Source organism: Acidiphilium sp. MT5 (assembly GCF_054767495.1).
Genome location: NZ_BAABMR010000001.1, coordinates 112,671 through 169,664, shown reverse-complemented (window position 1 = coordinate 169,664; position 56,994 = coordinate 112,671). Strand labels below are relative to the sequence as shown.

Annotated in this window: 52 protein-coding genes (2 of these 52 running past the window's edge); 23 read left to right on the top strand and 29 right to left on the bottom strand. The window is 59.8% G+C overall.

Annotated features, from left to right (window positions below):
- The 8 genes from murC to ACYUCQ_RS00760 form a co-directional block, all read left to right on the top strand.
- On the top strand, positions 1-1,308 hold the 3' portion of the coding sequence (gene murC, locus ACYUCQ_RS00795; protein ID WP_460252592.1) for a UDP-N-acetylmuramate--L-alanine ligase. It extends 132 nt beyond the left edge of the window; 1,308 of the gene's 1,440 nt are visible here — the last part of the coding sequence; its start codon lies off the left edge, out of view; its stop codon occupies positions 1,306-1,308.
- An 8-nt stretch (positions 1,309-1,316) separates the two neighbouring features.
- On the top strand, positions 1,317-2,228 hold the full coding sequence (murB, locus tag ACYUCQ_RS00790; protein ID WP_460252591.1) for a UDP-N-acetylmuramate dehydrogenase: 912 nt from the start codon (positions 1,317-1,319) through the stop codon (positions 2,226-2,228).
- Complete coding sequence (locus ACYUCQ_RS00785) at positions 2,225-3,130, top strand: D-alanine--D-alanine ligase (protein ID WP_460252590.1); 906 nt, start codon at positions 2,225-2,227, stop codon at positions 3,128-3,130. Before murB ends, ACYUCQ_RS00785 begins: the two co-directional genes overlap by 4 nt.
- Positions 3,118-3,978, top strand: a complete 861-nt coding sequence (locus ACYUCQ_RS00780) for a cell division protein FtsQ/DivIB (protein WP_460252589.1) — start codon at positions 3,118-3,120, stop codon at positions 3,976-3,978. Before ACYUCQ_RS00785 ends, ACYUCQ_RS00780 begins: the two co-directional genes overlap by 13 nt.
- A 13-nt stretch (positions 3,979-3,991) precedes the next feature.
- Complete coding sequence (gene ftsA, locus ACYUCQ_RS00775; RefSeq protein ID WP_460252588.1) at positions 3,992-5,293, top strand: cell division protein FtsA; 1,302 nt, start codon at positions 3,992-3,994, stop codon at positions 5,291-5,293.
- A gap of 63 nt (positions 5,294-5,356) precedes the next feature.
- A complete protein-coding gene (gene ftsZ / locus ACYUCQ_RS00770; protein WP_460252587.1) occupies positions 5,357-7,000 on the top strand; it encodes a cell division protein FtsZ in 1,644 nt (547 codons plus the stop codon).
- 9 nt (positions 7,001-7,009) lie between these two features.
- On the top strand, positions 7,010-7,882 hold the full coding sequence (locus ACYUCQ_RS00765; RefSeq protein ID WP_460252586.1) for an ion channel: 873 nt from the start codon (positions 7,010-7,012) through the stop codon (positions 7,880-7,882).
- A gap of 59 nt (positions 7,883-7,941) precedes the next feature.
- Positions 7,942-8,541 (top strand): glutathione S-transferase N-terminal domain-containing protein, encoded by a 600-nt coding sequence (locus tag ACYUCQ_RS00760; protein ID WP_460252585.1) that lies wholly within the window; start codon positions 7,942-7,944, stop codon positions 8,539-8,541.
- Here ACYUCQ_RS00760 and rdgB read toward each other — a convergent pair.
- Together rdgB and rph are read right to left on the bottom strand one after the other, a co-directional pair.
- The gene (gene rdgB, locus ACYUCQ_RS00755) at positions 8,516-9,130 is read right to left on the bottom strand and encodes an RdgB/HAM1 family non-canonical purine NTP pyrophosphatase (RefSeq protein WP_460252584.1); all 615 of its coding nucleotides are present in this window, start codon (positions 9,128-9,130) and stop codon (positions 8,516-8,518) included. The genes ACYUCQ_RS00760 and rdgB overlap by 26 nt on opposite strands.
- 2 nt (positions 9,131-9,132) lie before the next feature.
- Entirely contained in the window at positions 9,133-9,861 is a 729-nt protein-coding gene (gene rph / locus ACYUCQ_RS00750; protein ID WP_460252583.1) for a ribonuclease PH, read from the bottom strand.
- Between the two features lie 66 nt (positions 9,862-9,927).
- Here rph and hrcA point away from each other — a divergent pair, with 66 nt between their 5' ends.
- Positions 9,928-11,013 carry a heat-inducible transcriptional repressor HrcA gene (gene hrcA / locus ACYUCQ_RS00745; protein WP_460252582.1) on the top strand — a complete coding sequence of 362 codons (1,086 nt, stop codon included), beginning with the start codon at positions 9,928-9,930 and terminating at the stop codon, positions 11,011-11,013.
- Between the two features lie 10 nt (positions 11,014-11,023).
- On the opposite strand, the gene ACYUCQ_RS00740 is transcribed toward hrcA, so the two are convergent.
- The 11 genes from ACYUCQ_RS00740 to ACYUCQ_RS00690 form a co-directional block, all read right to left on the bottom strand.
- Positions 11,024-11,653 (bottom strand): Maf family protein, encoded by a 630-nt coding sequence (locus ACYUCQ_RS00740; RefSeq protein ID WP_460252581.1) that lies wholly within the window; start codon positions 11,651-11,653, stop codon positions 11,024-11,026.
- Entirely contained in the window at positions 11,608-12,327 is a 720-nt protein-coding gene (locus tag ACYUCQ_RS00735; RefSeq protein WP_460252580.1) for a M48 family metallopeptidase, read from the bottom strand. Before ACYUCQ_RS00735 ends, ACYUCQ_RS00740 begins: the two co-directional genes overlap by 46 nt.
- Complete coding sequence (locus ACYUCQ_RS00730; RefSeq protein WP_460252579.1) at positions 12,324-12,800, bottom strand: YcgN family cysteine cluster protein; 477 nt, start codon at positions 12,798-12,800, stop codon at positions 12,324-12,326. The genes ACYUCQ_RS00735 and ACYUCQ_RS00730 overlap by 4 nt, the downstream gene beginning before the upstream one ends.
- 42 nt (positions 12,801-12,842) lie before the next feature.
- Positions 12,843-13,589 (bottom strand): lipid-binding SYLF domain-containing protein, encoded by a 747-nt coding sequence (locus tag ACYUCQ_RS00725; protein ID WP_460252578.1) that lies wholly within the window; start codon positions 13,587-13,589, stop codon positions 12,843-12,845.
- Between the two features lie 98 nt (positions 13,590-13,687).
- Entirely contained in the window at positions 13,688-14,353 is a 666-nt protein-coding gene (locus ACYUCQ_RS00720; protein WP_460252577.1) for a histidine phosphatase family protein, read from the bottom strand.
- A 14-nt stretch (positions 14,354-14,367) separates the two neighbouring features.
- Complete coding sequence (locus ACYUCQ_RS00715) at positions 14,368-15,177, bottom strand: ABC transporter permease (RefSeq protein ID WP_460252576.1); 810 nt, start codon at positions 15,175-15,177, stop codon at positions 14,368-14,370.
- Positions 15,174-15,914: an ABC transporter ATP-binding protein gene (locus tag ACYUCQ_RS00710; RefSeq protein ID WP_460252575.1), complete on the bottom strand. Its 741-nt coding sequence runs from the start codon at positions 15,912-15,914 to the stop codon at positions 15,174-15,176. Before ACYUCQ_RS00710 ends, ACYUCQ_RS00715 begins: the two co-directional genes overlap by 4 nt.
- Before the next feature lie 45 nt (positions 15,915-15,959).
- The gene (locus ACYUCQ_RS00705; protein WP_460252574.1) at positions 15,960-16,601 is read right to left on the bottom strand and encodes a Pr6Pr family membrane protein; all 642 of its coding nucleotides are present in this window, start codon (positions 16,599-16,601) and stop codon (positions 15,960-15,962) included.
- Between the two features lie 81 nt (positions 16,602-16,682).
- Positions 16,683-19,748, bottom strand: coding sequence for an efflux RND transporter permease subunit (locus ACYUCQ_RS00700; RefSeq protein WP_460252573.1), 3,066 nt, complete (start codon positions 19,746-19,748; stop codon positions 16,683-16,685).
- A gap of 9 nt (positions 19,749-19,757) precedes the next feature.
- Positions 19,758-20,942: an efflux RND transporter periplasmic adaptor subunit gene (locus ACYUCQ_RS00695; protein ID WP_460252572.1), complete on the bottom strand. Its 1,185-nt coding sequence runs from the start codon at positions 20,940-20,942 to the stop codon at positions 19,758-19,760.
- On the bottom strand, positions 20,939-22,441 hold the full coding sequence (locus ACYUCQ_RS00690) for an efflux transporter outer membrane subunit (RefSeq protein ID WP_460252571.1): 1,503 nt from the start codon (positions 22,439-22,441) through the stop codon (positions 20,939-20,941). Before ACYUCQ_RS00690 ends, ACYUCQ_RS00695 begins: the two co-directional genes overlap by 4 nt.
- Before the next feature lie 219 nt (positions 22,442-22,660).
- Here ACYUCQ_RS00690 and ACYUCQ_RS00685 point away from each other — a divergent pair, with 219 nt between their 5' ends.
- The gene (locus ACYUCQ_RS00685; protein ID WP_460252570.1) at positions 22,661-23,314 is read left to right on the top strand and encodes a TetR/AcrR family transcriptional regulator; all 654 of its coding nucleotides are present in this window, start codon (positions 22,661-22,663) and stop codon (positions 23,312-23,314) included.
- Here the strand turns inward: ACYUCQ_RS00685 and ACYUCQ_RS00680 are convergent.
- From ACYUCQ_RS00680 to ACYUCQ_RS00670, 3 genes are all read right to left on the bottom strand, one after another.
- Positions 23,284-25,101 carry a chloride channel protein gene (locus tag ACYUCQ_RS00680; protein WP_460252569.1) on the bottom strand — a complete coding sequence of 606 codons (1,818 nt, stop codon included), beginning with the start codon at positions 25,099-25,101 and terminating at the stop codon, positions 23,284-23,286. The two genes, ACYUCQ_RS00685 and ACYUCQ_RS00680, sit on opposite strands and share 31 nt — an antisense overlap.
- Positions 25,102-25,241: 140 nt before the next feature.
- Positions 25,242-26,774, bottom strand: a complete 1,533-nt coding sequence (locus tag ACYUCQ_RS00675; protein ID WP_460252568.1) for an acetolactate synthase large subunit — start codon at positions 26,772-26,774, stop codon at positions 25,242-25,244.
- A 106-nt stretch (positions 26,775-26,880) separates the two neighbouring features.
- On the bottom strand, positions 26,881-28,293 hold the full coding sequence (locus tag ACYUCQ_RS00670; protein WP_460252567.1) for an ATP-grasp domain-containing protein: 1,413 nt from the start codon (positions 28,291-28,293) through the stop codon (positions 26,881-26,883).
- A 141-nt stretch (positions 28,294-28,434) separates the two neighbouring features.
- Here ACYUCQ_RS00670 and ACYUCQ_RS00665 point away from each other — a divergent pair, with 141 nt between their 5' ends.
- Positions 28,435-29,853, top strand: a complete 1,419-nt coding sequence (locus ACYUCQ_RS00665; protein WP_460252566.1) for an MBOAT family O-acyltransferase — start codon at positions 28,435-28,437, stop codon at positions 29,851-29,853.
- A 2-nt stretch (positions 29,854-29,855) separates the two neighbouring features.
- Positions 29,856-31,112 (top strand): DUF459 domain-containing protein, encoded by a 1,257-nt coding sequence (locus ACYUCQ_RS00660; RefSeq protein WP_460252565.1) that lies wholly within the window; start codon positions 29,856-29,858, stop codon positions 31,110-31,112.
- Here ACYUCQ_RS00660 and ACYUCQ_RS00655 read toward each other — a convergent pair.
- Positions 31,040-32,122, bottom strand: a complete 1,083-nt coding sequence (locus tag ACYUCQ_RS00655) for a dienelactone hydrolase family protein (protein WP_460252564.1) — start codon at positions 32,120-32,122, stop codon at positions 31,040-31,042. The two genes, ACYUCQ_RS00660 and ACYUCQ_RS00655, sit on opposite strands and share 73 nt — an antisense overlap.
- Positions 32,123-32,264: 142 nt before the next feature.
- On the opposite strand from ACYUCQ_RS00655, the gene ACYUCQ_RS00650 reads away from it, so the two are divergent.
- From ACYUCQ_RS00650 to ACYUCQ_RS00630, 5 genes are read left to right on the top strand one after another with little or no spacing between them, the layout of a single operon-like run.
- Positions 32,265-33,749, top strand: coding sequence for a replicative DNA helicase (locus tag ACYUCQ_RS00650; protein ID WP_460252563.1), 1,485 nt, complete (start codon positions 32,265-32,267; stop codon positions 33,747-33,749).
- Positions 33,750-33,764: 15 nt separating this feature from the next.
- Complete coding sequence (locus tag ACYUCQ_RS00645) at positions 33,765-34,610, top strand: EcsC family protein (RefSeq protein WP_460252562.1); 846 nt, start codon at positions 33,765-33,767, stop codon at positions 34,608-34,610.
- Between the two features lie 24 nt (positions 34,611-34,634).
- Positions 34,635-35,759, top strand: coding sequence for an alanine racemase (alr, locus tag ACYUCQ_RS00640; protein WP_460252561.1), 1,125 nt, complete (start codon positions 34,635-34,637; stop codon positions 35,757-35,759).
- The gene (locus ACYUCQ_RS00635; protein WP_460252560.1) at positions 35,756-36,541 is read left to right on the top strand and encodes an MlaE family ABC transporter permease; all 786 of its coding nucleotides are present in this window, start codon (positions 35,756-35,758) and stop codon (positions 36,539-36,541) included. The genes alr and ACYUCQ_RS00635 overlap by 4 nt, the downstream gene beginning before the upstream one ends.
- On the top strand, positions 36,538-37,314 hold the full coding sequence (locus tag ACYUCQ_RS00630) for an ABC transporter ATP-binding protein (RefSeq protein WP_460252559.1): 777 nt from the start codon (positions 36,538-36,540) through the stop codon (positions 37,312-37,314). Before ACYUCQ_RS00635 ends, ACYUCQ_RS00630 begins: the two co-directional genes overlap by 4 nt.
- A 48-nt stretch (positions 37,315-37,362) precedes the next feature.
- Here the strand turns inward: ACYUCQ_RS00630 and ACYUCQ_RS00625 are convergent, their stop codons facing one another.
- From ACYUCQ_RS00625 to ACYUCQ_RS00610, 4 genes are all read right to left on the bottom strand, one after another.
- Complete coding sequence (locus ACYUCQ_RS00625; protein WP_460252558.1) at positions 37,363-38,052, bottom strand: energy transducer TonB; 690 nt, start codon at positions 38,050-38,052, stop codon at positions 37,363-37,365.
- A 32-nt stretch (positions 38,053-38,084) separates the two neighbouring features.
- Complete coding sequence (locus ACYUCQ_RS00620) at positions 38,085-38,495, bottom strand: ExbD/TolR family protein (protein WP_460252557.1); 411 nt, start codon at positions 38,493-38,495, stop codon at positions 38,085-38,087.
- 11 nt (positions 38,496-38,506) lie between these two features.
- Positions 38,507-39,181: a MotA/TolQ/ExbB proton channel family protein gene (locus tag ACYUCQ_RS00615; RefSeq protein WP_460252556.1), complete on the bottom strand. Its 675-nt coding sequence runs from the start codon at positions 39,179-39,181 to the stop codon at positions 38,507-38,509.
- A 123-nt stretch (positions 39,182-39,304) separates the two neighbouring features.
- Entirely contained in the window at positions 39,305-41,632 is a 2,328-nt protein-coding gene (locus tag ACYUCQ_RS00610) for a TonB-dependent receptor (RefSeq protein ID WP_460252555.1), read from the bottom strand.
- Positions 41,633-41,915: 283 nt separating this feature from the next.
- On the opposite strand from ACYUCQ_RS00610, the gene ACYUCQ_RS00605 reads away from it, so the two are divergent.
- Positions 41,916-42,659, top strand: a complete 744-nt coding sequence (locus tag ACYUCQ_RS00605) for a response regulator transcription factor (protein WP_460252554.1) — start codon at positions 41,916-41,918, stop codon at positions 42,657-42,659.
- A 6-nt stretch (positions 42,660-42,665) separates the two neighbouring features.
- Here the strand turns inward: ACYUCQ_RS00605 and ACYUCQ_RS00600 are convergent, their stop codons facing one another.
- The 3 genes from ACYUCQ_RS00600 to ACYUCQ_RS00590 form a co-directional block, all read right to left on the bottom strand.
- On the bottom strand, positions 42,666-46,121 hold the full coding sequence (locus tag ACYUCQ_RS00600; RefSeq protein WP_460252553.1) for an FAD-dependent oxidoreductase: 3,456 nt from the start codon (positions 46,119-46,121) through the stop codon (positions 42,666-42,668).
- A gap of 41 nt (positions 46,122-46,162) precedes the next feature.
- Complete coding sequence (locus ACYUCQ_RS00595; RefSeq protein WP_460252552.1) at positions 46,163-47,119, bottom strand: acetyl-CoA carboxylase carboxyltransferase subunit alpha; 957 nt, start codon at positions 47,117-47,119, stop codon at positions 46,163-46,165.
- Positions 47,120-47,215: 96 nt separating this feature from the next.
- Positions 47,216-47,776: a hypothetical protein gene (locus tag ACYUCQ_RS00590; RefSeq protein ID WP_460252551.1), complete on the bottom strand. Its 561-nt coding sequence runs from the start codon at positions 47,774-47,776 to the stop codon at positions 47,216-47,218.
- Positions 47,777-47,965: 189 nt separating this feature from the next.
- Between ACYUCQ_RS00590 and ACYUCQ_RS00585 the strand changes: the two genes are divergently transcribed.
- From ACYUCQ_RS00585 to ACYUCQ_RS00575, 3 genes are all read left to right on the top strand, one after another.
- Entirely contained in the window at positions 47,966-48,265 is a 300-nt protein-coding gene (locus ACYUCQ_RS00585; RefSeq protein WP_460252550.1) for a hypothetical protein, read from the top strand.
- A 74-nt stretch (positions 48,266-48,339) separates the two neighbouring features.
- A complete protein-coding gene (locus tag ACYUCQ_RS00580) occupies positions 48,340-49,455 on the top strand; it encodes a patatin-like phospholipase family protein (protein ID WP_460252549.1) in 1,116 nt (371 codons plus the stop codon).
- 41 nt (positions 49,456-49,496) lie between these two features.
- Entirely contained in the window at positions 49,497-50,270 is a 774-nt protein-coding gene (locus ACYUCQ_RS00575) for an acetoacetate decarboxylase (protein ID WP_460252548.1), read from the top strand.
- A gap of 15 nt (positions 50,271-50,285) precedes the next feature.
- On the opposite strand, the gene ACYUCQ_RS00570 is transcribed toward ACYUCQ_RS00575, so the two are convergent.
- The 5 genes from ACYUCQ_RS00570 to ACYUCQ_RS00550 form a co-directional block, all read right to left on the bottom strand.
- A complete protein-coding gene (locus tag ACYUCQ_RS00570; protein ID WP_460252547.1) occupies positions 50,286-50,585 on the bottom strand; it encodes a hypothetical protein in 300 nt (99 codons plus the stop codon).
- A 147-nt stretch (positions 50,586-50,732) separates the two neighbouring features.
- Positions 50,733-52,118 carry a hypothetical protein gene (locus ACYUCQ_RS00565; RefSeq protein ID WP_460252546.1) on the bottom strand — a complete coding sequence of 462 codons (1,386 nt, stop codon included), beginning with the start codon at positions 52,116-52,118 and terminating at the stop codon, positions 50,733-50,735.
- A gap of 107 nt (positions 52,119-52,225) precedes the next feature.
- A complete protein-coding gene (locus ACYUCQ_RS00560) occupies positions 52,226-52,453 on the bottom strand; it encodes a hypothetical protein (RefSeq protein ID WP_460252545.1) in 228 nt (75 codons plus the stop codon).
- A gap of 133 nt (positions 52,454-52,586) precedes the next feature.
- The gene (locus ACYUCQ_RS00555; RefSeq protein WP_460252544.1) at positions 52,587-53,759 is read right to left on the bottom strand and encodes an isovaleryl-CoA dehydrogenase; all 1,173 of its coding nucleotides are present in this window, start codon (positions 53,757-53,759) and stop codon (positions 52,587-52,589) included.
- Positions 53,746-54,156, bottom strand: coding sequence for a hypothetical protein (locus ACYUCQ_RS00550; RefSeq protein WP_460252543.1), 411 nt, complete (start codon positions 54,154-54,156; stop codon positions 53,746-53,748). The genes ACYUCQ_RS00555 and ACYUCQ_RS00550 overlap by 14 nt, the downstream gene beginning before the upstream one ends.
- A 143-nt stretch (positions 54,157-54,299) precedes the next feature.
- Between ACYUCQ_RS00550 and ACYUCQ_RS00545 the strand changes: the two genes are divergently transcribed.
- Positions 54,300-55,202, top strand: a complete 903-nt coding sequence (locus ACYUCQ_RS00545; RefSeq protein WP_460252542.1) for a glycine--tRNA ligase subunit alpha — start codon at positions 54,300-54,302, stop codon at positions 55,200-55,202.
- A protein-coding gene (gene glyS, locus ACYUCQ_RS00540; protein WP_460252541.1) for a glycine--tRNA ligase subunit beta crosses the window boundary here: on the top strand, positions 55,202-56,994 show its 5' portion. 253 nt of this gene lie beyond the right edge of the window; the window shows 1,793 of its 2,046 coding nt (coding positions 1-1,793); its start codon is at positions 55,202-55,204; the stop codon falls past the right edge of the window. Before ACYUCQ_RS00545 ends, glyS begins: the two co-directional genes overlap by 1 nt.

The window sequence follows — 56,994 nt, the reverse complement described above, 5'->3', positions numbered from 1 at the left end:
AATGTTGCGCGATTGCGGGCAGCCGGCATACCGGTGATGATCGGCCATGACGCGGCAAATTTGGGGTCTGCGCAGGTGGTTGTGGTTTCCACAGCCGTGCCGCGTGATAATCCTGAAGTCGCGACGGCCAGGGCACGGCTGATCCCGGTTGTTCGCCGGGCAGAAATGTTAGGCGAATTGATGCGGCTGCGCTGGTCGATCGCGATCGGGGGGACGCATGGCAAAACCACGACAACCAGCCTCGTAGCGGCGGTGCTGGAAGGGGGCGGGTTTGATCCGACCGTGATCAATGGCGGCATTATCAACGCCTACGGCACCAATACCCGATCCGGTCAGGGGGATTGGATGGTGGTCGAAGCTGATGAAAGCGACGGCACCTTTTTACGGCTCCCCGCTGTTATTGCCGTGGTGACGAATATGGATCCGGAGCATTTGGATCATTGGGGATCGCACGCGGCGATGGAGGCGGGCTATCGGCAATTCGTCTCGAACATTCCATTCTACGGCTTCGCCGTTCTGTGCGTCGATCACCCGGCGGTTCAGCAAATGATCCCTGATCTGTCTGACCATCGCATCATTACCTATGGGTTTTCCCCGCAGGCCGATGTGCGCGCTGAGCGCATCATGGCCGATCGCAACGGCGCGACGTTCGAAGTTCGGCTGTCGAATCGGCTTGGTGGGCGCGAGCGCCGGATCAACCGGCTGCGGTTGCCGATGCTGGGCAACCATAATGTGCAGAACGCTTTGGCCGCGATCACGATTGGCGTCGAGATGGGCGTGCATGAGGATCATCTCCGGGCTGCGCTGGGTAATTTCCGTGGTGTTAAAAGGCGCTTTACCAAAGTTGGCGAACTTGGTGGGGTTACCATCATCGATGATTACGGACACCATCCGGTGGAAATCGCCGCGGTGCTAAAGGCGGCGCGGCAAGCGGGAGCGCGTGATGTTATTGCCGTGGTACAGCCCCATCGTTATTCGCGTTTGGCTTCGTTGTTCGAAGAATTTTGCACCTGCATGAATGATGCGGGAACCGTTATCGTGGCCGACGTATACCCCGCCGGTGAAGCCCCAATTGAGGGCGTGAACCGCGATGCGCTGGTCGATGGGCTGCGGGCCCATGGTCATCGTTCAGTCGTTCCGCTAGCGAATTCTGAATATTTGGCAGAGATGGTCAAGGCGATTGCCAAGCCGGGTGACTATGTTGTGTGCCTGGGTGCCGGCAACATTACCGCCTGGGCGCAGGCTTTGCCACAGCAATTGCAGGCGCTCAGTGATCCGAACCGCCGCGGTTTGGGGGGCGCTGCATGATGCATGCGATGGCAGCCCCCTGGCATGCTGCGTTGCCGCCGTTGCGCGGGCGGGTGATCGCTGATGCGCCGCTTGCGGCTGGAACTTGGTTTCGCGTGGGTGGCCCGGCTGAATTGCTGGTGCGGCCTGCCGATATCGAAGATTTGGTAACCTGCCTGAGCGCAGCTTCGCCGGAATGGCCGGTGACCATTTTGGGCGCGGCATCAAATATCATCATTCGCGATGGTGGTATACCGGGTTTGGTGGTTAAGCTGGGCCGTGGTTTCAGCACCATCGGCATCGAGCCGGACGGTATTATCGCGGGTGCTGCAGCGTTGGACAGCACGATTGCCGAACATGCGGCGATGGCTGGGCTGGGTGGATTGGAATTTTTATCGGGTATTCCAGGATCATTGGGGGGTGCCATCGCGATGAATGCGGGCGCCTACGGCAGCGATATCCGCTCCGTGCTCGATTGGGCCGAGATTATTGGGCCGGATGGAACCTTGGCGCGCTATTCGGCGGGTGAATTAGGCCTTGATTATCGCCATGCACGCTTGCCGCCGGGTGGCATCGTGGTGCGTGCACGGCTACGCGCTACTCCCGACGATCAGACAGTGGTTATCGCCCGGATGAATGCCATCAAGGCGCAACGCGAAGCCACACAACCGGTGCGCGCGCGCACCGGCGGATCAACGTTTCGTAATCCGATTGACCATAAAGCCTGGCAATTGATCGATCAGGCCGGTTGCCGGGGCATGGTCCATGGTGATGCCCAAGTTTCCGAAAAGCATTGCAATTTCCTCATCAACCGAGGAAACGCCTCTGCCGCTGACCTTGAAGCGTTAGGCGAAGCGGTGCGGTTGCGCGTTCAAGCGACTTTCGGCGTTGAACTGACGTGGGAAATCAAGCGCATTGGTGTGCCGGGCGGTGCCAAATGAAACACATCGCAGTACTGATGGGCGGCATTTCGGCCGAACGTGACGTTAGTCTCGCGACAGGTGCGCAAGTGGTGACGGCATTGCGTTCCACCGGATACCAAGTCACGCCGATCGAGGTAAACGCTGATCTTGCGGCGCTGATTGCCGCACTCACGCCAGCCCCAGATGCCGTGTTCAACGCGCTTCATGGGCGGTTTGGCGAAGACGGCACAATCCAAGGTGTGCTTGATTACATGGGCATTCCCTATACGCATTCGGGGGTGCGGGCCTCTGCGCTGGCGATGGATAAAGCCGCGGCTAAAGCCGTTTTTGCGGCGGCTGGATTGCCGGTTGCGCCTCATCGGATTGTGCCGATCACCGAACTGGCCGAAGCCGACCCGTTGCCCCCTCCTTATGTGCTCAAACCGATTAACGAAGGCTCATCGGTCGGTGTGCATATTGTCAAAGCCCTCGATAACCGCCGCGCAGCAATCGCGAGCGAATGGGCCTATGGCAATTTGGTCATGGCCGAAGATTATGTGGCCGGGCGAGAACTCACGGTGAGTGTGCTTGATGATCGCGCGCTGGCGGTGACCGAAATTTTTGCTGACGGGTTTTATGATTATCAGGCAAAATATGCCGATGGTGGTTCGCGCCATGAGGTGCCTGCGCAAATCGATCCCGAATTGGCCGAACAAGCAAAGCATATCGCCCTGTCAGCGCATCGTGCGTTAGGATGTCGAGGGGCTTCGCGCGCTGATTTTCGTTATGATGTTGCGCAAGGGCGACTGATTCTGCTGGAGGTGAATACCCAGCCAGGAATGACCCGAACCTCGCTACTGCCTGAGCAAGCGGCCCTGTGCGGCATTGATTTTCCGACCCTCTGTGCCTGGATGGTGGAGCGCGCAACATGCCGCGAATGAAGCCAAAAAGCCGAAAAATTCAGGATCGGCCAAGCGAGCGCACCTTGCTGATGCGGCGGGCGCGGCGTGTGCTCAAGCCGGTGGCGCTGCTCACGTTGGGTGGATCATTATTATTAGCGCTGCCTATTGGCTGGCGGATGATTGCTGGCGGGTCGCACAATGTCATGCGCCAGGCGGCTATCGTGACCTTGGCAGATATGGGATTCCGGGTCCAGCACGTGGTCATCGACGGCGCCATCACGACCCCAAAACCGGCAATCGAGGCGGCGTTAGGGTTGCGCGATGGCATGCCAATTTTCGATGTGATCCCGAGCCGCTCGGCGCGGACGTTGGAGCAGCTCGGCGTGGTGCGTCAAGCCGTCGTCGAGCGTCTCCTGCCGGCGACCGTGCGTATTCGTATTGATGAGCGCGCCCCCGCTGGAATTTGGCAACGGCCCGATCATGGATTTGCCTTGATTGGCACTGATGGATCGGTGATTGAGGCACGCGGTGGCACTGCGGCGCATGCGCGTGACCCTGGCTTATTGTTGTTTGTCGGTGCGCAGGCACCAGCGCATGCCGGTGCGTTGTTAACCTTACTGCAACGCCACGCGGCAATCGGCGCGGCGGTGATCGCCGCCGAATGGATCGATAATCTGCGCTGGAACTTGATTCTGCGCGATCATGCCGTGGTTGAGCTTCCATCGCGACATGTGAATGCAGCGCTGGCACTTTTGCATCGGGCCAATGATAAAATTGCCATCCTTGATCGGCCCGTGCGGATGATCGATTTGCGGTTACATGACCGTTTGATCGTGAAGCCATACGTCCAACCCGCCGCCACCACCATCAAGCCGAAGCACTCATGAAGGAGGTCTGTCCATGAACGACCTATCCAATCGCACCGGCATCAACCCGCCGCCGCCGCGCAATGTGGAAATGCGGCCTCGTCCGACCCGCACCGGACCATTTGGTGTGCTTGACATCGGCTCATCGAAAATTGCCTGCATGATTGGTCGCGCAGAAAGCGATGGGCGGCTCAGGGCCTTGGGCTTTGGCTGGCAAAAGAGCCGCGGGATCAAATCAGGCGGCATCGTCGATTTGGATGAGGCGGAGCGGGCGATTCGTGCAGCCGTCGGTGCGGCAGAGGATATGGCCGATACCAGGCTGAAATCAGTGGTGGTCAATTTATCCTGCGGCCAGCCGGAAAGCCGGTTGTTCAATGTGCAATGGCCCATTGATGGTCGGCCGGTGATGGAGGACGATATCCGCCGGGTGGTGCGCGAGGCGCGCGCTCGGGCTAATGCCGAGGGGCGCTGCACCATCCATGTGCTGCCGCTCGGCTTTGCCACCGATGAAACCGATGGCGTTGCCGATCCGCGCGGGCTGTTTTGCGAAACACTAACGGCGCGGCTACACGTGGTGGATGCGTCCCGCACCGCAATCAAGAGTGTGGCGGCTTGTTTGGCGCGTTGCGAGTTGGAAATCACCGCGATGGTATCAGCTCCTTTCGCCTCGGGGTTAGCCACACTCGTGGAAGATGAACGCACCTTGGGCTCGATTGTGATCGATATGGGGGGTGGCACCACCACATTGGCGGTATTCGCCGAAGGCCAGGTTTTGCACACCGCGCAATTGCCCGTGGGCGGCCAGCACGTCACCAATGATGTGGCGCGGCTGCTCTCCACGCATGTTGCGCATGCCGAGCGGCTGAAGACGCTGTACGGCACCTGCCAACCCAGCCCCGATGATGCGCGCGAAATGCTGCCGGTGCCGATGGTCGGTGAGGCCGAACACCAGATTGCGAAAGTGCCGCGTAGCGCTTTGGTTTCAGTGATCCGCCCACGGCTTGAAGAGATTTTTGAGTTGGTGCGCGACCGGATTGACACCTCCGGCCTTGGTCGTGCTGCGGGCAACCGCGTGGTGTTGACCGGCGGTGCGGCGCAGCTGGTCGGCGCACGGGAGCTGGCTGCGGAAATTCTGAAGCGGCAAGTGCGCATTGGCCGGCCGTTCGGTGTGATTGGCCTGCCTGACAGCGCCACCGGCCCCAATTTTTCGACCCTAACCGGCTTGCTGGCGTTTGCCACCGGCGATGGTCAGACCTTGCATGATCTTGATTTGTCGCATGAACCACGGCGCGGTCCATTCGGCAAAATTAAAGCGTTTTTGCAGGAGCGATTGTGATGTGCGCTCCGGCTCAGTGGCTTGTCGTTTCGCTATCCCTCAATCTTTCCTAAGGAGTTTCCCATGACGCTCAATCTAACAGTGCAAAAAACCAATCATACCGATTTCACCCCACGGATTGCCGTGTTCGGTGTCGGCGGCGGTGGTACCAATGCGGTGAATAACATGATCGCGTTGAATTTGCCGGGTGTTGAGTTTGTTGTCGCCAATACCGACGCGCAACAGCTTTTGCTGTCACGCGCTGAGCGGCGGATCCAGCTCGGACCGCATATCACCCAAGGCAACGGTGCTGGGGGCAAGCCCGAAGTTGGCCGGGCCTCAGCCGAGGAAGCTGAAGATGAATTGGCCCGCCAGCTTGATGGCGCCCACATGGCCTTCATCACCGCTGGCATGGGCGGTGGCACCGGCACCGGCGCGGCGCCGGTAATTGCGCGGATGGCACGCGAGCGCGGCATTCTAACCATCGGTGTGGTGACCAAACCCTTCGCGTTTGAAGGCAAACGGCGGATGCGCGCCGCCGAGGAAGGCATCGCCGAGCTGCAAAATTTTGTTGATACCTTGATCGTTATTCCGAACCAGAATTTGTTCAAGGTCGCCAATGAACGCACCGGCTGGAAAGAGGCCTTCGCGATGGCTGACCATGTGTTATACATGGGCGTTCGCGGCGTGACCGATTTGATGGTGGTACCCGGCGAAATCAATCTTGACTATGCTGACGTCCGCTCGGTGATGTCTGAGATGGGCAAAGCGATGATGGGCACCGGTGAAGCCGAAGGCGAAGACCGGGCAATGCGCGCTGCGGAGGCCGCAATTTCGAATCCGCTGCTGGAAGAGACCAACATGAAAGGCGCGCGTGGCCTGTTGATCAACATTACGGGTAGCTCCGATTTGACGTTGTTTGAAGTCGATCAAGCCGCGAACCGGATTCGCGAAGAGGCGGACGAAGACGCCAACATCATGTTTGGCATGGCGCTTGATGAGAGCTTAGGCGGTCGGGTGCGGGTTTCGGTGGTTGCAACCGGCATTGACACAGCAACCCCGGCCCAGGCCGAGCGGCCCCGGCTGGTCGCGGTGGGTGGCGGCAACATGATGGTCGATGCCGTCGCCGGAACAATGCCTCAAGCCCATGGCCAGCCGATCGGCATGATGCAGCAGGGTGGCGGCCAGCCCGGCATCGCGCCGCAGGGCTTGCACCCGGCGATGCAACCGCAAGGCCCCTCCCTCAGCGTGGTCGGCGAAGCGGCACCGATTGTGCTTGATCAATCCGCCGCCATCGAAGAGACGCGTCAGCCCGCGCCGATGAGCCCCTATGGCATGGGCCCCGCGTTGCGGGCGCCGGCGGCTGCGGTTCCCTATCGTGAGGCGCCGCGTGCGCCCGCGCCGGAGCCGGCCAAGCGTGCGAGCCTGTTCTCACGGATGACCAGCGGCTTCCGCGCAGCCGAGCCTGAGGCGCCCCGCGCCGAAGCGCCTCGCTTAGAGCCGTCACGTGGGGAGCCATCACGGGGGGAGCCGTCACGGGGCTACATGGCCCCTGCCCCGCATCCGCAAATGGCAACGTCACCGCATGCCGCCCCGATGATGCAACAACCGACCTACCATGCGCCGCAAGCTCAAGCGCCGGCGGCACCGCAGCCAATGGTCCGGCAGGCCCATGCTGACGATGTGGCGTTAGAGATCCCAGCGTTCCTGCGCCGCCAACAATCCTGAATGCGCAAAATGGCGCGGCGCCCCCCTAAGCAAGCCGCGCCATTTTCCGCCGATGTGCTGCGCCGGATCGAGCGGCGCGGCCTCGCGCGATCGGGCCTTGGTGATGTGTTTCATGGATTGATGACCATGCGGCTGCCAGCGCTGTTAGCGCTCCTTGCGAGCAGTATCGTGGTTATCAACCTGTTCTTTGGCGTCATTTATGCACTCTCGGGCGGCATTGGCGGCGCAAGGCCGGGCAATTACGGCGATGATGTGTTTTTCTCGGTGCAGACATTTTCCACAACCGGCTATGGCGCGCTCTATCCACGATCAATCCTGGCCAATTCAATCGCGAGCGTCGAAATCATCATCGGCCTGCTATCGACCGCCTTGGCGACCGGCCTGTTATTCGCTCGACTCTCGCGGCCACAGGCGCGGGTGCTGTTTTCACGCATTATGGTGGTGCATCGCTTGCGCGGCGAGAACGCCTTGATGTTTCGCGTCGCCAATCAGCGGCGCAACCAACTCACCGATGCCCGCATGACCCTCACATTGATCCGCGATGAGGTCGATGAAGACGCCAATGCCATGCGTCGCCTGATCGATATCCCGTTAGAGCGCGCCCATTCGCCCGCATTCGCGCTGTCCTGGACCGTCATTCATCGTCTGGGTCCGGAGAGCCCGCTTTACGGGTTAGATACCCAAGCGATGCTCGCCCAGAATATGGTATTTCTGGCGATGCTCACCGGGCTTGATGATACGCTCCTGACCAATGTTACCGCACGGCATGTTTACGGACCCGCCGATATTCGGTTCGGCGAACGCTTTGCCGATATTTTTGACCGCGCCGATGATGGCACATTTGCCATCGATTATACGTTATTTCACGAGATTGATGGCTGAACGGGCTTGAACCAGCGCTGCCCCGACAAAAATGACAGGGAACGATGAGGACCGGAACGATGAAGTTATTTTATTCAGCGACCAGCCCCTATGTGCGCAAAGTGATGGTCTGCGCGATACTCCGCGATATTGACCAGCGGATTGAGAAAATCCCGACCAATCCGCATGACAGCCCCGCCGCACTGATCGCCGAAAACCCACTCTCAAAAGTGCCCTGCTTACTCACCGAGGACGGATTTTCCTTGTTCGATAGCCCGGTGATTTGCGAATATGTGGATCGGGTCGGCGATGCGTTGCCACTCTTTCCGCAGGCAGGCGCAGCACGCTGGGTGGCGTTGCGATTACAAGCGGTGGGCGATGGTATTTTGGATGCGGCGGTAGCCCGGCGGATGGAGAGCGCCAAACCGCTGGATGCCGCACGCGAAAGCTTCATGGCGCGGCAAAAATTGGTGGTGGACCGCGCACTCGCGATGCTTGAGCGTGAATCCTTGGGGGCGCTGGCGGATATTGGCGCTGTGAGCGTGGCGTGCGCCCTGGGCTATTTAGATTTCAGGTTCGGTGCGGAGAATTGGCGGTCCGATCATCCAAGGCTGGCAGATTGGTTCGCCCCGATCGCGGAACTGCCGGCCATGATCAACACCGCGCCGCCCCCTGGCTGAGCACCGGCAGCACCGCGAGGAACTGGCTGATCGCGCGCGCGCGATGACTGATTTGGTGTTTTTGCTCTGCGGATAATTCGGCAAAACTTGCCGTTTGGCCGGAGGGCACAAAGATCGGGTCATAGCCAAAACCTTTGGTGCCGCGTGGATGTTCGGCAATATTGCCGTGGCAAAATCCGAGATAGGTCGCGGTTTCGCCGGTCGGCATCGCCAAACACAGCGCGCAGGTGAACCAAGCGCGCGTATCGCCCCGGCTGGCCGCGATCAACCGCGCCATCGCCTCGGTGTAGCCACCACATTCTTGGGCAAAGCGCGCCGACCGCAAACCAGGATCGCCCCCCAGAGCGGCAACCGACAAGCCGGAATCATCGGCAAGTGCGGCCAAACCGGTCGCGCGCGCCGCACTCAGCGCCTTGATCTGAGCATTCTCTGCGAAATCCGTGCCGGTTTCCGCGGGTTCGGCCAAATTGAGCGCCGCCGCATCGGTGCATATAATCCCTGCTGGCGCCAGGAGCGTTGCGAACTCCTGGCGTTTGCCTTGGTTATGGGTGGCGATCACCAGCGGGCGGCCCGGCATCAGGCGCAGCATGATTATGCGCCGAGGGCGGCGCGTTGGGCGGCAAACAGCGCATCCGTGCCGATTCGCGCCAAACCCAATAATTGTGCGAACGCCGCGTCATTAAAGGTCGCTCTCTCGGCGGTCGCCTGGATTTCGACAATGCCGCCGCCAGCGGTGAGCACGAAATTGGCATCGGCCTCGGCGTTGGAATCTTCCGCATAATCCAGATCGAGCACGCCAGTCGCCTCGATAATCCCGCAGGATACCGCCGCAACCTGGCCGATCAGCGGGTTGGCTTTCAACACATTCTTGCTCTGTAAATGGCGAATCGCGAGGGCAAGCGCCACATAGGAGCCGGTGATCGCGGCACAACGGGTACCACCATCCGCATTCAGCACATCGCAATCGAGGGTGATGGTCATTTCGCCCAAGGCCGCCCGGTCCACCACGGCACGCAATGAGCGGCCAATCAGGCGCTGGATTTCCTGGGTGCGGCCCGATTGCTTGCCACGCGCGGCTTCGCGATCACCGCGCGTATGGGTGGCGCGGGGCAGCATGCCATATTCAGCCGTCACCCAGCCTTGGCCGGAATTACGCATAAAGCCTGGCACCTTTCCCTCAACGCTGGCGGCGCACAGCACTTCAGTGCCGCCCATGCGGATCAACGCCGAGCCTTCGGCATGGTGCGAAAAGCCGGTGACGATTTCAACCCGACGCAGGGCATTATGGGCGCGGCCCGACGGGCGCGTGAAGAGGGTCATGATAGGCTCCTGCGGTTGGGGGTCTTGATGCTTGATTTCCGCGTTGCGATAGCCGACTCTAGGCGTATGGACCAGAGCCAATCACCCAAGCGCCCCTCGCATGGCGCGCCGGGGCGGATTCCACCCGGACTCGATGCCCGCTCCGCCGCAATTTTGCGGGAAATTGTCGAACAATATGTTGAAACCGGCGAGCCCGTCGGCAGCCGCACCTTGTCACGCCGCTTACCGCTGAACCTCTCGGCGGCGACGATTCGCAACGTGATGGCAGATTTGACCGATGCCGGGCTGCTCTTCTCGCCGCATGTCTCGGCGGGCCGGCTGCCCACCGATCGCGGCTTGCGATTATTTGTTGATGGGCTGCTGCATTTCGGCGAATTATCCGATGATGAGCGCGACGTGATCGAGCATGCGCTCAGCCAATCCAACCGCTCGATGCAGGATGTGCTCACCGAAGCCTCGACCTTGCTCGCCGGGCTGTCCTCAGCGGCAGGGCTGGTGCTCGCGCCAAAATCCGAAGGGCCAATCAAGCATATCGAGTTTGTGCCGCTCGGGCCGGGCCGCGCGCTGGTGGTGCTGGTCACCGCCGATGGACAGGTGGAAAACCGAGTGATCGAAATTCCCCCTGGCCTGCCGCCTTCGGCCTTGCAAGAGGCTGGCAATTACTTGAACGCCCAACTCTCGGGCCGAACCTTACCAGAATTGCGCACGCGCGTCGCCGAAGACCGGGCGGCGAGCCGCACCGCGCTCGATGCGCTGGCGAGCAGCGTGGTGGAGGCCGGCTTGGCCACCTGGTCCGCCGAGGGCCGTGGCGGGTCGCTGATCGTGCGTGGGCAGGCGCGCCTGCTTGCGGATATCGATCAGGTGGAGAAGCTGGGTGCCATCCAAACCTTATTCGATCAGCTCGAACATCAGGAAACCATGCTGAAATTGCTTGAGCTGGCCGAAGGGTCCGATGGGGTGCGGATTTTCATCGGCGCGGAAAGCAGCGTGTTCGGCACCGCCGGCGTGTCGATGATCGTGGCACCTGCCCGCAATCGCGATGACCGTATCGTCGGGGCCATCGGGGTGATCGGGCCGACGCGGATCAATTATGGCCGGATCATCCCCGTCGTTGATTACACCGCCCGCGTAATCGGGCGACTATTGGGATAAAACCAACCGATCAGCGCAGTGTGCCGTGCTGGCGCAAAAATCCCAGCAAAGGCAAAATCGGCAAACCAAGGATCGAAAAATAATCACCATCGATGCGCTCGAAGAGCTGAATACCGCGCCCTTCGAGCCGATAAGCACCGACGCTGGATAGACAATCATCGCCCTCAGCCGCCAGATAATCGGCAATAAAATCATCCGGCACGGCGCGCATCGTCAAAGTCGGCGCGGCAATATGCTGCCAAATCATCTGGCGATCACGCAGGCAACACACCGCCGTATGCAGGGTGTGGGTCTGGCCGCGCAAGCGGCGCAGATGATCGGCAGCCTCGGTCACTGATTCCGGCTTGTCCAACCAAACATCACCCACCGACAGAATTTGATCGGCGCCAATCACCAGCGCGTCTGGCCAGCGCGCCGCAATCCGTTGCGCTTTGAGCCGCGCCAATGTTTGCGCCACCGCACCGGGTGCCTCGCCTGCCGCCGCACCCGCGTGCTTGATCGCCGATTCATCGATATGCGCAGGCATCGCTTCGAATTCCACGCCGGCATTGCGCAAAATCGCCGCTCGCGTGGCTGAGGCGCTGGCCAGAATAATCACGCGCCGATCCGCAGCAACGCCGGGCCATGCGCAGCCAACCATTGCGTCGCCGCCTCGCGATGCGGGGTCAGTCGCTCGGCGAGCGACCAAAAGGCTGGGCTGTGATTCATCTCCCGCAAATGCGCGACTTCATGGCCAACCACATAATCCTGCACAAAATCAGGGGCCATGATCAAGCGCCAGGAAAACATCAACGTGCCATCCGGCGCGCAACTGCCCCAGCGCGAGGTGGTATCCTTGATCCGCAGGCCGGTGATGCGGCGATTGATCAAAATCGCTTTGGCGGTGGCTTTCGCGGTGAATTGCGTGCGGGCACGGGCAATCAACGCGTCGCGCAAGCGCCGCGTCAGGAACTCGGCGCCGCCGCCCAGCGTGATGCTCGGCTCCGGGCGGAGCGCAATGCGCGCCGTCCCCCGCCAGAGCGGATCATGGATAATGCGGTGCGGGATATTGTTAATCGGCACCGTGCCACCCGATCGCCACTGGCTGGGTTTGGGCAAGGCGGCCAGCCGATCCGCAACCCAATTTTCATGCGCACGCAGCAGCGCCAAGCCGGCATGGCGTGATGCACGGGGCGGGAGCGTAATGATAATCTCGCCATCCAGCGGACTGATCCGCAAAGCCACCCGGCGGGCGCGACTATTGCGGCGCCAGCGTAGCCCGGCGGGGCGCCCGGCAACCAGAATTTGTTCTTGATCGGGTTGGTTCACGCTCATCGCCGACGCCCGCGACGCGGCACGTCGCGCTGCGGCCAATCGACCAGATGATACTCCAAATCGCCCGCATGCTCCTCGCTGATCACCCGGCCCGCGACACTCGCCCCCGCCACCTGCGGGCTCATTTTATCGCCGGTAATCAGCGGGTGCCACGGTGCCAGTCCGCGCCCCTCGGCCAATCGGCGATAGGCGCAGGAGGGCGGCAGCCAATCCAATTCGGCAACCAGTTGCGCGGTTAGGCTGATGCAATCGGGCACAAAATCACGCCGATGGGCGTAGTTGCTGCATTGGCAGCTATTCGTATCCAGCAAGCGACACGCGACATTGGTATAGGACAGCGCACCGGTATCCTCATCGCGCAATTTATGCAGGCAGCAACGCCCGCAGCCATCGCATAGCGACTCCCATTCCGCCTCGGTCATTTGATCGAGGCGCTTGGCCTGCCAGAATGGTTCCGCGTCGGCCTTGGGCATGCACCCATGGTAACGCGTGTCGCTACGCGATGGAAGTGAAGATCAGCCGCCGAAGCGTCCCAACATCGCGCGAAGCGGATTGGCCCCCGCATTCTGTGCGGCCATATTCACCACGATCTGCCGGGGCCCAACGCTTTGGCCATAATATTGCTGATCCAACGCCGAATCATTGGAGAAAACCGAGCCCGAGAGCGAGACCCCACCATATAGGCCACGTGACTTGGTGAAGGTGACAATGTCCGCGCCCAGCGCCGTGCCGGTCGAGCCGCCAATGCCCGCGCCAATGGTGGCCACTGAAAGCCCGGCATCAGCCCCCACTTTAAATTGGCTGTTCAGGAACGCATCAAGTGCCGTTTGGTTCATCAGCATCATCATGACCTCGGCATCCTGTGCGCCGATTTGCAGGCCAAAACTGCCGCTCCCCATCGAATAGAAAGCAGGGTCCGACCAAGAACCATTGGCCGCGCGCGACACCAGCACGCAATCGCCGCCCTCGCCACCGATGAAAAAGCCCGCTTTGAAAATACGCGGACAAACCACCACAGCCTTGGCACGGCGCAGAAACTGCGCGGCCTGATTGCCCGCTGCGCCGCCCCCACCGAGCATGGTCTCAACAGTCAGCGTCGAGCGATCGACCAGGACTTGCGCGCCATTGCCATTCGCGGCGGATGACCCCGTCGAGCAGGCCGCGAGTGGCACGGCCAGCATCACGGACGCAAAGCCAAGGCGGCTGAATTTATGGTTGAACAAGCGGCGGGTCGCGGCTTTCGCGGCGGAGCGTATGGTCATTGGATAAATCTCCCTTCGGCTAATCGATCATTCTATTGAGGCAAGTACTTATGGAGCACGCGCTTATGTAAATTGTGTGGCAGCGGACGAAAAACGACTTATATGGCAGAATGTTCATTAATTGTTACGATTCGCCAAGCCCCTTCGGCAATCGCCTTGGGTGTGGCCGCCGGCGTCGGATGCCAGCTCGTGTGGTGCTCCAGCACGGTCAGCGACAAATTTTCAATCGCAAGACTCAGCGCCTGATGCGCCGATAGGCTCAGCGCATGGGCGATGGCCGCACGGATCGCCCCACCGTGGGAAATAGCGACAATATCGCGACCCAGATGGTTTTCGGTGCGCTGCGTCAGCGCCGCCCCCACGCGGCTGCGCAGCTGGGCAAAGCTCTCCCCGCCCGGTGGCTCGGCGTCGCCGCCAATCGGCCAGAACGGGTGCTCGGCCCGGGCGCCGGCAAACTCGGTCATGCTGCGCCCCTCCCATTGGCCGAAGCTTTGCTCAATCAAGCCCGGCTCGACGACCGGATTGGTGGTGCCATACCCAGCGCGGCTGATCGCCTCGGCGGTGCGGTGGGTGCGGCTCAGCGGGGTAACCAGCCAATCCGCGTTACGGGGTAAAACGCGGGCCAGGTAAGTATAGCGCGGCACATCCGTCAGCATCCGGTCACCGCAAACCGGCACATCACGCTGCCCATAAAGCACGGCGAGCGCCTCGGGCGCGACCGTCGCGTGGCGGATCAACCAGAATCGGGTGGTGGTGCGCTGCATGGAGCGCAAACGCCCTATTCGCCGATGGAAATCAAGGCACCGGTGCGGCGCGCGGCGCGGAACTGGGCTGCAAAAACCAGCACAGCGATCAAGCTCCACAGAATATTGAGCGCAAAAGCGCTACCAAGCTGCCCCCAGGCGGGCGCGTGCTGCGCCAAGGCCGCGCGCATGCCGGCGAAAATATGCTCAGCCGGCAGCGCCACCGCGACCGGCCGCAACCAGCCCGGCAAGGCGGTGATCGGATAAAACACACACGCAATCGGCGTCAGGCCAAACGCCAGCGTCCACGCCAGCGCCTCAGCCGAGGCGCCGTAGCGAAACAACAGCGAAATCACCAGCAACGCCATCCACCAACCCATCAGGAACAAATTGAGCATCAGCAAAATCAGCATCGGGCCAATGGCAAACACGTTGAAATGATACAGCAACGCCGCCAGAATTGTCGCCGGGGTGAGGCCAACCAGCGCCCGCATCACCGACACCCCCAACAAGCTAAGGATCAGCTCATAAGGCCGCAGCGGACTGACAAAAACATGTCCCAAATTACGCGACCAAATCTCTTCCAGGAATGACAGCGTCACGCCGATTTGCGCGCGCAGCGCCACCTCCCACAACAACACCCCGCCGATCAATGAAGCCCCAATCGCCATCACCGGACCAGGATGCTCATTTGACAAAAATCGAGCGGTGAAACCCCAAATCAGCAATTCCAACGTGGGCCAATAGCCAAGCTCCAGCAAACGCGGCCAGGATTTTCGATAGAGGCACAGATGGCGATACATCAATCCCCAAACCCGCCGGGCCGATTGCACGAACCGACTCATGCGCCGACACCGTGCGCGCCAAAACGGGCAATTTGCAGAAAAACATCCTCCAAATCGGTGCGACCATAGCGCGCGATCAAATCGCCCGGCGTGCCATGATCAACGATGCGGCCTGATTTCAGCATCAACACATCAGCACAGAGTCGCTCGACCTCGGCCATATTGTGCGAGGCCAGCAAAATCGCCGCACCACTCGCACGCTGATAAATCTCAAGGCGGGTGCGCACATAATCCGCCGTATCCGGATCAAGGCTCGCCGTCGGCTCATCGAGAAGTAACAAATCCGGCTGATTGATCAGAGCCTTAGCCAGCGCAACCCGGGTTTTCTGGCCCGCCGACAGCGCACCCGCCCGACGATGCAAAAAATCACCCAGATTGAATTCCTCAGCCAAGTCGCGAATCCGTCGCTCAAGCTGTGGCACATTATATAAATGCCCATAAACCCGCAGATTTTCAGCCACAGTGAGGCGCATCGGCAAAGCGACATAGGGCGAGGAATAATTCATCCGCGCCAACGCCGCGAACCGATCCTGCGCAATATCATGACCCAGCGCCACGATCCGGCCCTGATCGGGCAGCAAAATACCGAGTAACATCGAAATTGTCGTGGTCTTCCCCGCCCCATTGCCGCCGAGCAGCCCGACGGTTGTGCCCTGGGCGAGCGAAAAGCTGACCCGATCGACCGCTGTTACCGCATCGAAGCGTTTGACCAAATCCGTGACGATAAGCGCATCCATGAATCTGCACATAGGGGCAAGCACGCCATTCGCAAAGTCACCCCGTTAACGGTGGCGCCGCGCGCGACCGAGCCATTGATCCAGCGCGGTGAGCGCCGCAGACACGAAGGCAAAGGCCCCAATCAGCACGACGATGTTGAAAATCAAATGCGCGGACGATAATTTGGCGGCGTCCAGAAAAGGATAGGGATACCAGCCATCAGCGGCACCGCGGCTCAGCGCATAAATACAATACAGCGCCGCCCAAATCAGCAACCACGGCAGTTGGCGCCAACGCAAACACCCATGGGGACGCAGCAACCAGAACATAATAAACAGGATGGGCGATACGTCATGAAGCCCGGCATCGACCCATTTCTGCGCCCCGGTCGGTTGCCATAGAGCGCGCAACACCGCTGTATAGACCATACCGACCAGCAGGATCGACACCGCGACCATCGCCTCGAACCGAAATGATCCCAACCCGGTGCGGCGCTGTGGTCGCAAGGCCGCATGGGTGAAGGTCAGAGCAACCAGAATATTGGTCAAGATTGTAAAAAACCCGAGAAATCGCCAGATCGCCAACAGCGTCGTGCCACCTTGCCCGGCAATCACCCCGCGCAGGAGCCAAAACTGCCCAACCAAAGCGGCTCCTACGAGAACGGCGCCGAAAGCAGCCAGTATCCTGGTGAGGGTTTGGCGGTTCATCGCAACCAATATGACGCCATCACCTGCGGAAAGAAACCGGCTTTACGATCACCAAACCGCACTCACCCCCAAATCGGCCAATCACTCAATGGTCGCCTCACGACCCTCTTGATGCTGCTCGGCAACGACCAGATACACTGCCGGCAGCACGAACAGGGTGAACAACGTGCCAATCGACAGGCCTGCCGCAATCACCGCACCCATATTAAAGCGCGCCGCCGCCCCGGCCCCACTCGCCAAAATCAGCGGCACCACGCCCAGCACCATCGCGGCGGTGGTCATCAAAATCGGCCGGAGCCGGATATTCACCGCGTGCTCAATCGCCTCAAGCTTGCTCATGCCGTCCCGCTGCGCCTCATTCGCGACCTCGACGATCAAAATACCATGCTTGCTGATCAGCCCCATCAGCGTGACCAAGCCGACTTCGGTATAGATATTAATCGAGAGACCACCGAAACCCAGATTGATAAACAGCATCGCGCCGAAAATCGACATCGGCACCGACACCAGAATGATCAACGGATCACGGAACGAATTGAACAAAGCGGCCAGCGCCAAGAAAATAACAATCACCGCAAATCCAAACGTTGCCAAAAACCCGCTGCGCTCCTGCACGAATTGCCGCATCGCCCCACCATAATCGACGGCGTATCCCGACGGCAGATTTTTCGCGGCCAAACCATCCAGCACCTTCAGCGCGGTTCCCTCAGCCACCCCAGGGGCGACCACGCCTTGGATCGTCGCCGAATTGAGTTGCTGAAAATGATTGACCGATTCCGGAATAACGATATGGGCGATATGCGCAATCGAACCGAGAGGGATCGATACCCCATTCACCGTAGCAACCGGATAGCCCAGAACCTGCTCGGAATTCAGGCGGAATTTCTGCGCCACCTGCGGGATCACTTCATAAGAGCGATTATCCAGGCTGAAATAATTGACATAACCCCCGCCCAACGCGCGTGACAACGCAGCACCAACATCGCTCATCGTCAAACCGAGATTAGCCGCCTTGGCACGGTCAATTTCCACCGTCGCTTGCGGCTGATCGATTTTCAAATCGGTTTGCAAGAAGATGAAATCACCCGTCGACAACGCCGCTTGCAGCAATTTCTGCGAAACAGTGTTGAGTTCCTGGAAATTATTGGTGGTCTTGATCACGAATTGAACCGGCAACCCCTGCGAGCCCGGCAGTGAGGGCGGTTGGAAAGCCGCAATCTGCTCGCCAGGAATGCCCGCCGAGGCCTGATTTTGGATCTCATTCTGCAATACGCTCGCATTTTTTGCGCGCTGATCCCAAGGCTTAAGCACCATGCCCGCAATCGAGATTGTTGGTGTGTTGATCTGGAAGGTATGATCGGTCGATTTGTGGCTGAACATCAGTTTGTTCAGCTCATGCGCATAAATCACCCGCTGTTGCAGCGTGGAATTCGGCGCTGCCGTTGATGCCAAAATGACCACGCCCTGATCTTCCTGCGGGGCGAGTTCACTCTTGGCGCTGCTCGCCAGAAAATAAATACTGCCCAACACAATTGCGCCGAACATCAAAATGATCGGCACGGTCTGCAACGCGCTGCGCAGCAGCCGCATATAAAATAGGCGCACACGATCAAAACTACGATCGATTGACCCAACCAACCGCCCTTCCCAGCCAGCATCATCTGGCCCAATCGCGCGCAATAATTTCGAGCTGAGCATCGGGGTGAGGGTCAGCGCGATGATCGCTGAAATCGTCACCGCCGAAACCAAGGTGAAGGCAAATTCGGTAAATAACGCACCGGTCAGGCCAGTTTGAAAGCCGATGGGCACGTAAACCGCGGCAAGCACCACCGTCATTGCGATAATCGGGTTGGCCAATTCCGCCGCCGCATTGCGCGCCGCCTCGAACCGCGATTCGCCATCCGCCAGATGGCGATTAATGTTTTCCACCACAATAATCGCGTCATCAACGACCAAGCCAATTGCCAACACCAGCGCCAACAAGGTCAGCAAATTGATGGTGAAGCCCAAAATCAGCATGGCCGCGAACGTGCCAATCAATGACAGCGGAATCGCAACCACGGGAATAATGACCGAGCGCGGCGTGCCCAAGAACGCAAACACCACCGCGACCACAATAAGCAACGCCTCGATCAAGGCGGCAATCACGTCACTGATCGATGCCGTCACGAATTTGGCCGAGTTGTAAACAATCGTGCCTTGCAGCCCTTGGGGCAAAGCGGCCTGAATCGCCGGAAACCGCTGCTGAACCCCCTTGATCACCGACAATAAATTAGCATTCGGCGCCACCTGAATGCCAATATAAACGCCGGTTTTGCCATCAAACGCGACATTCGCCTCATAGGTATACGAACCAAGCTTGACCGTCGCCACATCGCCAAGCCGCACCAATTGTCCGCCCGATTGCGAAACAATCAACTGCCGGAATTCCGCCGCCGAATGCAAGCTGGTCGAAGCCGTTAGCGTTGTTTGCGTCATCTGGCCTTTGGTGTTGCCCAGCGCACTGATAAAATCATTGCCGGCTAACGCCGTATACACATCGCTCGCGGTCAAATGATACGCAGCAAGCTTGTTGGGATCGAGCCAGATCCGCATAGCGAAATTCTGCGCGCCCAAAATTTCGGCGGTCTGCACACCCTGCACCGATTGCAGTTGCGGCTGCACCACGCGCACCAGATAATCGGTGATCTGGCTTGGCGTGAGCACAGAACTTTTAAAGCCGATATACATCGCATCCAATGTCTGACCAACCTGCAATTTCAATTGCGGCTGCTGGGTGCCGCTCGGCAGTTGGTTCAACACCGATTGGATTTGTGCTTGGATTTCAGTGAGGGCTTTGTCCGGATTGTAATTCAGCACCAAATTGATGGTGATGGTGCTAATCCCGGTTTGGCTCGATGAGGTAATGTAATCAATGCCGTTCACCTGCGCCACCGCGTTTTCGATGGGCGTGGTAACAAAGCCGGCCATGGTATTCGGATCGGCCCCAGGATAGGTCGTGGTAATCGTGATGGTCGCGTTCTCGGTCTTGGGATATTCCAACACCGGCAAACTGCCCATCGCCCGCAGCCCGAGCACCAGAATAATGGCACTGACCACGAGGGACAGTACCGGCCTGCGGATAAAAAGTGCGGTAAGGTTTTTCATGACGCGCGATCAGTGCAGCGGCACGACCGGCGCCGGACTATTCGGCAGCGCGATCTTGTTATTTATTTTAACGAACGACCCAGGATGCAATTTCAACTGTCCTGCGGAAACCACCACATCGCCCGGCGCAACGCCCTTGATCACCGCAACCTGATCGCCGCGCGAGGCACCGAGGGTCACGAATTTCTGCTCGGCAATTTGCTGGGTTTTGCCATTCTTCTTTTGATCGACAACCACATACACCGTATCGCCATACGCATTATAGGCAATCGCTGTTTTCGGCAGGGTGATGAAGTCCTGCGGCGCGCCCGTGCTGATCGACACGCGTGCAAAACTGCCGGGGCGCAATTCATCATGCGGGTTATCAAGCGTGCCCCGCACCAATATCATCAAGCTTTGCGTGCTCACCACCGAATCGAGTGAGGTAATTTTGCCGGTAAACACCGCATCGCCAAACCCGCCAACCGTAACCGCAATCGCCTGTCCCGGATGAATTTTGGCAAGATCGGTTTGCGGAACGTAGAAATTCACATCAATCGGATTCAATTTCTGCAAGGATGCAATAGCAGTGCCCGCCGCGAGATACTGGCCCACATCGACAGCACGCACGCCAATGCGCCCGGAAAAAGGCGCCTTGATCACTTTTTCGGCCATCAAGGCTTGCTGGCTCTGCACCTGCGCCAAATCCGATTCCATCGTCGCCCGGTCGGAATCGACCGCCTGCGCGCTAATCGCTTTGGCGCGAAACTGCGCAACATCACGCTGATAGGTAATTTTCGCCAGCGCCGCCACCGCCTGCAACTGCGCCAGCACCGCCGCGTCGTTATTCGGGCGCAAGGTCAGGAGCACCTGACCCTTTTTAACATCCGTCCCCGATTTGAAGCTGATCGTATCGACAATCCCCGCCACCTGCGATGACAGGCTAGCCCCCTGCTCCGCCACCAAATTACCCGTGGCCTCAATCGTGGGTGCAAAAGGCGTTTTCTCAGCAACCACCGTCGAGACAGTTTGCGGCATATATTTCAACGTCGCCAGGAACTTGCCAATAAACATCGATTTGACCGCGCCCCAGCCAAATACGCCGCCCAACAACACGCCCAACACCGCCAGCACAATAATGACCCGAAGCACCGGTCGTGGTGGCCGTGGTGCCTTCCGGCTCGGTTTTGCGTCAAAGGTCGATGAACCGCTCATGGGAAAACTCCGCAACATTTGCGCACCGAAGGCGCCACATCCTGACGATGCCACCAGCCGCCGCCAAGCGCCTGAAACAACGCCGCCGTATCGGCATAACGCTGGGCAGTAGCTTGAATCCGGGTGATCACCGTCTTGTCATAGCTCTGTTCCGCCGTCAGCACCGTGGTGAACGATACCGCGCCGAGTTTGAATTGATCGCGCGTGACATTCAGGCTCCGTCGCGCCGCCGTTTCAGCCGCCCGATCAGCCGCAAGAGCCTGCGCGTCATAATGCAAAGCCGCGAGCGAATCAGCCACATTCTGAAATGCCAGCACCACCGTATTTTGATAATCCGCTGCCGCCGCATGCAAAGTAGCGATCGATGCCCGACGCTTGAACAGCAAATTCCCCCCCTCAAATAACGGTTGGGTCACGCCGGAGACCAAGCTCCAAATCAAGGTTTGCGGCGTGAACAGGCTGGCCGCGCTCAGCGCATCATGGCCCACCGAGGCCGAGAGCGTGATTTGCGGCAGCATATTCGCCGTCGCGACCCCCACCGCCGCACTATCCTGATGCACCAACGAAGCCGCCTCACGAATATCGGGCCGCTGCTCAACCAATTTCGAAGGTACACTGAGCGGCAAGCGATGCGGCAAATGCAACGAAGCCAAGTCGATATGCGGATCGTGAAACTGCGTCGGCAACACGCCCTCATAAGCCGCCAGCTGATAGCGCACCTGCGCCAACTGCTTTTCCAATGGCGGCAGCGTGGCCGCCGTTTGCGCACGCAGCGCCTCTTGGGTCAAAACATTCGCCTCGGCGATGCCCCCGAGCGCAACTTGCTTGCGCAAAATCCGCAAATCATGGGTCTGCGAGGCCAAAATCCGCTTTGTCGCTGCGATTTGGTCGCGCAGCGAGGCATCGGTCACCGCCGCCGTCACGACATTGGCGGTCAGCGATAAATAGGCCGCCTCCAGGGCAAATCGCTGCTGCTCAGCCACGGCTCGCTGGCCTTCGACTTGCCGGCGCACCAACCCGAACAAATCCGGCGCATAGGAAACCGAAACGCTGGCATTGAGCAAGGAAAACGGCACAGCACCGGCTGATCCCGCATTGGCACCCGCGCCCACGCCGCTCGCGGCCCGGCTGGCAAGACCACTTTGCAGCTCACGCGTCGCCTGAAAACTGCCGCTCAAGCTCGGCAAAAATCCGCTTTCCAACGCGCGGGTTTGATCGCGCGCGGCCAGCAGCGTGTTCTGCGCGGCCACTAAACTCGGATTATGCGCCAATGATACCGCAATCAGTTGATCAAGCGCGGGGGAATGGAACGCTTGCCACCATTGCCCCTTGATCCGCGCCCCGATCACCACGCGCTGATCCGGCGCCCCTCGCTGCACCGATGGCGCGGCATAGCCCGTCACAAGCGGGGCCGGTGGCCGGTGATAATTCGGGCCGACGGCACACCCGCTTAACCCAGCGGCGCCAACAAAGAGCAAAGCGCACCGCGAACGGCGCACGATCAATGTCCCAGATGCGAATGCGCGCACCGCAAATTTCCTATCAACACTCACGGGCCGGAAACTACCTAGTTTCTCTACGGCGCGTCAAGCCCTGTAAAATTCTTGATGATTGCAGACACTTGTTCGTTCATCGCGCAATAATGACTTGATTTTGGGGCGGATTTGCGCAATGAACATCGCGGTTTGAAAGAGTGCCTGATGATGAACTGCCCCGCCATGGCACCGCGTCGCGTCACCACCCGCCGCGTGCTGATCAACCCGCAAGCCCGCCGCGATGCGTTGATCGCGGCGGCAGAGCGTGTGTTCGTCCGCCAAGGCTACCATGCCGCGACGATGGATCAGATCGCCGCCGCCGCCGGCATTTCCAAGCGCACCCTATATCAGTTGGTCAGTTCTAAAGAGCAGCTCTTCACCGATCTGCTGGCCCGCCGCCAGCAAGCCTTCGATTTTCGGGTCGAAACCGAAAATCGCCCGGTCGACGCCGTGCTGTTCGATCTGCTGATCGGCTGGGCGGATCATATTCTCAGCGCCAAGACAATCGCGCTGACCCGGCTGATCATGGTGGATTATCTCCACGGCAAAACCCTCTCGCGCATCCTAAATCGTGAGAGCGCCAAGCCGTGCCGTGACGCCCTGATCGCGTTTCTCGCGGCCTGCAACACAAGCGGCGATCTGTGCATCGATGACCCGGATGAAGCCGCGAACATGCTCTACGGCATGACCATCGGCAATATCCATGTCAAAATTCTGCTCGGCCTCGGCAAGGCGCCCAGCAAAGCCGAGCTACATCAGCGCGTGCAAGCTGCCGTGGCGCTGTTCCTCCACGGCGCCAGCACCGCTCACTCGCCGGACAATTCTCGCCGCCGCTGATCCAACTCCTCGGAATAGCGCCGCAGCGCATATTGCTCGGTCAAAACACCCAGCACGTGCCGCGTCTCAGGCCCGTCCAGCACCGCCAACACGTCGCACTGCACCCGCTCGAACGCCTGAATCGCCTCTTTCACCGTCATTTGCGGCAACAGAAAATCAACCTCATGGCGCAGAAAATCATGCACCCGCTGATCAGTTGGCACGCCCGGCGCGTGGGTCTCCGCCGGATAGACCAGCCCGACATAGCGTTCATCGGCATCGACCGCGACGACATATTGCGTGCGCCCCAGCGGAAATTCCTGCCGGAACATCTCCAACTCGGTTGCCTCATGGGTGATGTAGCCGATTTTGCGCATCATCCGGCCCACCGTCAGATTATGGATCCAGCCGACATCAACGGCGCTGCGAATACTCTCGCCGCGCAAATGAAACCGCCAGGTGGTGAAGGAATAGCCAAAAAACCGCCGCACCGTGAGCGATGAAGCAATCGCGGCCATCAGCACCGCAATGGTAATACTGAAATTATTGGTGCTCTCCAGCGTGAGGAAGGTCATCGTCATGGTGCCGCTCACAATCGCGGTCGCCAGCGCCGCCATGCCCACCACCGCGTAAAAGCCGATCGGCACACCATGCTGCACCGGCAGCAAAATTGCCAAATCGCCAAAGCCACGGCCCAGCAGCGACCCCATGAACAAAGACGCAAAAAACAAGCCGCCACGAAACCCGGTTGCGATTGAAAATGATGACGCAACGGATTTCATCAGCAACAGCACCATGGCAATGGCAAACGGATAGATCACCGCAAGCTCGGTATGCAGCGATGAATTGCCCGAGGCGAGCACCTTTGGCGAAATCGAGCCGAGCAACCCCACCACCGTGCCGCCCAAAATTGGCCGCAACCACACCGGCACACCAGCCCGGCGCAGTAGCGTCTCCAGCGTGGTCACCGCGCGCATGATGCCAATCCCGACAAATCCGGCAATGGTGCCAAGCAGCACCGCAAGCACATAGGCATAGCCGGGCACATGGGTTGGCAAAACCACACTCAGCGGCGCCGCGCCGCCATTCATCAACGTCTCAACCACCAACGTGCCGGCCAAGGAGGCGATCACCACCATCGTCAGGCTGGACAGCGAATAGGTCCCGATCACCAGTTCGATGCCATAGAACGCACCGCAAAGCGGCGCGTTGAACGCCCCCCCGATTGCCGCCCCGGCGCCACACCCCACCAGCACCCGCAAATCATTGCGCCGCAAGCGCAATTGCTGGCCGATGAACGAGGCGACCCCGCCGCCAAACTGCGCATAACCCGCTTCCTGACCCACCGAGCCACCAACGCCGTTGGAAAATGAGGTTTGCATCGCGACGATAAATGAATCCCGCAGCGATAATTTGCCGCCATACAGCGCGTTCGCCTCGATCGGATCGACGAAATTGCCGGGCCGGTATTTGGCCAGCAGCCATGTCATCGAGCCAAGCACCGCACCACCCAAAATCGGCACAATGATTGCGCGGATCGGTTCAATCTGCGCCTGCTCGGACAGGCCCTCGCCCAATTTGGGCAATGCAAAAAACCAATAATGAAAATGGATTGCCAAAAAATCCATAATATAGACGCAAATGCCCGAGCAAACCCCGGTCACCGCCGCTAACAACGCGAGCCACATCTCATCGGCCCGAACCAAGGCCCGCAAATGGGTCCACGCTGTCGCCGGCGTCAGATCATGGCGCGCGAGCCACACACGCACCGCGCGACGCCCATCCGCTAGGTTACTCGGTATCGCCATACGCGTTCAAACCCATTCGCTCTGCAATCATCGGCCAGTCCCAATGCTGCCTTGACCAAAGCCCCTCGACCAACTCCTCCTTGGCGCTGGTTTATGGCAGCTTCATGGCCTGATCCGATTGCCGCAGCCGCGCGGGTCGGTCAACCGATTCGCAGCTCGATCAACGACGGTCCTGGCTGATTGATGCTTGCGTGCAACAGGGTGTTGAATTGATCAAGGCTGCTCGCCGCTTGTGCGGGCACCCCCATGCCCTCGGCGATTTTCACAAAATCAAGATCAGGCCGGCCAAGATCGAGCATATCCAACGCCGTGCGCCCCGGATTGGCCCCGACGCCAGCGAGCTCATGCAGCAAAATCGCGTATTTCCGATTGGCCAGCACCACGAACACAATGTTCAAGCCCGAACGCGCCGCCGTCCACAAACCCGCAATCGTATACATCGCCGAACCGTCCGCCTGGAGCGCAATCACCTGGCGATCCGGCGCAGCAACCGCAGCGCCCACCGCCATCGGAATCCCATCGCCTATCGCGCCACCGGTCAATGACAGCCAATCATGCGCTGGCCCCTGGGCCGTGATCGGAAACAGGCCGCGGCCAAAGGATACGCTCTCATCAATAATAATACTGCGCTCGGGCATCAGCGCCGCGAGCGATTGAGCAAACCCTTGCGGGGTCACTGGCCCCTGCGCCGGATCAGGCCGGGTCCGTGCCGATGGCGTGGCCCGTTCCGCCGCCAATCGCTGCGCTAGGGCGTCGAGCGCCTCCGGCCCATCCTGGTCGGTGCGGGCGAGCACATGCAGGGTGCAATCCTCCGGCCAGAGCCGCCCCGGCTTGCCCGGATAGGCAAAAAACCCAACGGGCGGCACCGCCTCGACTAAAATAATATGCTTGGCACCGGCCAGAGCAGGCAAAGCGGCGTCGATGAAATACGGCACACGCTCGATTTCAACGCGCCCTGCCCCGCGCTCAATCCGCGCGTTCGACATCTCGGCGCGCAACCGCGCACCACACACCGCCGCAATGCCTCCCGCCACTGCGAGCGGATCTTCACGCAGCGTCATCCCGCCCAGCAACAGCACCGTCGGCTCGCCCGAACGCAGCACAGTGGCGATCCGGTCGATCACACCACGATCCACCATAGCCCGGCCCGCCGACTCGCGCGGCGTTGCCACCACACCGCCATCATCCCACGCCGTATCCGCTGGCAGAATAAGCGTCGCGATCATCCCCGCCTTCGCCGCCGCAATCGCCTCGGCAGCATCGGCTCCCACCAGCGACGCCTTGGTGGCGGTGCGCAGAAACCCGGAAACCGGCCGCGCCCAACCCTCAGTATCGGCGGTCAGCGGCGCATCGAGCGGGCGATGATAGGTCGCTTGATCGCCAACAATATTGACAATCCCAGAGCGGCCCCGGCGCGCATTATGTAAATTGGCCAGCGCATTCGCGAGGCCCGGCCCACAATGCAACAAAGTCGCCGCAGGCTTGCCGGTGATCCGCCAATAAGCATCGGCGGCCCCCGCCACCACGCCTTCATCAAGACAAAGCACGCAGTGAATGCCCGGTATCCGATCCAACGCCGCGACAAAATGCATCTCGCTGGTGCCTGGATTGGCAAAGACCGTGTCAATCCCTCCGGCAATCAACGTATGAACCAGGCTCTCTGCACCATTCATAGTTTCGCTCCCCACCCGTTTTCCGGCTTCATCACGAAGCCGCTGATAAACCCTTTTGCCCGCGGCGGGGAGAGTCGAGAGGCCGATTTATCCAAATTGGGCAGGCTCATTCCAAACACGCTGATCCAACCGGGCACCGGCGCACCAGCATCGCCTCAATCGCGCGCGAAATCGCCGCAAAGGCCGGCCGCCGATAATCCCAGATTGGCTCTGCCGACGGCGGATGCGCCAGCATTGTCGCATTGGCTTCAAACACCAGCACCATGCCCTCATCGCCGCACGCAAAATCGACGCCAAGATAATCAAGCCCCAGCGCGGCACCAATCCCCGCCAGCGCGGCCATCGCTTCGGTGCCGAGCACGCCCGCCATATCGTCCAGGAATTTTCGCTCCTCCGCGCGATGCGCCGGATGCGCCGCCATCGCGGCGCTGAAATAATGCACTTTCCACTGGTCCGATATCGCGAGATGCACCGGATAAATCACGCCATCAATGATCAACACCCGATATTTGCGCCAAAACCCATCACCGCCACGCGTTTCGGCATAATCCATCGCGAGCAATGTCGCGCCAGGCAGCCGATCCAGCGATTGACATAAGCCCGCTTGGTCATCGGCCCGCTCGAAATATTGACCCGAATGATAGCCCGGTGCGCGCAACAGCACCGGAAACTGAGTGATCCGCGCCGCCTCGTCTCGGCTCACCTTGCGCAATCGGGGTGTGATCACCCCCAGCAGCCCCGCCAATCGCCGCGCAATGGCCTCGCGCCCCGTTGCTTGCACCGCATCGGGCCGATTAACCACCATCGCACCCGACGGCCCCATCAGCCGGATCGCCGTATTCAGCGCACAGCCCGCATAGTCCGCATCGCCAATCGCGTTCACCACCAAATCATGGGGCGGCAAGCACGCATCCGGCGCCAGATAATCGGCATATACCGCCGTCACCGCCCATCGGGCGGGATCAAACCAGCCCTGCACCGAGATATTGCCACCACGCGCCGCCACCAGCAGCAAAACCCGCCATTGCCCAGTCGCTTGCACCCGCGCGGGCGCCACCGCATCCCGATGATAGCCCAAATAACGATGCGCCGCTGCGCGTGGATCGCCCTGCGCATCCAAACTCCGCGCTAAGGCGCGATGCGCCGCCACCATGCCCGGCTGCAGCCGCAGCGCGATCTCACCATGCCGCGTCGCCGCAACAAAATCCCGCGCCTCGATCAGTGCGTGCGCCAAACCAGCATGGGCAATCGCCGAATGCGGATAACAACGCACCGCCTGGGTGAACACCGTGAACGAAGCCGCGTGAAATCCCGACGCTGCGGCCAAACTGCCTAACTCGACCAGCGCATCATGATCGCTCGGATCAGCCTGCAATACCCGCAGATACGCCGCGCGCGCCGCGCGATCATCGCCCCGCCTAGCCAAGCGGCGCGCCGTCTCACGCAGGGCCACCGCGCCCCGCTCGCCCGCAATCCCGGAACCCTGCTGCCAGCCAACCTGTTGCGTGTGTGCCATCATCAGCCGGAATTTGCGCGGCAAAAGTCAAGAAAACGTTAAAATACCAAAAATTTCCGCCCATCACCCCGCCGTCACCCTTTCGTGATCCCGACTTCTCCGGTAACGAAAGTCCAACATCATCGGGATATTTCGTCTAAAATCATGCTCTTCCCCACCGTTTCTTACGGCATTTTCTTTCTGGTCGTGCTGGTGATCGCCTGGGCGCTCGCGCATCGCCCAGAATGGCATAAAAATTTTCTGCTGCTCGCCAGCTATTGTTTTTATGGCTTCTGGAATTGGAGCTATGTGCCGCTGTTATTCGCCGTATCGCTCGGCAGCGCCTTGATCGCCCGGCAAATCCAAAACGCCGTTGGCCCCAAGCGCAAACGCTGGCTGATCCTCGGCGTGACGCTCAATCTCAGCACGCTGGCCTATTACAAATATACCAGTTTCGCGTTGCTCAGCCTGCTGAATCTCTGGTCACTGATCGCGCCAGCGCCGATGATCAGTTTTAACTCACCCCTATTGCCGCTCGGCATTTCGTTTTTCGTGTTCCACGCTATTTCGCTGCTCGCCGACACCTATCGGCAAAAATTGCGGATCAAAATCAATCTGCGCGACGCCTTGCTCTATATCGCGTTTTTCCCGCAACTGATCGCCGGGCCGATCCTGCGGGCATCCAGCTTTTTGCCGCAACTCGCTCTGCCGCGCGACCCGCGCATCATCCGCGCCAACACCGCCTGCCTGCTGATCATCTCGGGGCTTTTCAAAAAAATCATCATCGCCAACATCCTCGCCACCCGCTTGGTCGAGCCGGTGTTCGCCGCGCCCAGCCGGTTCAGCGGCGCGGATACGCTGCTCGCGGTCTATGGCTATGCCGCCCAAATCTACTGCGATTTCTCTGGCTATACCGACATCGCCATTGGCTGCGCCTTGCTGCTTGGTTATCGCTTCCCGCGCAATTTCAATGCACCTTACACCGCCGTCAGCCCGCAGGATTTCTGGCATCGCTGGAATATCTCGCTCTCCACCTGGCTGCGCGATTATCTCTATATCCCGCTCGGCGGTTCGCGCGCCGGCGAGGCCAGCACGTTGCGCAATCTGATGATCACCATGGTGCTCGGCGGGCTGTGGCATGGCGCAAACTGGACCTTTGTGTTCTGGGGCGCGTTATGGGGCACGCTTTTGGTGATCCATCGGCTTTGGCTGCGATTGCAGAGCAAGCCGATCCAGGCACTCAGGGCCAGCCTCGCTTGGCGCTGGATGTCGCGGCTCATGCTGTTCCAGGCCGTCTGCCTTGGCTGGATTTTCTTCCGCGCCCCGTCTTTTCATATCGGCCTTGAAATTCTGCACCGCCTGACCGCGCCCGGCCCGGCAAGCTTGGCCACCATGCCGGTGGTCGTGGTGCTGATCCTGGGCCTGTTTGGCCAATATTTGCCGCGCCGCTGGCGGTTTGGGCTGGAAATCGAAATCGCCCGCTGGCCCGCCGCCCTGCGCGGGGCCGGTCTGGCGGTGGCCCTGTTCATCATCAGCGTGCTCGGGCCAACCGGCGTCGCGCCGTTTATTTATTTCCAATTCTGAGCATGGAATTTCCGCGACACATCAAAGGACTGGTCGCCACACGGCGTGAGGTGATGGCGGGGATGATCGGGTTTTTGGTCGTCATTATGCTCCTTGATTCCGGCGGTCTCGCCCAATGGGCGCGTCGGCTTGAAATCGGCCCGCTGCGCCGCGTCGCGGTGCCGGTCACCGCCAGAATCAACCAAACCCTGCGGCCACTCGGCATCGATCCGCTGCGCCATGTTTTGCTGGCCGATCTCGCCCGCCTGCATTGGACGCGCGATCGCGCGGCGCAATTAGCGGCATCGCAACCGATCGCACCCCCCACCCCGGCCGCCGCGTGCGCCCCCTCAATTGCAGCGCAATCAATGGCAACCACGCCACCAAAAACTCCGATTGTGATCGCATCGGCGCGCCCACCCAGCACGGCCAAACTCGCTCCCACGCCATCGCCGCCCTTATCGCCGATCCTGCGCAACTTGCCGCTGCATACCAGCCTGCCGCCCTTGGCGCCGCTGCCACCCGGCGTGCATCGCCGCACCATCGCGCTGGTCGGCGATTCGATGATGGCCGTTGGCTTGAGCGATATGGTGCTGCGTCAGACGGCGAATGATCCGGCCTTGCGGATAATCCGCGCCTTTCGCTCCGGCACCGGCCTCGCGCGCCCGGATGTGTTCAACTGGATGACCGAATATCCCGCGATGATCGGCAAACACCACCCGAACCTGATTATCGTCGCCATCGGCGCTAATGACGCGCAGGGCTATGTCGATCACACCGGCAAAGTGTTGGCCTATGGCACACCCGCCTGGATCGCCTCATACCGCGCTCGCCTGACCAAATTTCTGGCCCTGCTGCAAGCCTCATCGCAGCAAGTGCTGTGGATTGGCCTGCCGCCAATGCAGCAGCCCGGTTACGCAGCGCGCATGCGTGAACTCAACCGTATCACCGCCACCGTGGTCGCTGCCGATCCGCATGCGGTCTGGTGGAATCCAGCCGCCCTCATCGGCACCCAATCCGGCCAGTTCCGCGCCCTCGGCCCCGCGAGCGACGACAAGGGCGCACCCATCGTGCATCTGCGCCAGCCCGATGGGATTCACCTGACCGATGACGGCGCTGGCTTACTAACCGCCCAAATCATCCCCTGGTTCGCCCCGCTGCCACTGCCGCCGCCACGGGAACCGCCCATTCCAGCAGGGCTGCTTGCTCAACGCGGCACGCAAGGATCTTCAATCCGGATCGGTGGAAACGGCGTGCCATCCGCCCAAACGCCCAAATAACGCTGCCCCGGATTCTGCTGATCAAACACCACCGAGGGCAATGTGCGGTGATCAAGCCCGATCACCATGGCATCAATCACTTTCCAAAAGCCGAAAAAATCCAACTGGTTGATCGAAACCGACTTCGGAAATCCAGCTTGTCCCGGCAGAAACTTCGGAAAATCCTGATCGCTGAGCGGAAAATTATAGCGCCGATCAGGCGCCCCCGGCGCACCATGCTCCGAATGCACCACCACCCCGTCATGCGAGGCACCGGGCAGCACCATCAGCACCCGCCGATCCGCGCGCACGCCACACATGCGCTTGAACAAGGCCCGCGCGGTCGGCAGACCAATCGAGGTATCTTGCGCACCCGCCATCACCGCGATCGGTAAATCAGGGGGCAAACGGCGCAAATCGCCAATGATACTGCGCCCCGCCGGGCCGGTTGCCACGTCCGGCGCATCGCCGGGCGCCATCAGCACCATGGCCCGCGGCGCGGGCACCCCATCATGGCCGCGCGCAATCGCAAAATCGAGCGAGATCGCCGCCCCCATCGAATAGCCAACATACAAAACCCGATTTTTATCAACCTTCCAGCCCCGCGATGCCAGCATGGCCACCGCACGACGATCCGCCGCCGCTGCCCGTGCCACCACCACCTGCGGCGAAGTCGCCGCCGAGCGCTGATACACCGGATAGACCACAATCTCGCCCTCGCGCGCTAAATGATCGATCAAGGCACCAAAATTGACCGGGTTCATCCCTTGCCAGCCATGGTGAAAAAACACGATGGGCACCGCGCCCGCCGGCAAGGCAGGGCGTTCGGGCAAAAACACATAGACCCGCGCCGCCCCTTGGCCGCTCGCGAGCACCTCCACCCCACCATGGGTCTCGCGCGCCAGCAAAGCCGCCTGGCCATACTCATGCGCCAAGCGCGCCGCCAAACCCGGCGATTGCTGGCCAGCCAACACCGGGACCGGGGCCACGCTCAGCACCGCCATCATCACCCCAACCAGCCATCGCCGCATGCCCGCTCTCCCTTCCATCCTGTGGCGCTCCCACCTGCACTTGACCCACACGTGCTCTCGATATGAGTTACCCCCGTTATGCACCTAATCCACAGGGTGCCAACCCTGTCACAGCCGCGCTCGACCGGCTATGCTCGCACCGATGGATACCATGGACTCCCCGCTACTCGGCCTCTCCCAGCGCCTGCCGCCCGCCAGCCTCGAGGCCGAGCAAGCCCTGCTCGGTGCCTTGCTCGCCAATAATAAAGCCTATGAGCGGGTCTCGGAATTCCTCGCAGCTGAGCATTTCGCGGATGCCGTGCATGGCCGCATCTATGAAGCCATCGCGCGGCGCATCGAGGCCGGACAACTCGCCGATCCGATCACCTTGCGCACCGAGTTCGAGCATTCCGGCCTGCTCGATGAGGTCGGCGGCACCGCCTATCTCGGCCAATTGCTCACCGCGATGGTCGGCATCATCAATGCGGGCGATTATGGCCGGACCATTCACGATACTTGGATTCGCCGCCAGCTCATCGATATCGGCGAAGTCACTGTCAATCGGGCCTTCGGCGCCGAAGCTGAGCTTGATGGAGCCGGGCAAATCGAAGCCGCCGAGCAATCTTTGTTCGATCTGGCCACCCGTGGCGGCAATGAAGGCCGGGCGATGGATTTCGAAAAGGCGCTCACCCTCGCCATCGAATCCGCCGCCCGCGCCTTTGAGCGCGACGGTAAAGTCTCGGGTCTGACCACCGGCCTGACCGATCTGGACGCCAAAACCGGCGGGCTGCACCCGTCTGACCTGTTGATCCTCGCCGGTCGCCCTGGCATGGGCAAAACCGCTCTAGCCACCAAAATCGGCTTTGGCGCCGCCCAAGCCCTGCTCGCGCAAGCGCGGCGCGATAATCCCAACGCCGAAGCCACCCAAGCGGTGGTGATTTTCTCGCTGGAAATGAGCGCCGAGCAGCTCGCCACCCGTTTGCTGGCCGAAGAGGCGCGCATCGCCTCGGACCGGATCCGGCGCGGTGAGATCGGCCAGAAGGATTTCGATAATTTCGTCGCGGTGTCACGCCGAATTTCGCGCCTGCCCTTGATTATCGATGACACCCCCGCCGTGACGCTCTCGGCCCTGCGCACACGCTGCCGCCGCCTCAAGCGCACACGGGGCCTCGCCTTGATCATCATCGATTATTTGCAACTCATGCGCCCCGCCGCCGGCACCAAGCCGGAAAACCGCGTGCTGGAAATCAGCCAAATCACCCAGGGCCTCAAAGCCATCGCCAAAGAACTGGCCGTGCCGGTACTGGCCCTGAGCCAGCTCTCGCGCGCCGTTGAATCGCGCGAGGATAAACGCCCGCAGCTCTCGGATCTGCGCGAATCCGGCACCATCGAACAGGACGCCGACGCGGTGATGTTTGTGTATCGCGATGAATATTACCTGCAAGCGCGCATGCCCAAACAAATGGCGTTTGAGAGTGAGGACAAATTCCAAGCCGCCCTCGATAAATGGCAGCAAGACATGGAACAGGTGCATAACAAGGCCGAATTGATCCTCGCCAAACAGCGTCACGGCCCCACCGGCAAGGTCGATCTGTTCTTCGAGGCCGAATTCACCCGCTTCGCTGACCTGGATACCACGCATCTCTGACCCCACATGTCCCAGATGCAAGATGCCCCGTTTTCCATCCCGGCCCATGAACGCGTGCTCGCAGGCAATGCCTGTCGGCATCTGTCGGAGGCGGATCGTGCCAGCCTGGCGCGCGCCGCCCGGCTCTATGTCAGCGCCCATGGGCTGATGCCGCGCACGCTGGGGCAGCTTGGCCGCTATGCGGGCGGTGCGATTGAGCGCGCCATGGGCATGATCGCCCCGGCGATCCGGCAAAAAATCGAGGAAACCGCGTCCGACGTGCTCTGGTCCCTGCTCGGCGCCGCCCGGCTTGGTCTGGCTGACACCGCCGATAGCCCGGCGCGCAACCGGCTTTATCAAGGCAGCGTGATCGCCAGCGGCGCCGTCTCTGGATTTTTCGGCGGGCCAGCGCTGGTCGCGGAAATCCCGTTCGCGATGACCCTGATGTTTCGCGCCATCGCCGAAATCGCCCGCGATTCCGGCGAAGATTTATCCGCCCTCGAGACGCGCCGCGCTTGCCTCGAAGTGTTCGGCCTGGGCGCCATCCGCGATCCCGAAGCCGATGTCGAAGCAAGCTTCTGGGCCGTCCGCGCCGCCCTCACCCAAGCGCCGATCGCGGTATTTCTGCGCACCATCGCCGGGCGGCTCTCGGTCACGTTGTCCGAACAGGCGCTGGCCGGTGCAGTCCCGGTAATCGGCGCGCTGGCCGGCGCGGGTGCAAACTATTATTTCATGCGCCACTTCCAAACCATGGCCGACATCCATTTCACGATCCGCCGGATCGAGCGCGATAATCCCAATCCGGAGCCGGTGCGGGTTTGTTTCGATGCGCTGGTCAAGGCCTATCGCGCCGATCAATCCTTGTTTCGCCGCGCCGCGTGAGCCTCACCTGATGAGCCTCGTCCCGTGATCGTGGCCGATACCGCAACATTGCGCATCGATTGCGCCGCCCTGGCCGCCAATTGGCAGCGTCTCGAAGCCGAAAACCGCCAAACCACGCCACACGCCGCCACCGGCGCGGCGGTCAAAGCGAATGCCTATGGCATCGGCGTTGACATTGCCGCCCCGGCGCTGCTGGCCGCAGGTTGCCGCCATTTTTTCACCGCAACGCTCGATGAGGCCATGGCTCTCCGCGCCTTGCTGCCAGATATCTGGATCGCGGTGCTGAACGGCATTCCGCGCGGCGCCGCCGCCGAATTTCTGGCCCATCGCCTGCATCCGGTGCTCAACACCCTGCCCGATCTCGCCGATTGGCGGTCCGTGGCGGCCAAACCCAACGCCCCCGGCGCGTTGCTGCATCTCGATACCGGCATGGCGCGCCTTGGCCTTGATACCAATGACATCGCCGCCCTGATCGCAAACCCCGGACAGCTCGGCGCGATCAAGCTCGATTATTTGATGAGCCATTTCGCCGCCGCTGAAATCCACGATGCGCCCAGCAATTCCGCGCAATCATCGCTGTTTGCCACGCTCTCTGCCCAAATCACCAAAAGCTGCGGCCAAACCCCCAAAACCAGCCTCGCCAATTCAGCCGCTCTGTTCCTTGGCCCCCTCGCCGCGAGTGACCTCGCACGGCCCGGCTATGCGCTCTATGGCGGCAATCCCACGCCCGCAGCGCCCAACCCGATGCGCCCGGTGCTGCATCTCGCCGCCCCGGTGCTGCAAATTCGTGAAATCCCGCGCGGCGCCAGCGTTGGCTACAACGCGACCTGGAGCGCCTCCCGCCGCACCCGCGTCGCGACCATTGCCATTGGCTATGCGGACGGCATTCTCCGCGCCGCCTCCAACCGGCTCACCGCCCGCCATCAGGGCGCGATCATCCAACAAATTGGCCGCGTCTCGATGGATTTGCTCACCTTCGATGTCACCGACCATCCTGCCATCCAGCGCGGCAGCCTGTTGACCTTGCTCGATGACGTGCAAACCATTGAAACACTGGCCGCGCAGGCCAGCACGTCGGGCTATGAAATATTGACCAGCTTAGGCCCCCGCTATCGGCGCGTGGTGGAACCGTTATATAGCGGCTTATGACTCGCATTTTCGATCCCATCGCCCTGCTGGGCCGCAGCACCATCGCCTTCATCACCGTGCTCGGTGAATTGGGCCTGTTCACCGCCGCCGCCCTCGCTGGACTGGTCCGCCCGCCTTATTATCCGCGCAATATCAGTCGCGCCTTTGCCGATATCGGTTTTTTCTCGCTACCCGTGGTCGCGATGACGGCGGTGTTCACCGGCATGGTGCTCGCCTTGCAAACCTATACCGGCTTCGCCCGGTTCGACGCGCAAAGTGCCATTGCCAGCGTCGTGGTGCTCTCCCTCACCCGTGAACTCGGCCCCGTGCTCGCCGGGCTGATGGTCGCCGGGCGTGTCGGCTCAGCGATGGCCGCAGAAATCGGCACCATGCGCGTCACCGACCAGATCGATGCGCTCACCACCCTCGCCACCGACCCGATCCGTTATCTGGTCACGCCCCGCCTGCTCGCCGGCGTCATCGCCCTGCCGCTCCTGGTGCTGATCGCAGACATTCTCGGCGTCGCCGGCGGCACGCTGGTGGCCACTTTGCGCTTCGGCTTCAATGTCAGCGATTATCTGCGCCAAACACTCCAGCATCTGCATGGCATGGATGTCGCATCCGGTTTGATCAAATCCGCCGTGTTCGGCTTCGTGATTGCGCTGATGGGCTGCTTTTTCGGCTATCGTTCACGCGGCGGCGCGCAAGGCGTGGGGGCGGCCACCACCTCCGCCGTGGTCGCCGCCTCGATTCTGATCCTCGGCCTTGATTATGTGCTGACGCAGGCGTTTTTCACGATATGACCCAAAATTCAGCAAAGATTTCAATCCAGGGCCTGAGCAAAAGCTTCGGCAGCAAAAAAGTGCTGGACGGGCTTGACCTCGACATCGCCTCCGGCACCAGCCTGGTGGTGATTGGCGGGTCAGGCACCGGCAAATCGGTGCTGCTGAAATGCATTCTCGGCCTGATCGAACCGGATTCTGGCCGTATCTTGATCGATGGCGAAGACGTCTTGACCGCCGCGCCTGAACGCGCCCGCGCCCTGCGCGACCAAATCGGCATGCTGTTTCAAAATGGCGCGCTGTTCGATAGCGAATCGGTCTGGGAAAACGTCACCTTCGGCCTGCTGGCCCGCAAGCGCATTTCCCGCACCGACGCACGCGCCCGCGCGATCAGCGTGCTCGCCCAAGTCGGCCTGACCGAGCAAGTCGCGGATCTCAGCCCCGCTGAACTCTCCGGCGGCATGCAAAAGCGCGTGGCCCTGGCCCGCGCCATCGCGGCTGATCCGGCCATTTTGTTCTTTGACGAACCCACCACCGGCCTCGATCCGATTATGGGCGCGGTGATCGATGGGCTGATCGTCGATTGCGTGAAGCGCCTTGGCAGCACCTCCATCGCGATCACCCATGACATGGCCAGCGCCGCCCGGATTGGCGACACCATCGCCATGCTGTTCAACGGCAAAATCATCTGGCAAGGCCCGCCGACCGCAGTGATGGCGAGCGGCAACGAATTTGTCGACCAATTCACCCATGGCCGCCGCGACGGCCCCATCCAAATGGCGCTTCGCCGCTAACCCAAAGAAATTGATCGGCAAACAAGGGTTAGCGCCGCCGGCGCCCATCTAACCCCCGCGCAATTTCACCTGCAAATCAAACGTCACCGCATGATGCGGCATTTTGGCGGTGAACGGCGGAAACCGCGTCGCCCGCACCGCAGCCAACGCCGCTTGATCAATCGGTGGCGCCCCTGACGAGCGCTTGACCGATACGCCCAGCAACGCCCCGCTCGGCGCGATCGTGATCGCGACCGTCGTCGTGCCGCGCAAATGCATCATCGCGACTTGCTCGGGCACATGCAAATCATCCTGCACGGCGGCATGAACCCGCGCCGCATACAGCTCCGTCGCGTCCGCCTGCTCCGCCGCACTGATTTGTGGTCGTGGCGGCGGTGGCGGCGGCGGTGGTGGCGCTTGCACATGCGGGACCGGCTTGGGATGCACCACCGGCCTCGGCTTAGGCCGCGGGATCGGTTTGGGCGGCGGCGGCGGCAAGGGTTTCGGCGGCGTGACCACTTTGGGCGGCGGCGGCAAGGGTTTCGGCGGCGGTGGCTTGGGGATCGGCTTAGGGGGTGGCGGGGCGATCACATGGATTTTCATCACCGATTTATGCTTGGCAACAACCGGCCCGGCCTGATTAGCAAAGTGCAAAAACACCACCAGCAACACCGCCTGCACCAGCAACGCACTGGCCAAGGCCCAGCCAAACCGGCCTTGCTGGGCCAAGGCGGGGTGCTCAAGGCGCGCTTGCTTCATCGGTCCTGGCGAATAGCGCGCAGAAACGGCCATTATGGACCGGCAGGAACCGGCTGCGCCGCAATGCCAATATTGGTCACGCCGGCTTTGCGCGAGGCGTCCATCACCGTCACGAAATGCTGAAACGCAACATGCTTCGAGGCCGCAATGGTCACTTGGGTTTTCGCCGGATCACCATCGGCTTGGAACAAAGCGGTGAGTTGATCGGGCGTGAGCGTTGCGTTCTTCACCTTGATGGTTCCATCACGCATGATGTTCACGGTGAATTTCGGATGCTTGAGATGCTGCGATTGCGTGGATGTCGGCAATTGCATCGCAACCCCGGAATCCGGGATCATTTGCAGCGTGACGATAATGAAAAACACCAGCAGAAACAGCATCACGTCAATCATCGGAATGATTTCAACGCGCGCCTTCTTGGGCTCGAAATAACTCATTTTCATGGTCAATACCCTTATCGCGCAGCGGCGATTTCGCGTACCGATCCCCGCGCCGCCACCAGCGGCACCAACGGCGAGCCATCCGTGCGGTTCAGGATCATGGTGCGAATGGTCTCCATCTGATGGAGAATTAACCGCACCTGATTTTGCAGCATGTTAAACGCGGCTAGGCCAAGCATGGCGATCAAAATGCCAAACGCCGTCGCCACCAGCGCATCGGCAACGCCCCCCGTCACCTCCGCCGGCGCATGCCCCGGTTTCGCGAGCACCGAGAAAGCATGAAACATCCCAATAATCGTGCCAAACAAGCCCAAAAGCGGCGCCAGCGTCACAATCGTATCGAGCAACCAAAGCCGCTGATCCAGGCGCGGCGCAACCAACAAAATCGCCTCATCCATGCGGCTATTCAGCGCCGCCGGGCCCGACTCACTCACATGATGAATGGCGGTATCGATCAACACCGCCTCCGGTTGCTTGCCCGCCAGCGTGCGCAAATCATCGAAGTCAGCGCGCGAGAGCGTGGTCATCGCCGCCATTTTGTGCACAATCATGTTGCCGCGCAGAATAGCGCGCCGCAAATACCAAACCCGGTCCAGCATCACCGCCGTCGCGAGCAGAAACAGCCCCGCCAGCACATACAGCACGCCATCAGAATAATTGGCGAGGTGGATAATATAAGCGAGCGACATCGTGGGTCTCCTGCGGATCGCGTAGTGCGACATTGAGCGGCGCAGCATTAGCCGATGCTGCACCGCTCGCGTGTGAAGGATTTGTGACAGTCGCGCGGCTGCGCGATGGCCAAGTCTCGATAATCAGAAATGGATGCCGATCGTGCCGAATATCGAAAGCGGCGCCCCCGGATACCCCATCAGATAGCCCGGCGTGCCGCCGAAATACCCACCCGCCGAGACCACCGAATAGCTGTGATAGCGCCGATCCAACACGTTCAGCGCGGTCAATGTTACATCGACCTTGCGCGTGCCCGCATAAGGAACATGCACCGGCGTAGAGAGTTTGACGGACAGGTTGAACACACCATACCCGCCCATTTTCTGGCGCGTCGGCGCGCTGGTGATATCGCTGAAAATATATTGCGATCCGGTATATTGGAACCAACCTTTCGGCTGGATAACCATCTTGCCGACCGGAATATCGTAGTAAGCGCCAAGATTGAGCAACAGGTTCGGCACATACGATACCGGCGAACCACTATAATCGTTCCCATTAACATTATAGGTGGTGTATTTCGCCTGCTCGACATTCGCATTTGCGGTGAGATGCAGATTATAGAGGGGGTTATCGTCTAGATACATATTCACGCCATTATACTCGGACGTGCCACTGGCGATCACAGTGTTACCCGCTGCGTTGGTAATCGGGATCGATTGCTTGGAATAACGCAAATGATAGTAATTGACGCCAACCAACAAGCGGTTGAACACCCCCGCATGATCCAGATGCGCCTTGAAGCCGGCCTGAAACTCCTGACCAAATTCAAGCTGATAGAGGCTTCCCGGCAGTGAAGTTTTCTGGAAGAACCCGCCACCACCACCAAGCTGCGGCGATTTCCATTCCTCGCTATAGCTCCCATACACAGCAAGCCACGGCAGAACCTGCAAATTGGCCGCAAGCGAGGGGGCTAGTCCGGTCCGCGTTTGATGATCGGCGGGGCCAGCGCTCTGGTTTTCGAAATTCCCAGCAGCACCCGGTGCGAGCGTGAAATCCTGCAAGGTCTCTGGCGAATAATTGACCATGAATTGTTCAATGCGGATGCCAGGGGTGATATGCAGTATCGGGACCGGATGAATATCATCCTGGATGAATGCAGAGACGTTGTTTTGATCGAAATAGCTGGAGCGGGTTTTGCCGCCGGCATTGATCACATCGGGATTACCGAAATAAGGCGCTGCGGGATTATAAAAATTATTGCGACTATTATATTGCGAATAAATATAATAACCACCTAGTTTGACTGTGTTATAAGGCAGTTTAGCGGTCAGATAGAGCTTGTCGCCAAAGCTGAACGTGTAAGGGTTGTTATGCTCATCCTGTTGTGCCCCTAGATTATACACATCGTTCAGCCGCGAATGCAGGCGATCAATGCGAGTAAAGAAGGTCAGATTATGCAGCGACGTAAACTGATCAAGATCGATATTCTCGCGGGCATAAGCCATATAGAGCTGATTGCCGTCGAACTTGTTGTAGCTACTATAAGGCAAGGTGCTGTAATAACCCGATGTCGGTTGGCTATAAAGCGGCCCATTCGGCTGGCCGTTCAGCGTTACACCCGCCACCGGCGAAAACGGAATGACTTGGGCGCGGTAGCCACGGCTCTGCGCGACATAACCGCCCAGCTCTAAGCTGCCATTGGTGAATGTCTTGATCGTCTTGCCGTAAAACGCATAATTGCGGCTGGGATTTTTAAAACCATCCGGCGCCGTGCGGAAACTGTCGCCCTGACCAAATCCACCCGCCAGCACGGTCGACCAACCATCAATCTCGCCGGATCGCACGTCGAACTCAAGATTCTCTTGGGCGTTACTGCCATAAGTCAGGTTCAAATCGGCGCCGGCCTTGGCGGTGGGCTGGATCGGGGTGAACTGAAATTCGCCCGCAATGTTATTGTACCAGCGATCAACCGGATTGCCCGGTCCATAAATCACGTTGGTGTTCTGGATCATGCCAAGCTGCGGGATCGTCGGCGACTGCCAAAGTCCGGTCACCACATCCGCAATCGGCACGCCATCAAACGTCACGGCAATGGCGCCGTCCTGGGTATAGCCCGCATAGCCGCCCCAACCTTGCACCACACCATTCAGTGTGATGGTCGCTTTGGTCGACCCGGTATTGCCATACGTGTTCACATTGACGCCAGGCGCATAGCTCAATGCGCGTGCAGCACCGCCAACCGGCCCCGCCTGGTCCTGTAACTGCTTATCCAGCACCCGAATCGTTTGGCCGGATTTAAAAATCTGTTTCTTGGTCGGCTGTGGCGTAGCGCCGGATACGGCCTGGCCACCCGTAGCGCTGACTTCGCCAGCATTGATCGCCTGCGCCCATGCCATGACGGGCATCAGAGCGGTACTGCCCAACAGGGCCGCCAGAAGAATTGGTTTCGCCGGGTTGAATTTTTGCTGCACGGGAAGACTCCTGTAACTTTTCATTGCGATCGCTGGGCGTCCAAGACCAGAATCCATCCTGGCAGGCAATCGCTCTTCGAGATTCTCGTTGTATATTCATCGAATCTTCAATTTTCTGTCATTGAACTGTCATCGAGCTAGACGCCAAACCCCCCGCAATCCTTAACAACATATAAAAATAGAGACGTGCCTCAAATTAAAAACTGCATGTCTCATCGCAAAATACTTATTGACGAATACCCTTATTGGTTGTATTTAAGAATTCAGAAAACCAGAGGTTGTCATGAAAATACTAATTTTTGGTACGAATAATAGTAATTTAGATCGGCTGGTGCCGTATCTGAAGTCCAGACTCGCCATTGTCGATCACGCGGCCGATGGTGAAGAACTGCTCGATCTCGTCCGCTTCTATGATTACGACGCGGTGATCTTGCACCTCAGCGACGGCAGGGCGCCAGACATCGAATTAATTCGCCGCCTGCGCAGTGCTGGCTTGCGCGCTCCTTTGCTCGTGCTTGCCGCCCAGCTCTCCGAGGCTGGCCGCTTGCGGGTGCTCGAAGCCGGCGCCGATGAGCTGGTCATCCAGGCCGCCTCCCATGAAGAGATTTTTCTCCGCGTACAAAACCAAGCCCGGCGCCAGCGCGGCTTTCAAAACGCTGTGCTGGGCTTTGGTAATGTGGAAATCAACACCAACTCGAAACGCATTCTGGTGGACGGGGCTGCGATTCCGCTCACCAAAAAAGAATATCAAATCATCGAAATCCTTGCCCTGCGCAAAGGCTGCGTGCTGAGCAAGGAGGTGATACTCGACCATCTCTATGGTGGTCTTGATGAGCCGAATGCAAAAATCATCGACGTATTCATTTGCAAAATTCGCAAGAAAATGGCGAATTTCGGCGTCGGTGACTTCATCGAAACCAGTTGGGGCCAAGGCTATATGATTGCCGAGCCACACAGCCTTCCGCCGAAACAGATCGCCGAACCCAATACTGCACTGTCATTGCGGGTTGCTGGATTACGCGCCTGACACCGCTCACGCGGCGGCATCATGGCGCTGTTCCAAACCCCGCAACGCCCGGTCAATCCATTGGGCCGTCAGGCGCTCGCTCAAACGGTTTTGGCCCAACCGATCAGCCAGAACGCCGAAATCGACCCAATCGAGTTTCTGGTCTTGGTTAAAACAGGAGAATACCACCCGCCGTTCACCACTCACCGGATCGACATGCAATTGCAAACATTGCGCGCAGACTTCCTTCATCATGCATTGCATCGGCGAATTGATCGAGCCGACGGCGTGATGTCCTGGCGCAAGATAAGGCTGCAACACGCCATGCCGCGCTTGGGCAACCGCCCGCATCATCCGATCCGAACCAATCGCGATCAGCTCGTTGCACGCATCCAGCTTCAATTCCACCGCGCCCAAGGCGCCCGTCGCATAAGCCAACATGGCATCGACGATATTGCCCACGAAATGGCGATCCTGCGCACGTCCCGGCACAAAACCGGGGGCTTCGTCACTGCACCAAATGATCACATCTGCCGCCCGCTCAATGGCCTCGACATGATAGCGGTCGGCCAATTTTTTATAGCCGGCAAAATACAACACGCGGGTTCCCGCCGCACGCAAGGCCGCGCCAATCGAGAACAGCACGGCATTACCCAGCCCGCCGCCGACCAGCACGACCGTGCTGTTCTGAGCGATATGGGTTGGCGTGCCAGTTGGCCCCATCAGCACCACCCGCTCGCCTTTGCGCAAATGGGCGCATAAATCCGATGATCCGCCCATTTCCAGGGCGATTACCGAAACCAGGCCGCGCTCGGCATCGGCACTGGCGCCGGTCATCGCAAGACCTTCCATCGCCAGCACCGTGCGCAGTTTTTTGCTGCCAACGCCCGATGGCTCCGCGATGGTTTCCTCCCAAACCGGTGCCTTGCTCTCGAAATTCTGCAAGCGGAAAAATTGACCCGGTTTAAAGGATCGCGCTGCGGCGGGGGCGTGCAGCACCACTTCCACAATCGTGGGCGTTAGGCGATGCACCGCGTGAACATGCACATCCAAGGCCGCCCGCAATTGCGCGAGCGGGTCCTGGCCTGCGGCGGGGCGCGCATTCATCAGTGCGGAGACAATCGGATAGCCACGCTTGGCACTGCCCATGGCTTTGACCACGTTGCCAAAAAATGACGGATGCAAATCGCCGAAAAATGAGATCATCCGGCCATCGGCGGCCCGGTGCATCAGCACATCGGTGGTCGCGGGCTTAGCGGTCGCGCGCTCGGGGCTAACCTTATCGCCCGAGGCGTCAATGGCTTGAAAATATTTGCCATCGAGCAGAATCCGCCCGTCCTCGCGCGCCAGCACGGTGTTGGGCTGGGTGCCCGCCGCCACCAGAATCGCGCGGGCGGGCAGCACAAAATCGGTATTATCGCGGCGCACCCGCAAGCCGGCCGCATGGCCATGCGGGTCGAGCTCAACCGCAACCGGCGTAACATTTTCCGCAAATTTGACGCCCTCTTCGAGCGCCTTGGCGACTTCCTCATGATTGAGGGTGTAGCTTGGCGCATCGATCAGGCGGCGGCGATAGGCGATGGTTGCGCCGCCCCAGGATTCCAACAAAGGTGCGAAATGCGGCGGGCGCGATTCTGCCAAAGCAGCTTTGCGCTCAGCGCTGATCGCGGCTTCGTGGGCGAGGAACTCTTCGGCGATGGCAGTATCTTCGGCAGACCAGCCGGCACGCACGGCGGCAACGCCGCGCTCATGCACCAAAATGCGATAGCGCAGCGCGAATTTCTCGACTTGCCGCACATAGTAGGCGAGGCTTTCGGTCGCTGTGTCGATCGCGGTGAGACCGCCGCCAACGACCACGATGGGCAGACGAAGCTGGAGATTCGCAATCGATTCCGCCTTGGCGGCACCGGTGAGTTGCAGCGCCATTAGGAAATCCGAGGCCTGGCGGACGCCGCGCGCCAAACCATTGGGGATATCGAGCACGGTGGGCCGCCCTGCGCCCATGCAGAGGGCGATATGGTCAAAGCCCATCGCCCAGGCATCATCCATCGAGAGGGTGGCCCCGCCGCCGAAGCGCACACCGCCAAAAGCGGCGAAGCGGCTGCGGCGTTCCAGCAGCAGGCGGATGAGTTTCAGGTAGTTTTTGTTCCAGCGCACGGTGATGCCATATTCGGCCACGCCGCCGAAACCAGCCATCACCCGGTCATCCAAATTCTCGAACAGCGTGGCCGCATCGCGCACCGGCGTGGCAATGTCGAAATCCAGCGGCTCGATTTTCAGGCCATCGATGGCGGCAACATGATGGCCCTCATTGAGCAAGTGATGCGCCAAGGTGAACCCGGCGGGGCCAAGCCCGACAACCAAGGCGGCGCGGCCACTGGCGGGGCGCTCAATCGGGCGGCGAATATCCAGCGGATTCCAGCGGGTGAGCAGGGCATAGATTTCGAAACCCCAGGGGAGCGCAAGCACATCGCGCAGAATGGCGCTTTCGGCCTGGGGGATATCGACCGGTTCCTGCTTTTGGAAAATGCAGGATTTCATACAATCATTGCAAATTCGGTGGCCGGTCGCCGCGACCATGGGATTATCGATCAGAATCGTGGCGAACGCGCCGAGCAGATCACCACCCGCGCGCAGCATGTTCATTTCGCTGATCCGCTCTTCGAGCGGGCAGCCGGCTAGGGTGACGCCGAAGGGTGATTTTTGAAAGCCGCCGGCTTTGCGATCCGGCAGGCCTTTGGAGCAGCTATCCTTGCCCTGTTCGTGGCACCAGATGCAGTAATTGGATTGATCGAGGCCCTGTGCGGTGGTCATACCCGGATCGGTGAGCGAAAAACCATCGCGGGCGCGCCATTCATGTTCCGGCAGGCGCAGCATGGTCACGCCATCGCGCTCGATGGTCTCGACGGCGACGAGGCTGGTGGGGTTGAGTTTACGCGGGATCAGAAACAGCACATCGCCGTGATGGGCAGCGCGGCCGGCATGGGTCAGGGCGGCCCAAGCGGCGTATTCGCGTGCGAGATCGAGCGATTCTTGGTCGTTGGCGGCCTCGAAATCGAGTACGGCGCGGGCGAAATTCAGCTCGTTGAACGGGGTGACGCCACGGGATTCGAGGGCCGCGCGCAGGGCTGGACCGGCGGATTCGGCGGGGTCGGGGTATTGTTTGACCGCGCTGCGCTGGACAAAATTGCGTTTGACGGTGCGGATTGGGTCGCGCATCGCGGTTTGGGCGGCGATGGCGGCGATTTCGCCCTCGATTCCGAACAGGGTGCCGAGCTGGGCGACCAGGTGCGGGGCGAGGGCGATGATCAGGGCGGCTTCGTCATGCTTGTCGATCGCATCTGGCTCGGCGCGGGCGCGCATTAGTTTGGCGTGGAGGTCCGCATCATCGCGTTGCAGGGCGGCGACGAATTGGCGATCCAGCGCGATTAAATCATCACGCGGCGCGAGGGCGATCGCGTGGGAACCACTTATCTTGTGCATTGTCTCGCCTTGCCATAGCGGCGGGCGCGCTACAAGGGAGATTAGCCGATGGGGCCTTGGCCGATGGCGAGAAATTTATCGCGGCGTTTGCGCTTGAGGGCTTCGGGGGTGAGGGATTTCAGCGGCGCGAGGGTTGCGGTGATGACATCGGCCAGGGCGTCAATTGCGGCATCGGGGTTGCGGTTTGCGCCGCCGAGGGGTTCGGGGACGATGCGATCGATGATGCCGAGTCGTTTGAGGTCTTGGGCGGTAATTTTCATCGCTTCAGCGGCTTGGGCGGCCATCGCGCGGTCTTCCCAGAGGATGGCGGCGCAGCCTTCGGGGGAAATCACCGAGTAGATCGCGTGCTCGAACATTAATACGGCATCCGCCGCGGCGATGGCGATGGCACCGCCGGAGCCGCCTTCGCCGATGATGGTGGCGATGAAGGGGACTGGGGCGGCGAGGCAGGCATCGATCCCACGGGCGATGGCTTCGGCTTGGCCACGGGCTTCGGCATCGATGCCGGGATAGGCACCGGAGGTATCGACGAAAGAGAGGATGGGGAGGCCGAATCGACCGGCAAGGTCGATCAGGCGGCGGGCTTTTCGATAGCCTTCGGGGCGGGGCATGCCGAAATTATGTTTCAGGCGGGATTCGGTATCGGCGCCTTTTTCGATGGCGAGGACCATCACCGGCTCCCCGCGAAACCGGCCAGGGCCGGCGATGATTGCGGCATCTTCGGCGAAAGCGCGATCACCGGCCAGGGGGGTGAAATCGGTGATCAGGCGGGCGATCACGTCTTTGGATTTTGGGCGCTCAGGGTGGCGGGCCACCTGGGTTTTTTGCCAGGGGGTGAGTTTGCCATAGACCGTGCGAAGCTGGCGCTCGGCCTTATCGGACAGGAGGGCCACTTCTTCGGCGATGTTGAGGGCGCCCGGATCGGTCATCCGGCGCAGCTCTTCGATTTTCGCCTCTAGCTCGGCGATTGGCTTTTCGAAATCGAGAAAATGACGCATGGCAATCCGGTGTCGCAGATTGGGCCGGATGTCAAATCGGGCCTTGTGCGCCGGATTTTTGTTGTTATATCGTAATGATTTAGGCGTGCGGCGGCGTTAACAGGTGGCGGCGATAAAATTCCGCAGCCGGATGGGCAGCGTGTAGCGCGGGTCTGGCCCCGGATCGGGCGGGATGGGCGGGAGGGTGATTGGGGGTGGCGGGGAAAATTTTGGCGCGGGGGCGAGGGTGAGGCGCGCGATGTGGCAGAGCGGGCGGATGATGGCGGCGAGTTGCGGGTCTTGCGCGAGGAGGGTTTGGCAAGCGGGGTCGTGCAGCAGGGATTGCAGCTTGGCGCAGGCGCAGGCGAAGGCCGAGCCGGGGGCGGCGCGGCGCAGCCAGCCATAGGCGTTCGAGGGGCGCGGGATTGGGTTTGCGGGCCGGGCGGGCCGAGGTGGGCGGGGTTTGGTGGGTGGGTGGGGGGTGCGGCGCAAGCGGGCTTTGAAGCGCAAGGCAATGCGGTGCACCCGGTTCCAGGCCTGGGCGCGCAAGGGGGCGATGAGGCGGGCGGCGTAGGCATCGGCGGCGAGGGCGCGCAGGAACAGGTTCATCACCAGGGTAAAGCGCTGGAGAATGGCGACTGAGAGACGCTGCGCGGGGGTGGAGGGTCCAAATGTCATCAAAACTAACATTGCACAAGGGCTGGCGGGTGCGCAAGCGGTTTTTGCGCCGTTATGGGGGTGTGCTGACGGGGGTGGGCTGATGCGGTTGGTTATCGTTCGATAAGCAAAAGGTATTGGCTTTAGGCTTCGCGATCAGGCTAGAACATTTTTACTTGGCGGCAGGTAACACATAACAGGAGAGACGGAATGAGGTATTTTCGGAGCTTGATTGTGGCGGCGGCTGTGTGCGGAGCGGTGCTGGGGGTGGCGCGGGCGGATGGGAGCGGGATGACGCCGATGCCGGGTGGGAAAATTTACACCAAGGGCACGATGGTGATGGGCAAGCCGGTTGAGTTTGAGATGAAGATTGATGCGAAGACGATGGCGATGCTGCATGCCGACATGATGCAGCATAATAAAATGGGACCGGCGGACACGATGATGTGCCAATTGCATGTGGTGCATATGCATCGGGGCATTGTGATGCTGGCTTGCACGCCGGGGTAATTGCGCCGGGCGGTGCTGCGTGAACAGATTGCGCATTTAACAAGGCTCCGCAGGGGCCTGATCGGGAGCGGACAATGGCGGAGCGAAAGAGCAAAGCGGCTCCGGCACGCGCGGATCAGTGCGTGCTGGTGTTGCAAGGCGGTGGCGCGCTGGGGGCGTATCAGGCCGGGGTTTATCAGGCGCTGCATGAGGCCGGCGTAGAACCTGATTGGGTGATTGGCACCTCGATTGGGGCGATTACGGCGGCGTTGATTGCGGGGAATGAGCCGGAGGACCGGCTCGACCGGCTGATGGAATTTTGGGACCGGGTTGAATATGCGCTGCCGGTGAATGCGCTCGCGGCGATGCCGGGCGGGGCGCCGGCCTCACGGGCGATGACGATGTGGGGTGGGTTGCCCGCGTTTTTCTGGCCGAACCCGATGGCGATGTTGGGGCAGAGCTGGCCGTTGGGGGCTGAGCATGCTGGGTATTATTCGACCGGGCCGCTGCGCAAGACGCTGAGCAGCTTGGTGGATTTTGACCGGATTAATCGGCATGAGACGCGGATTTCGGTGGGGGCGGCGAATGTCTGCACCAGCCAGATGCATTATTTTGATAGTCGTGAGCAGGTGTTTTGCGTTGAGCATGTGATGGCGTCAGGCGCGTTGCCGCCGGCATTTCCGCCGGTGCGGGTGGATGGCGAGTTGTATTGGGATGGGGGGATTCTCTCGAACACGCCGCTGGAGGCGATTTTTGATGATAATCCGCGCCGCGATGCGTTGGTGTTTTCGGTGCATGTGTGGAACCCGGACGGGCCGGAGCCGGTGACGATGGCGGAGGTGTTGAACCGGCAGAAGGATGTGCAATTTGCTTCGCGGTCCCGCAGCCAGGTGCAGCGCCAGCGCGAGATGCATAAATTGCGGCATGTGATTGCGAATTTGGCGCAGCGTTTGCCGGACGAGGCGCGGGTGAGCAATGAGGTGGCGGAATTGGCGAGCTATGGCTGCACCACGCAGATGCATGTGGTGGCGCTGCTGGCGCCGAGTTTGCCGGAGGATGATCAGAGCAAGGATTTGGATTTCAGCGGGGCGAGTATTCGGGCGCGCTGGAATGCGGGCTATGCGCAGACGCGGGCGGCTTTGGAGCAAGCGCCGTGGACGGCACCGACGGACCCGCTGGAGGGCGTGATTTTGCACCGGTTTACCCCGTAATTTTTCACCTGTTTTTGTTCTCCTGACTGATGAGAGTGATCATGAAACCAGACGATGTGTTGACCATCCCTTCGATGCCGATGGCGTCACCTTCCTATCCACGGGGGCCTTATCGGTTCATTGACCGGGAGTATTTGATTGTCACGTATCTCTCTGATCCGGAGGCGATCCGGGCGGCGCTGCCTGAGCCGTTGGAGCCGGATGGGAGTGGGACGGTGTTGTTTGAGGTGATCCGGATGCCGGATTCGGCGGGATTTGGCGATTACACCGAGGCGGGGATTGTGATTCCGGCGTTGCTGCATGGGCAGGCGGTGAATTTCACGGCGCAGATGTATTTAGATGATGAGCCGCCGATTGCGGGCGGGCGGGAGATTTGGGGATTTCCGAAGAAATATGGCGCACCTTCGCTGGCGGTGGTGCATGACACGCTCACCGGGCGGCTGAGCTATGCCGATATGCTCGTGGCGGTGGCGACCATGGGGTATAAGCATCAGAACATGCTCTACGACGTGGACGGGCAGAAGCAGTGCAGCAGTGCGTCGATTATTAAAAAGATGAGCCGGACGCAGGTGAATTTGAAGATTATTCCCGATGTGGACGGCACGCCGGCGATTAGCCAGCTGGTTGGGTATAATTTGACCGATATTCAGGTGAAAGGCGGCTGGTCAGGCCCGGCGCGGCTGCAGTTGAACGCGCATGTGAACGCGCCGCTGGCCGATTTGCCGGTGCGCCGGGTGGTGGGCGGGCTGCATTTCATTGCGGATTTGACGCTGCCTTATGGGCGGGTGCTGCATGATTATCTGAAGGGTGGGTAGGGGGAGCGCAAAAATTTAGCGGCGGGCTGAGGCGAATGCGGCGATCACTCTTGGATCAAGCTGATCGTGGTTGTTGCGCAAAAACGCATCGAGCCCGATGATCGCGCTGGTGGTTGTTACCCGCTTGATGATTTGATTGTTGATGGAGATTTCGATCGCGTTGTGGTGCGGGCCTGTTTGCTCGGCGATAGATCGCATGACCCGGAGCGAAACTTGGTGTGTGGTCATGCCGATGATGACGATGGCGGAACCGCCATCGCGCAGGAGGTCGGCGTAGAGTAGTTGGCCGGATTCGAGGTTGATTGGGTCGTTCATCGGATTATTTTGCTCTGGCAGAGCATCGCGTGCGCAGTGGTCGGTGGAAGGTGGTTGGTGATATTCGCGCTCGTGGAATGAGCGGTCATTGCTCAGCTATCAAACAACAACATTTTTTATAATTTTTTTAGGGTTACGGCTGCAACCTTAGTTTCGACCAAGTTCATCCGATCTCGGAGGAAAATCTATGAATCTCTGACTGGCAAGTGGGCCTGTTGTTCTAAAAAATCCAAACATTTCGTTACCGCGTTCATATGCAATCCGATCATGGTCAGACCAGTTATCGCATTCCAGGAGTATTAAATCTTCAGAGTTTGATTGAACAAATCTAGGCGCATCAATAGCTATACCAATAACTTTTTGAAGTTTCGGGAACCTATTTTTTGCACTACCGCACGCAACTTTCAGCATTTCCTGACGGAATTTTCGATATATAGCATAGTCGGCAATTTCTACCGCTCTAACTTGGAGAAAGATATAGCCTATGTCACTATCCAACCCCGAAAAATAAGTCATTTTTCGTTGAATTTGGCCTTGATCTAATTTGATATATGCGAACTTTTGTATTGCTTCTATTATTTCGTTCGCTAACGCTCTGCGGGCGAGTCTTCTTTCTTTTGCCATTTCCCGAACAGCGCTCGGTCCCAAAATATTAGTGTTGCCGATCGCCGTTCCTTCTAGCATATATTGGCTATTCCTCTGGATTAGGTCGTCCCAAATGTATGATTTTCTGTTGGCTTCTTTCTGAGATCGATATTGTTGAGATTTTACGAAATCCGCCCATATGCCTTCTTGTATTATGAACACATTATATTTACCATCTTGCGTCCCAATATAGTATTTATTTGATTTTGATTGGAAATTTTGAAGATAATGTGCGAGAAGATCTTCCTCTCCGGCATACGCCAGTGCTTTGTATTGCTTAACCGCTCTTTCTTTTTCTTTCAAGTAATCCGAGAAATCGGCAATCGTGTCTAATTCGCCTAAGATGATTTCTAAGTTTTGACTGTCAAAAACATGGACAGGATCGTTTTTTTCGATCGGTATCAAGAAAGGGAATATTGGATCGGAATCGCTATCTTCATATTTAATAGCGAGGCTACCATAGACATTCTTTCCCGAGAATTTGATACATGCTTCCTTCGCTCCATGCGCTACTACAATGAGGTGAATTCGCAAATTTGAGCGATCATCGGGGAGCCGAAGGGCAATTTTGCATTCCGCATCAAAGAAAATATCGCCTCCGGTGATGATGTGACGCCTAGCGCCTTTTGCAGTCGTGATTTGCGCTGTAATGACCTTTCGGTGCCATCGTCGCCAAGCCAACTCTATGTTATCGCTATGTTCGAAACTTCGAACCTCGCGATCAAAGAATAGAAATATGTCATTGTCTAGAATTGCAATTACGTCGCACAGTTCGGTACCGGGTTTACGAAATGGATTCGCATAACTCCACAACCGAAGAAACGTTTTATCGCAAAGCTCGGCCAGTAGACGTTCAGTGCCAGTTATCCCAAACTTTTTTACCTTCATTTTTCCTCTTTAAAAAAGTAATTTTAGTTAATTCAAACCGCGCTATAACATATATTTGACATATTAGAAGAAGTCTAATCAATTTTTTAATCGTTAGCAGTAGTGATTCAGAATTTTTGATTTGCCCGGATTGTTTCCTGATTGTCAACGACGCTGAGGCGCTTTTCGATGGTATCCCCAAGCAACGTTGGATCGCCACGCTGCGCTCGCGATGACGGCGGCGGGGCGGCATGGGGAGCGGAAGTTCTTTGCTCCTTTCTTTCAAGAAAGGAGTTTTGCTCCTCTGGTTTTCGCTTTGCTGCGCGGTGTCGGTTGAGCTGTTGGGTTGTGCGCATGGTTTTTCGATAATCAGATTTGGCTGAGGATGGTTAAATTCGCTGCCCAGGGCAATCGCCTTTGGGGGTGGTTGAGATGGATCGCCACGCTGCGCTCGCGATGACGCTGACGTGGCGATGGGGGCGGGAGCGGTTAGGCGGTTTCTTTGTAGAGTTCGCGACCGATGAGCATGCGGCGGATTTCGGAGGTGCCGGCGCCGATTTCGTAGAGTTTGGCGTCGCGGAGGAGGCGGCCGGTGGGGTAATCGTTGATGTAGCCGTTACCGCCGAGGCATTGGATGGCTTCGAGGGCCATCCAGGTGGCGCGTTCGGCGGCGTAGAGGATGGCGCCGGCGGCGTCTTTGCGGGTGGTTTTGCCTTGGTCGCAGGCTTTGGCGACGGCGTAGACATAGGCGCGGCTGGCGCTGAGGGTGACGTACATATCGGCGAGTTTGCCTTGGATGAGCTGGAATTCGCCGATTTTTTGGCCGAATTGTTCGCGCTCATGGACGTAGGGGATGACGATATCGAGGGCGGCTTGCATGAGGCCGAGGGGTCCGCCGGCGAGGACGGCGCGCTCGTAATCGAGGCCGCTCATCAGGACGTTGACGCCGCGCCCGAGGCCGCCGAGGATGTTTTGTTCGGGGATGGCGCAATTATCGAAGACGAGTTCGCCGGTGTTGGAGCCGCGCATGCCGAGTTTGTCGAGCTTTTGGGCGCAGGAGAAGCCGGGGAAGGTTTTTTCGACGATGAAGGCGGTGATGCCGCGCGGGCCGGCGGTGGGATCGGTTTTGGCGTAGACGACGAGGGTGTCGGCGTCGGGGCCGTTGGTGATCCACATTTTGGTGCCGTTGAGGATGTAGGTGTTGCCATGTTTTTCGGCGCGCAGGCGCATGGAGACGACATCCGAGCCGGCGTTGGGTTCGCTCATGGCGAGGGCGCCGATGGCGGTGCCATCGAGCAGGGCGGGGAGGTATTTTTGCTTTTGGGCTTCGGTGCCGTTGAGGTTGATTTGGTTGACGCAGAGATTGGAGTGCGCGCCGTAGGACAGGCCGACGGAGGCGGAGGCGCGGGAGATTTCTTCCATGGCGATGGTGTGGGCGAGGTAGCCCATGCCGGCGCCGCCATATTGTTCGGGCACGGTGATGCCGAGCAGGCCGATGGCGCCGAGTTTTTGCCAGAGATCGGCGGGGAAGTCGTTATCGCGATCGATGGCGGCGGCGCGGGGGGCGATTTCGGCGGCGGCGAAGCGGCGGATGGAGTCGCGCAGGGCCTCGATTTCCGGGCCGAGGTCAAAATCGAGCATGGATTGGCTATTGGCGAGCATTTTGGTCTCCCGAGAGATGGTCAGGCGGATGATAGCGCGGGGAGCGGGCTTCGAGCCAGCCCCAGAGGCCGAGGGCGGCGCCGATGATGCCTTCGGTGCCGTTGTAATTGATGATTGCGGTGACGCCGAGGGTGAGGGCGGCGATGCCGATTGGGCGGTTGGCGAAGGCGAAGGCGAGCAGGCCGAGCAGGAGGGCGGTGAGGCCGAACAGGCGTTCGTACTGTGCCCAGAGCACGGCGTGGCGCGGGAGGCAGACCAGCGGGGCGTGCGGGGCGGCGCAGAGGGCGACGAAGGCGCGCGGGGCGATGGTGGCGTCGCGGAAGGCGTAGGCGGCGACGCTGATGAGCAGGGTGATGGCGATGCCGATCAGGTCGCCACGGTTGGGGCGGGGGATCATGGGTGTGATTCGGGGCGTGAGTTGGGTGTGTGGGGGTTGGGGGAGCGGAGCCTTGCCCTTCGGGCGGCTGCCTCGTAATGGTGCATTGCGAAAACGCCTTTCCATACGTGAAAATCCATCAGCACGGGTTCAAGCACGCGAGCATGGCCGAGACAAATGATATGCCGAGTACGTCGGCTTTGAGTTTCCAGGATATTATTCTGACGCTCCATCGGTTTTGGGCGCGGCAGGGCTGTGTGATTTTGCAGCCTTATGACATGGAGATGGGGGCGGGCACGTTCCATCCGGCGACGACGCTGCGGGCGTTGGGGGATACGCCGTGGCGGGCGGCGTATGTGCAGCCCTCGCGCCGACCGGCGGATGGGCGGTATGGCGAGAATCCGAATCGGTTGCAGCATTATTATCAGTATCAGGTGATTATCAAGCCGAGTCCGGCGGATGCGCAGGATTTGCTGTTGGAGAGTTATCGGGCGATTGGGCTTGATCCGAAGCGGCATGATTTTCGGTTTGTGGAGGATGATTGGGAGAGCCCGACGCTGGGGGCGTGGGGTTTGGGCTGGGAGGTTTGGTGTGATGGGATGGAGGTGGGGCAATTTACCTATTTCCAGCAGGTTGGCGGGATTGCGGTGACGCTGCCGAGCTTTGAGATGACGTATGGGCTGGAGCGGCTGGCGATGTATGTGCAGGGGGTGGAGAATGTGTTTTCGCTCCGGTTTAATGACGCGCCGGATGGGCGGAGCGTGACGTATGGCGAGGTTTTTCTGCGGGCGGAGCGGGAATATTCGGCGCATAATTTTGAATTTGCGGATACGGCGATGTTGATCCGGCATTTTGGCGATGCGGAGCGCGAATGCGGAGCGCTGGTGGCGCGGGGTTTGGCGTTGCCCGCGTATGATTATTGCATCAAGGCGAGCCATTTGTTCAATTTGCTCGATGCGAGGCGGGTGATTTCGGTGGCGGAGCGGGCTTCGTATATCGGGCGGGTGCGCGCGTTGGCGAAGGCGTGTGCGGAGGCTTGGGTTGCAGGGTCTGGGGTTGCCGGGTGATGGCTGAGTTTTTTCTGGAAATTTTTTCTGAGGAAATCCCGGCGCGGATGCAGGCGGAGGCGGCGGTGGCGTTGGGCACCCTTGTGTCGGGTCACTTGTCGGAGATCATTCCGTCGGGAACGTTGATTAATCGGTATTGGGGCCCGCGACGCCTTGCGATCCATGCTCGTGTTCAAGATCACACATTCCGGGTTACATCGGTCTCGATAGAGAGTGATACCATAAGAGGGCCAAAAATTGGCTCACCGTCGGCTGCCTTAGAGGGATTTCTGAGGAAGAATGCGGCGGGTCAGAACCTTGATCTTGTGAAAGAGCGATTGATTGAGCTTGATGGTTATCACCATCTGCGGATTGAGCAAGTGAATGAATCGCGCTCAGCGCATGACATCATTCTGGAGAAACTTGGACCCGTTCTGTCGCGACTTAAGTGGCGGAAATCGATGCGGTGGGGGCAGAGCGGGGCATTTACCTGGGTTCGTCCGTTGCGTCGCGTTATTTGCTTGTTGGACGGCCATGTTGTGCCGATACAACTGGGCCCGGTGGTCGCGTCGAATTTGAGCGAGGGGCATCGTTTCATGACGCCGGGGCCGTTCGTGGTTACCGACGCTGGGCAATGGGAGCGTGAACTCGAGCAGCGCTTTGTCATTGCCAGCGCTGAGAAACGGCGGCGGGCGATTGAGGACTCACTGAATGATGCGGCGCATGCGCATGCGGTAACGATTGTCCAAGATGCTGGATTGCTTGAAGAAGTGACCGGGCTGGTGGAGTGGCCGGTGGCGTTGATGGGGGCGATTGAGCCGCGCCAGATGGCGTTGCCGCCGGAGGTGCGCGAGCTTTCGATGAAGGTCAATCAGCGTTATTTTGCCACGCGCGATGCGACGGGGCAGCCCGCGCCGTATTTTGCCTTTGTGGCGAATATTGCGGCGGATGATGGCGGGGCTGCGATTATTGCTGGCAATGAGCGGGTGTTGCGGGCGAGGCTCGCGGATGCGGAGCATTTTTGGAATTTGGACCGGCAAACGGCGTTAGAGGATTATTTGCCTCGGCTGCAATCGGTGGTGTTTCACGCGAAATTGGGCACGCAGTTTGAGCGGGCGGAGCGGATTGCGGGGTTGGCCGGGCGGATTGCTGCGGCGCTGGGTGCGGATGCGGCTGGGGTGCGGCTGGCCGCGCAAGCGGGGCGGTTATGCAAGGCGGATTTGGTCACTGGCATGGTGGGCGAATTTCCGGAGTTGCAAGGGATTATCGGCGGGTATTACGCGGATGACCGCGATGTGGGTGCTGCGATCCGGACGCATTATCAACCTAAAGGGCCGGGCGATGCGGTGCCGGTGGGAGAGGTTGCGTGCGCGGTGGCGCTGGCTGATAAAATCGATACGCTTCGGGAATTTTTCCGGATTGGTGAAATCCCCAGCGGCTCGGGCGATCCGTATGCGTTGCGGCGCGCGGCGTTAGGGGTGATCCGGATTATTCTGGAGAATGGGTTGCGCGTGGCGTTGCGGAGTTTGCTGGAGAGCGACGCGGTGTTTGATTTTATCATCGAACGGCTGCGGGTGAAGTTGCGGGGCGAGGGCAAGCGGTTTGATGTGTTGAATGCGATTCTGGCGGCGGCGCCGGATGATGATTTGGTGCGAATTGAGCAACGGGCTGTGGCGTTAGAGGATTTTATCACTACTGATGCGGGCAATCGTTTGGTCCAGGCCTATCGGCGCGGGACAAATATTTTGCGCATTGAAGAGGCCAAGGATGGGCCTTATGCGCCCGAAGTTCATGCTAATCAGTTCGAGCGACC

Bases quoted from the DNA above. Each gene is read 5' to 3' on its own strand.
- ACYUCQ_RS00685 (WP_460252570.1), top strand. From the start codon at position 22,661: ATGGCACCGCGTCGCGTCACCACCCGCCGCGTGCTGATCAACCCGCAA.
- ACYUCQ_RS00545 (WP_460252542.1), top strand. From the start codon at position 54,300: ATGGCCGAGACAAATGATATGCCGAGTACGTCGGCTTTGAGTTTCCAG.
- rph (WP_460252583.1), bottom strand. From the start codon at position 9,861: ATGACCCTCTTCACGCGCCCGTCGGGCCGCGCCCATAATGCCCTGCGT.
- ACYUCQ_RS00600 (WP_460252553.1), bottom strand. From the start codon at position 46,121: ATGCACAAGATAAGTGGTTCCCACGCGATCGCCCTCGCGCCGCGTGAT.
- ACYUCQ_RS00615 (WP_460252556.1), bottom strand. From the start codon at position 39,181: ATGTCGCTCGCTTATATTATCCACCTCGCCAATTATTCTGATGGCGTG.
- murB (WP_460252591.1), top strand. From the start codon at position 1,317: ATGGCAGCCCCCTGGCATGCTGCGTTGCCGCCGTTGCGCGGGCGGGTG.
- ACYUCQ_RS00635 (WP_460252560.1), top strand. From the start codon at position 35,756: ATGACTCGCATTTTCGATCCCATCGCCCTGCTGGGCCGCAGCACCATC.
- ACYUCQ_RS00655 (WP_460252564.1), bottom strand. From the start codon at position 32,122: ATGCGGCGATGGCTGGTTGGGGTGATGATGGCGGTGCTGAGCGTGGCC.
- ACYUCQ_RS00710 (WP_460252575.1), bottom strand. From the start codon at position 15,914: ATGGATGCGCTTATCGTCACGGATTTGGTCAAACGCTTCGATGCGGTA.
- ACYUCQ_RS00720 (WP_460252577.1), bottom strand. From the start codon at position 14,353: ATGCAGCGCACCACCACCCGATTCTGGTTGATCCGCCACGCGACGGTC.
- ftsZ (WP_460252587.1), top strand. From the start codon at position 5,357: ATGACGCTCAATCTAACAGTGCAAAAAACCAATCATACCGATTTCACC.
- ACYUCQ_RS00650 (WP_460252563.1), top strand. From the start codon at position 32,265: ATGGATACCATGGACTCCCCGCTACTCGGCCTCTCCCAGCGCCTGCCG.
- ACYUCQ_RS00765 (WP_460252586.1), top strand. From the start codon at position 7,010: ATGGCGCGGCGCCCCCCTAAGCAAGCCGCGCCATTTTCCGCCGATGTG.
- ACYUCQ_RS00665 (WP_460252566.1), top strand. From the start codon at position 28,435: ATGCTCTTCCCCACCGTTTCTTACGGCATTTTCTTTCTGGTCGTGCTG.
- ACYUCQ_RS00730 (WP_460252579.1), bottom strand. From the start codon at position 12,800: ATGCCCAAGGCCGACGCGGAACCATTCTGGCAGGCCAAGCGCCTCGAT.
- ACYUCQ_RS00555 (WP_460252544.1), bottom strand. From the start codon at position 53,759: ATGCTCGCCAATAGCCAATCCATGCTCGATTTTGACCTCGGCCCGGAA.
- ACYUCQ_RS00680 (WP_460252569.1), bottom strand. From the start codon at position 25,101: ATGGCGATACCGAGTAACCTAGCGGATGGGCGTCGCGCGGTGCGTGTG.
- ACYUCQ_RS00675 (WP_460252568.1), bottom strand. From the start codon at position 26,774: ATGAATGGTGCAGAGAGCCTGGTTCATACGTTGATTGCCGGAGGGATT.
- ACYUCQ_RS00560 (WP_460252545.1), bottom strand. From the start codon at position 52,453: ATGCGCACAACCCAACAGCTCAACCGACACCGCGCAGCAAAGCGAAAA.
- hrcA (WP_460252582.1), top strand. From the start codon at position 9,928: ATGGACCAGAGCCAATCACCCAAGCGCCCCTCGCATGGCGCGCCGGGG.
- ACYUCQ_RS00620 (WP_460252557.1), bottom strand. From the start codon at position 38,495: ATGAAAATGAGTTATTTCGAGCCCAAGAAGGCGCGCGTTGAAATCATT.
- ACYUCQ_RS00780 (WP_460252589.1), top strand. From the start codon at position 3,118: ATGCCGCGAATGAAGCCAAAAAGCCGAAAAATTCAGGATCGGCCAAGC.
- ACYUCQ_RS00565 (WP_460252546.1), bottom strand. From the start codon at position 52,118: ATGAAGGTAAAAAAGTTTGGGATAACTGGCACTGAACGTCTACTGGCC.
- ACYUCQ_RS00705 (WP_460252574.1), bottom strand. From the start codon at position 16,601: ATGAACCGCCAAACCCTCACCAGGATACTGGCTGCTTTCGGCGCCGTT.
- ACYUCQ_RS00715 (WP_460252576.1), bottom strand. From the start codon at position 15,177: ATGAGTCGGTTCGTGCAATCGGCCCGGCGGGTTTGGGGATTGATGTAT.
- ACYUCQ_RS00605 (WP_460252554.1), top strand. From the start codon at position 41,916: ATGAAAATACTAATTTTTGGTACGAATAATAGTAATTTAGATCGGCTG.
- ACYUCQ_RS00695 (WP_460252572.1), bottom strand. From the start codon at position 20,942: ATGAGCGGTTCATCGACCTTTGACGCAAAACCGAGCCGGAAGGCACCA.
- ACYUCQ_RS00700 (WP_460252573.1), bottom strand. From the start codon at position 19,748: ATGAAAAACCTTACCGCACTTTTTATCCGCAGGCCGGTACTGTCCCTC.
- ACYUCQ_RS00785 (WP_460252590.1), top strand. From the start codon at position 2,225: ATGAAACACATCGCAGTACTGATGGGCGGCATTTCGGCCGAACGTGAC.
- ACYUCQ_RS00595 (WP_460252552.1), bottom strand. From the start codon at position 47,119: ATGCGTCATTTTCTCGATTTCGAAAAGCCAATCGCCGAGCTAGAGGCG.
- ACYUCQ_RS00735 (WP_460252580.1), bottom strand. From the start codon at position 12,327: ATGAGCGTGAACCAACCCGATCAAGAACAAATTCTGGTTGCCGGGCGC.
- ftsA (WP_460252588.1), top strand. From the start codon at position 3,992: ATGAACGACCTATCCAATCGCACCGGCATCAACCCGCCGCCGCCGCGC.
- ACYUCQ_RS00660 (WP_460252565.1), top strand. From the start codon at position 29,856: ATGGAATTTCCGCGACACATCAAAGGACTGGTCGCCACACGGCGTGAG.
- ACYUCQ_RS00760 (WP_460252585.1), top strand. From the start codon at position 7,942: ATGAAGTTATTTTATTCAGCGACCAGCCCCTATGTGCGCAAAGTGATG.
- ACYUCQ_RS00585 (WP_460252550.1), top strand. From the start codon at position 47,966: ATGAGGTATTTTCGGAGCTTGATTGTGGCGGCGGCTGTGTGCGGAGCG.
- ACYUCQ_RS00645 (WP_460252562.1), top strand. From the start codon at position 33,765: ATGCAAGATGCCCCGTTTTCCATCCCGGCCCATGAACGCGTGCTCGCA.
- ACYUCQ_RS00630 (WP_460252559.1), top strand. From the start codon at position 36,538: ATGACCCAAAATTCAGCAAAGATTTCAATCCAGGGCCTGAGCAAAAGC.
- ACYUCQ_RS00725 (WP_460252578.1), bottom strand. From the start codon at position 13,589: ATGACCATACGCTCCGCCGCGAAAGCCGCGACCCGCCGCTTGTTCAAC.
- ACYUCQ_RS00625 (WP_460252558.1), bottom strand. From the start codon at position 38,052: ATGAAGCAAGCGCGCCTTGAGCACCCCGCCTTGGCCCAGCAAGGCCGG.
- ACYUCQ_RS00575 (WP_460252548.1), top strand. From the start codon at position 49,497: ATGAAACCAGACGATGTGTTGACCATCCCTTCGATGCCGATGGCGTCA.
- ACYUCQ_RS00550 (WP_460252543.1), bottom strand. From the start codon at position 54,156: ATGATCCCCCGCCCCAACCGTGGCGACCTGATCGGCATCGCCATCACC.
- ACYUCQ_RS00740 (WP_460252581.1), bottom strand. From the start codon at position 11,653: ATGGTTGGCTGCGCATGGCCCGGCGTTGCTGCGGATCGGCGCGTGATT.
- ACYUCQ_RS00590 (WP_460252551.1), bottom strand. From the start codon at position 47,776: ATGACATTTGGACCCTCCACCCCCGCGCAGCGTCTCTCAGTCGCCATT.
- ACYUCQ_RS00570 (WP_460252547.1), bottom strand. From the start codon at position 50,585: ATGAACGACCCAATCAACCTCGAATCCGGCCAACTACTCTACGCCGAC.
- ACYUCQ_RS00580 (WP_460252549.1), top strand. From the start codon at position 48,340: ATGGCGGAGCGAAAGAGCAAAGCGGCTCCGGCACGCGCGGATCAGTGC.
- ACYUCQ_RS00670 (WP_460252567.1), bottom strand. From the start codon at position 28,293: ATGATGGCACACACGCAACAGGTTGGCTGGCAGCAGGGTTCCGGGATT.
- rdgB (WP_460252584.1), bottom strand. From the start codon at position 9,130: ATGCTGCGCCTGATGCCGGGCCGCCCGCTGGTGATCGCCACCCATAAC.